Source organism: Streptomyces sp. NPDC017202 (assembly GCF_044331705.1).
Classification (GTDB): Bacteria; Actinomycetota; Actinomycetes; order Streptomycetales; family Streptomycetaceae; genus Streptomyces.
In genome coordinates, this window is sequence record NZ_JBIRNP010000008.1 from 1 (window position 1) to 57223 (window position 57223).

At 73.0% G+C, this 57223-nt stretch carries 46 protein-coding genes and 4 pseudogenes (1 of these 50 cut by a window edge); 28 read left to right on the forward strand and 22 right to left on the reverse strand.

The genetic code is table 11. The features are described from left to right. The first annotated feature begins 627 nt into the window (after nucleotides 1–627). Entirely contained in the window at nucleotides 628–2127 is a 1500-nt protein-coding gene (locus ACH4N1_RS17285) for a hypothetical protein (protein WP_398097942.1), read from the forward strand. Nucleotides 2128–2131: 4 nt separating this feature from the next. On the opposite strand, the gene ACH4N1_RS17290 is transcribed toward ACH4N1_RS17285, so the two are convergent. From ACH4N1_RS17290 to ACH4N1_RS17310, 5 genes are all read right to left on the reverse strand, one after another. Then, entirely contained in the window at nucleotides 2132–3586 is a 1455-nt protein-coding gene (locus ACH4N1_RS17290; protein WP_398097943.1) for a Yip1 family protein, read from the reverse strand. Nucleotides 3587–4085: 499 nt separating this feature from the next. After that, nucleotides 4086–4811, reverse strand: coding sequence for an adenosylcobinamide amidohydrolase (locus ACH4N1_RS17295; RefSeq protein WP_398097945.1), 726 nt, complete (start codon nucleotides 4809–4811; stop codon nucleotides 4086–4088). 93 nt (nucleotides 4812–4904) lie between these two features. Further along, nucleotides 4905–5522, reverse strand: a complete 618-nt coding sequence (locus ACH4N1_RS17300) for a HEAT repeat domain-containing protein (protein WP_398097946.1) — start codon at nucleotides 5520–5522, stop codon at nucleotides 4905–4907. A 347-nt stretch (nucleotides 5523–5869) separates the two neighbouring features. Continuing rightward, the gene (locus ACH4N1_RS17305; RefSeq protein WP_398097947.1) at nucleotides 5870–6454 is read right to left on the reverse strand and encodes a rhodanese-like domain-containing protein; all 585 of its coding nucleotides are present in this window, start codon (nucleotides 6452–6454) and stop codon (nucleotides 5870–5872) included. Between the two features lie 105 nt (nucleotides 6455–6559). Continuing rightward, complete coding sequence (locus tag ACH4N1_RS17310; RefSeq protein ID WP_398097949.1) at nucleotides 6560–7966, reverse strand: rhodanese-like domain-containing protein; 1407 nt, start codon at nucleotides 7964–7966, stop codon at nucleotides 6560–6562. 335 nt (nucleotides 7967–8301) lie between these two features. Between ACH4N1_RS17310 and ACH4N1_RS17315 the strand changes: the two genes are divergently transcribed. The 6 genes from ACH4N1_RS17315 (at nucleotide 8302) to ACH4N1_RS17340 (ending at nucleotide 17284) form a co-directional block, all read left to right on the forward strand. Continuing rightward, nucleotides 8302–9795, forward strand: a complete 1494-nt coding sequence (locus ACH4N1_RS17315; RefSeq protein WP_398097950.1) for an MFS transporter — start codon at nucleotides 8302–8304, stop codon at nucleotides 9793–9795. Then, complete coding sequence (locus ACH4N1_RS17320) at nucleotides 9792–10337, forward strand: DUF2231 domain-containing protein (RefSeq protein WP_398097952.1); 546 nt, start codon at nucleotides 9792–9794, stop codon at nucleotides 10335–10337. The genes ACH4N1_RS17315 and ACH4N1_RS17320 overlap by 4 nt, the downstream gene beginning before the upstream one ends. A 237-nt stretch (nucleotides 10338–10574) precedes the next feature. Continuing rightward, nucleotides 10575–13214: a class III lanthionine synthetase LanKC gene (lanKC, locus tag ACH4N1_RS17325; RefSeq protein WP_398097954.1), complete on the forward strand. Its 2640-nt coding sequence runs from the start codon at nucleotides 10575–10577 to the stop codon at nucleotides 13212–13214. 40 nt (nucleotides 13215–13254) lie between these two features. Further along, a complete protein-coding gene (locus tag ACH4N1_RS17330; protein ID WP_006130296.1) occupies nucleotides 13255–13383 on the forward strand; it encodes a SapB/AmfS family lanthipeptide in 129 nt (42 codons plus the stop codon). Nucleotides 13384–13559: 176 nt separating this feature from the next. Continuing rightward, nucleotides 13560–15422 carry an ABC transporter ATP-binding protein gene (locus ACH4N1_RS17335; RefSeq protein ID WP_398097956.1) on the forward strand — a complete coding sequence of 621 codons (1863 nt, stop codon included), beginning with the start codon at nucleotides 13560–13562 and terminating at the stop codon, nucleotides 15420–15422. After that, nucleotides 15419–17284: an ATP-binding cassette domain-containing protein gene (locus ACH4N1_RS17340; protein WP_398097957.1), complete on the forward strand. Its 1866-nt coding sequence runs from the start codon at nucleotides 15419–15421 to the stop codon at nucleotides 17282–17284. Before ACH4N1_RS17335 ends, ACH4N1_RS17340 begins: the two co-directional genes overlap by 4 nt. 42 nt (nucleotides 17285–17326) lie before the next feature. Here ACH4N1_RS17340 and ACH4N1_RS17345 read toward each other — a convergent pair whose 3' ends face one another. Then, nucleotides 17327–17923: a LuxR C-terminal-related transcriptional regulator gene (locus ACH4N1_RS17345; protein WP_398097958.1), complete on the reverse strand. Its 597-nt coding sequence runs from the start codon at nucleotides 17921–17923 to the stop codon at nucleotides 17327–17329. Nucleotides 17924–18683: 760 nt separating this feature from the next. On the opposite strand from ACH4N1_RS17345, the gene ACH4N1_RS17350 reads away from it, so the two are divergent. Continuing rightward, nucleotides 18684–19796, forward strand: coding sequence for an ABC transporter substrate-binding protein (locus tag ACH4N1_RS17350; protein WP_398097960.1), 1113 nt, complete (start codon nucleotides 18684–18686; stop codon nucleotides 19794–19796). Nucleotides 19797–19843: 47 nt separating this feature from the next. On the opposite strand, the gene ACH4N1_RS17355 is transcribed toward ACH4N1_RS17350, so the two are convergent. Next, nucleotides 19844–20686 carry an endonuclease/exonuclease/phosphatase family protein gene (locus tag ACH4N1_RS17355; protein ID WP_398097962.1) on the reverse strand — a complete coding sequence of 281 codons (843 nt, stop codon included), beginning with the start codon at nucleotides 20684–20686 and terminating at the stop codon, nucleotides 19844–19846. Nucleotides 20687–20947: 261 nt separating this feature from the next. Further along, a complete protein-coding gene (locus ACH4N1_RS17360) occupies nucleotides 20948–21856 on the reverse strand; it encodes a helix-turn-helix transcriptional regulator (RefSeq protein WP_398097963.1) in 909 nt (302 codons plus the stop codon). 261 nt (nucleotides 21857–22117) lie between these two features. On the opposite strand from ACH4N1_RS17360, the gene ACH4N1_RS17365 reads away from it, so the two are divergent. From ACH4N1_RS17365 to ACH4N1_RS17390, 6 genes are all read left to right on the forward strand, one after another. Further along, complete coding sequence (locus ACH4N1_RS17365) at nucleotides 22118–23134, forward strand: zinc-dependent alcohol dehydrogenase family protein (protein ID WP_398097965.1); 1017 nt, start codon at nucleotides 22118–22120, stop codon at nucleotides 23132–23134. 267 nt (nucleotides 23135–23401) lie between these two features. Continuing rightward, a complete protein-coding gene (locus tag ACH4N1_RS17370; RefSeq protein WP_398097966.1) occupies nucleotides 23402–23815 on the forward strand; it encodes a cupin domain-containing protein in 414 nt (137 codons plus the stop codon). 570 nt (nucleotides 23816–24385) lie between these two features. After that, nucleotides 24386–27121 carry a cation-translocating P-type ATPase gene (locus ACH4N1_RS17375; protein ID WP_398097967.1) on the forward strand — a complete coding sequence of 912 codons (2736 nt, stop codon included), beginning with the start codon at nucleotides 24386–24388 and terminating at the stop codon, nucleotides 27119–27121. Beyond that, on the forward strand, nucleotides 27118–27777 hold the full coding sequence (locus tag ACH4N1_RS17380; protein ID WP_398097968.1) for a potassium channel family protein: 660 nt from the start codon (nucleotides 27118–27120) through the stop codon (nucleotides 27775–27777). The genes ACH4N1_RS17375 and ACH4N1_RS17380 overlap by 4 nt, the downstream gene beginning before the upstream one ends. Beyond that, entirely contained in the window at nucleotides 27774–28430 is a 657-nt protein-coding gene (locus tag ACH4N1_RS17385; protein WP_398097969.1) for a potassium channel family protein, read from the forward strand. Before ACH4N1_RS17380 ends, ACH4N1_RS17385 begins: the two co-directional genes overlap by 4 nt. 212 nt (nucleotides 28431–28642) lie before the next feature. After that, entirely contained in the window at nucleotides 28643–29308 is a 666-nt protein-coding gene (locus ACH4N1_RS17390; protein ID WP_398097971.1) for a DUF4389 domain-containing protein, read from the forward strand. A gap of 51 nt (nucleotides 29309–29359) precedes the next feature. Here the strand turns inward: ACH4N1_RS17390 and ACH4N1_RS17395 are convergent, their stop codons facing one another. Then, a complete protein-coding gene (locus ACH4N1_RS17395) occupies nucleotides 29360–30091 on the reverse strand; it encodes a hypothetical protein (RefSeq protein ID WP_398097972.1) in 732 nt (243 codons plus the stop codon). 73 nt (nucleotides 30092–30164) lie between these two features. Beyond that, the gene (locus ACH4N1_RS17400; RefSeq protein ID WP_398097973.1) at nucleotides 30165–30722 is read right to left on the reverse strand and encodes a CGNR zinc finger domain-containing protein; all 558 of its coding nucleotides are present in this window, start codon (nucleotides 30720–30722) and stop codon (nucleotides 30165–30167) included. 242 nt (nucleotides 30723–30964) lie between these two features. Here ACH4N1_RS17400 and ACH4N1_RS17405 point away from each other — a divergent pair, with 242 nt between their 5' ends. The 6 genes and pseudogenes from ACH4N1_RS17405 to ACH4N1_RS17430 form a co-directional block, all read left to right on the forward strand. Continuing rightward, nucleotides 30965–33304 (forward strand): heavy metal translocating P-type ATPase, encoded by a 2340-nt coding sequence (locus ACH4N1_RS17405; RefSeq protein WP_398097975.1) that lies wholly within the window; start codon nucleotides 30965–30967, stop codon nucleotides 33302–33304. Nucleotides 33305–33421: 117 nt separating this feature from the next. After that, nucleotides 33422–33670: pseudogene (locus ACH4N1_RS17410) on the forward strand (GNAT family N-acetyltransferase); the annotation flags it as partial. 38 nt (nucleotides 33671–33708) lie between these two features. Next, nucleotides 33709–34302 carry a helix-turn-helix domain-containing protein gene (locus ACH4N1_RS17415; protein WP_398097976.1) on the forward strand — a complete coding sequence of 198 codons (594 nt, stop codon included), beginning with the start codon at nucleotides 33709–33711 and terminating at the stop codon, nucleotides 34300–34302. Nucleotides 34303–34410: 108 nt separating this feature from the next. After that, nucleotides 34411–35280 (forward strand): class I SAM-dependent methyltransferase, encoded by an 870-nt coding sequence (locus ACH4N1_RS17420; RefSeq protein ID WP_398097978.1) that lies wholly within the window; start codon nucleotides 34411–34413, stop codon nucleotides 35278–35280. A 342-nt stretch (nucleotides 35281–35622) separates the two neighbouring features. Continuing rightward, the gene (locus ACH4N1_RS17425) at nucleotides 35623–36384 is read left to right on the forward strand and encodes an isocitrate lyase/phosphoenolpyruvate mutase family protein (protein WP_398097980.1); all 762 of its coding nucleotides are present in this window, start codon (nucleotides 35623–35625) and stop codon (nucleotides 36382–36384) included. A gap of 859 nt (nucleotides 36385–37243) precedes the next feature. Continuing rightward, nucleotides 37244–37642 (forward strand): annotated as a pseudogene (locus ACH4N1_RS17430) (zinc-binding dehydrogenase); the annotation flags it as partial. Nucleotides 37643–38292: 650 nt separating this feature from the next. On the opposite strand, the gene ACH4N1_RS17435 reads toward ACH4N1_RS17430, so the two are convergent. The 4 genes from ACH4N1_RS17435 to ACH4N1_RS17450 all read right to left on the reverse strand — a co-directional run bounded on the left by ACH4N1_RS17435 (nucleotide 38293) and on the right by ACH4N1_RS17450 (nucleotide 41816). After that, nucleotides 38293–38826, reverse strand: coding sequence for a GNAT family N-acetyltransferase (locus tag ACH4N1_RS17435; RefSeq protein ID WP_398097981.1), 534 nt, complete (start codon nucleotides 38824–38826; stop codon nucleotides 38293–38295). A 143-nt stretch (nucleotides 38827–38969) separates the two neighbouring features. Next, entirely contained in the window at nucleotides 38970–40055 is a 1086-nt protein-coding gene (locus tag ACH4N1_RS17440; RefSeq protein WP_398097983.1) for an alkene reductase, read from the reverse strand. Between the two features lie 332 nt (nucleotides 40056–40387). Further along, nucleotides 40388–40867 (reverse strand): MarR family winged helix-turn-helix transcriptional regulator, encoded by a 480-nt coding sequence (locus ACH4N1_RS17445; protein ID WP_398097985.1) that lies wholly within the window; start codon nucleotides 40865–40867, stop codon nucleotides 40388–40390. 34 nt (nucleotides 40868–40901) lie between these two features. Continuing rightward, nucleotides 40902–41816, reverse strand: coding sequence for an NADP-dependent oxidoreductase (locus ACH4N1_RS17450; RefSeq protein ID WP_398097987.1), 915 nt, complete (start codon nucleotides 41814–41816; stop codon nucleotides 40902–40904). Between the two features lie 160 nt (nucleotides 41817–41976). On the opposite strand from ACH4N1_RS17450, the pseudogene ACH4N1_RS17455 reads away from it, so the two are divergent. Continuing rightward, nucleotides 41977–42108, forward strand: a pseudogene (locus ACH4N1_RS17455) (TetR/AcrR family transcriptional regulator); the annotation flags it as partial. A gap of 308 nt (nucleotides 42109–42416) precedes the next feature. On the opposite strand, the gene ACH4N1_RS17460 reads toward ACH4N1_RS17455, so the two are convergent. The 4 genes from ACH4N1_RS17460 to ACH4N1_RS17475 all read right to left on the reverse strand — a co-directional run bounded on the left by ACH4N1_RS17460 (nucleotide 42417) and on the right by ACH4N1_RS17475 (nucleotide 44776). Continuing rightward, complete coding sequence (locus ACH4N1_RS17460) at nucleotides 42417–42902, reverse strand: VOC family protein (RefSeq protein ID WP_398097988.1); 486 nt, start codon at nucleotides 42900–42902, stop codon at nucleotides 42417–42419. Between the two features lie 447 nt (nucleotides 42903–43349). Further along, complete coding sequence (locus ACH4N1_RS17465; RefSeq protein ID WP_398097990.1) at nucleotides 43350–43841, reverse strand: hemerythrin domain-containing protein; 492 nt, start codon at nucleotides 43839–43841, stop codon at nucleotides 43350–43352. Between the two features lie 243 nt (nucleotides 43842–44084). Further along, entirely contained in the window at nucleotides 44085–44477 is a 393-nt protein-coding gene (locus tag ACH4N1_RS17470) for a VOC family protein (protein ID WP_398097991.1), read from the reverse strand. After that, a complete protein-coding gene (locus tag ACH4N1_RS17475; protein ID WP_398097993.1) occupies nucleotides 44474–44776 on the reverse strand; it encodes an ArsR/SmtB family transcription factor in 303 nt (100 codons plus the stop codon). The genes ACH4N1_RS17470 and ACH4N1_RS17475 overlap by 4 nt, the downstream gene beginning before the upstream one ends. A 414-nt stretch (nucleotides 44777–45190) precedes the next feature. Between ACH4N1_RS17475 and ACH4N1_RS17480 the strand changes: the two genes are divergently transcribed. After that, nucleotides 45191–46537 (forward strand): cellulase family glycosylhydrolase, encoded by a 1347-nt coding sequence (locus ACH4N1_RS17480; protein WP_398097995.1) that lies wholly within the window; start codon nucleotides 45191–45193, stop codon nucleotides 46535–46537. 66 nt (nucleotides 46538–46603) lie between these two features. Here ACH4N1_RS17480 and ACH4N1_RS17485 read toward each other — a convergent pair whose 3' ends face one another. Both ACH4N1_RS17485 and ACH4N1_RS17490 read right to left on the reverse strand, forming a co-directional pair. Next, a complete protein-coding gene (locus tag ACH4N1_RS17485; RefSeq protein WP_398097996.1) occupies nucleotides 46604–47641 on the reverse strand; it encodes a LacI family DNA-binding transcriptional regulator in 1038 nt (345 codons plus the stop codon). Then, on the reverse strand, nucleotides 47638–50094 hold the full coding sequence (locus ACH4N1_RS17490) for a glycoside hydrolase family 2 protein (RefSeq protein ID WP_398097998.1): 2457 nt from the start codon (nucleotides 50092–50094) through the stop codon (nucleotides 47638–47640). Before ACH4N1_RS17490 ends, ACH4N1_RS17485 begins: the two co-directional genes overlap by 4 nt. Nucleotides 50095–50364: 270 nt before the next feature. On the opposite strand from ACH4N1_RS17490, the gene ACH4N1_RS17495 reads away from it, so the two are divergent. The 6 genes and pseudogenes from ACH4N1_RS17495 to ACH4N1_RS17520 form a co-directional block, all read left to right on the forward strand. Then, complete coding sequence (locus ACH4N1_RS17495) at nucleotides 50365–51684, forward strand: ABC transporter substrate-binding protein (protein WP_398097999.1); 1320 nt, start codon at nucleotides 50365–50367, stop codon at nucleotides 51682–51684. Nucleotides 51685–51782: 98 nt separating this feature from the next. Next, on the forward strand, nucleotides 51783–52742 hold the full coding sequence (locus tag ACH4N1_RS17500; protein ID WP_398098001.1) for a carbohydrate ABC transporter permease: 960 nt from the start codon (nucleotides 51783–51785) through the stop codon (nucleotides 52740–52742). Further along, a complete protein-coding gene (locus ACH4N1_RS17505) occupies nucleotides 52739–53587 on the forward strand; it encodes a carbohydrate ABC transporter permease (RefSeq protein ID WP_398098003.1) in 849 nt (282 codons plus the stop codon). The genes ACH4N1_RS17500 and ACH4N1_RS17505 overlap by 4 nt, the downstream gene beginning before the upstream one ends. Nucleotides 53588–54182: 595 nt before the next feature. Further along, on the forward strand, nucleotides 54183–54392 hold the full coding sequence (locus ACH4N1_RS17510) for a hypothetical protein (RefSeq protein WP_398098005.1): 210 nt from the start codon (nucleotides 54183–54185) through the stop codon (nucleotides 54390–54392). After that, the gene (locus ACH4N1_RS17515; protein WP_398098007.1) at nucleotides 54389–55666 is read left to right on the forward strand and encodes a class I SAM-dependent methyltransferase; all 1278 of its coding nucleotides are present in this window, start codon (nucleotides 54389–54391) and stop codon (nucleotides 55664–55666) included. Before ACH4N1_RS17510 ends, ACH4N1_RS17515 begins: the two co-directional genes overlap by 4 nt. After that, nucleotides 55663–55866: pseudogene (locus ACH4N1_RS17520) on the forward strand (SAM-dependent methyltransferase); the annotation flags it as partial. The gene ACH4N1_RS17515 and the pseudogene ACH4N1_RS17520, both read left to right, overlap by 4 nt. Nucleotides 55867–55933: 67 nt before the next feature. On the opposite strand, the gene ACH4N1_RS17525 reads toward ACH4N1_RS17520, so the two are convergent. After that, complete coding sequence (locus tag ACH4N1_RS17525; RefSeq protein ID WP_398098008.1) at nucleotides 55934–56686, reverse strand: anti-sigma factor domain-containing protein; 753 nt, start codon at nucleotides 56684–56686, stop codon at nucleotides 55934–55936. Next, a protein-coding gene (locus tag ACH4N1_RS17530; RefSeq protein ID WP_398098009.1) for a sigma-70 family RNA polymerase sigma factor crosses the window boundary here: on the reverse strand, nucleotides 56683–57223 show its 3' portion. The gene runs 44 nt beyond the window's last position; 541 of the gene's 585 nt are visible here — the last part of the coding sequence; the start codon falls outside the window, past its right edge — the gene reads right to left on this strand; its stop codon occupies nucleotides 56683–56685. Before ACH4N1_RS17530 ends, ACH4N1_RS17525 begins: the two co-directional genes overlap by 4 nt.

The window sequence follows — 57223 nt, forward strand, 5'->3', positions numbered from 1 at the left end:
ACGAGGATCAGGGCCCGGCACGCCGAGAGCACGCACCTGACGCCGCAGAGCCCGCCCTCCAGGCGGACGGCAGGAATTTGACGACAGGACCTAGCCGCATGAGCAGTTGAGCTTCGCACCGTCCGGCTGGACCGGACCTGTCGCGTTCACGTCGGTGTGGTTCACCGCGTTCGGGTTGTGGGACGGCTCCCGGAGGACGAGGGTCAGCAGGGTCGCCCTGCTTCCACCGTGCGCCCGATGCACGTCGTGTGCAATTCCGGAAACGTACCGGCACACAGGCTTTTTGACGATCGCTCCGCCGAATCCGCAGAGTGCCGGGCCGCGGGCGCCGCTTGCCGGCATCGCCCCGGTGGGCGAGGGCAGGCGGTCCTCCCCGAGCAGGGCGGGGAGGAGGAGGTGCTTGTCGGCCGTCGCACCCGGCTCCCCCTGCCCGTCTGGCCGGCTGAGCGCCCCGGAGCCGACGGCACCGCGGCCCCGTGCTCCCGTTGCGGGATGCACCGGGCGGGTGAAGAGTGGACGTGTATCGGCTTTGCGTTCTTCGGGCTCCACGTCTCCTGGAGCCTCCCGTCAGCAGGAAGAATCCGCGACGGACGGAACAGCACCGCGCCAAGCGTATCTGGAACCATCATGGCCAGAATTTCTCGGCGACACGTCTTTCACGCGGCCAACGCATCCGTTCTGGCCGCGGCGCTCGCGCTGCCGGTAGGTCTCACGACAGCCGCGGGAAACACCCAGGGCGCGAACGGGGGCCGTACCGGTGTACGGGCTCAGAGCACGGCTCCGCCACCGTCTTCCCCGTCATCTCCACCGCCGTCTCCGCCGTCCACACCGAGTGGTCCGACAGGACCCGCGACGCCCCCTTCCTCACCACCGGATTCCGCACCGCCGTCCGAACCGGCGACGCCCTCCGCCACGCCGAGCGGGACTCCCGACACCTCGAAGCCGTCGGATCCCGGCGGCACGGACGGCGGCACAGGCGGCCAGACGCCTGAACCGCCGCCGGAGCAGCAGGCGCAAGGCGAGGAAGCGACGACGACGCTGGAGGAGGAGAAGGGAAAACTTCCCGAAAGCCTCGCCCCGACGGTGGAAACGCTCATCGCCGTCGTCGACTCGGTCGAGGATCCGGAGACGTCGCCGCAGGACAGGCAGGGAGTCATCGAGAGCGCGGAGAACCTGTCCACGGCGCTGGCGGCCATCAGTGACCGCGGAACACCCCCCGAACTGCGGAAGGAGTTGACCGCGATCGTGGCGCAGGTGACGTCGACACTCGACGCGGTCAGCGGTCCGCGGGTGCCGGCCGAACAGCGGTCCATGCTCATCCTGGTGGTCAAACGGACCACCACCCTCCTGGACGTGATCTGTGATCCCCGAACACCACAGGTCCTGAGGGAACAGATGATCATGATCGTGGAAGACACGACGTACGTCGTGGCGAGGAGCCAGGACGGGCCGCAGTCCGGCTCGGCGAACGCAAGCCAGGACTCACCCGGGAAACTCGGCCCGAAGCAGACGACCGGGAGCACTCTGGTGCTGGTGAGTTCCTCTTCGGACATCATGCACGACCAGAGGACTCCACCGAAGGAAAGGGAACAGCTCGCGAAGATCACACAGCAGGTCAGCGCGCTGCTCAGGAAAATCAGTGACCCCCGGACATCGCAGAAGGACCGGTCCCGGGCCACGAAAGAACTGGGTCAGAAAACGTCTCGCATGAAGGACCAGCAGGAGCAGTCCGCCGCCGCCCAGGAGCGCCCGAAGGAAGCACTCGGAAAGGCGGCAGCGTTCTGCACCAGCGCCATATTCGAGACCACCCCGGAGTCCACCCTCATGCGAGGGCTGAAGAAGCTGGTTCCTCCTCAGTGGGAGACCGAAGGGGTCAAGGACTTCTGGAAGGCGCAGGAGGAGAACGACGACACGCTGGACGTCCTCGCCCAGTTGCGGAACGACGAGCGCACGCACGGCCCGTTCGAAGTCGCACCGCTCATCACCGCACTCGCCGAGCTGGTACCGCACGACAAGCTGTTCGGGAGCCTGGGAGGGTCTGCCGCGTATTGCGAGCAAACTGCCGCGTACCTCGAAAAGGAGTCCGGCGTCACCGTGGGCACCTGGCTGGGGAGGACCGGAGACTGACCGGTCAGACCCCGGCGGACCTCAGCAGTTCGGCCGCGGGGATCTCCGAGTCCGCCCGGGCTGTCGCAGCTCCGTATCTCTCCAGCTCCCTCCTCTGCTCCCCGTAGTCGCTCACTCCGTAATAGTTGAAGGGGAAGGAGGAGATCGAGGAGACGAACCGCCCTGCCGGCGACCAGACGGCGGTCACATAACGGGGCTTGCGCGTCACGTTGATGAGATTGTTGTTGTGCCGCACCCTTCCACGGTAGACGAGCTGTGCACCGCATGCGGCAGGTTCGCAGTAGTAGGGCCCCTCGGTTTCTTTCCACGACCTGTGGGGAGACCTGAACTCCTCCACATCGACCCTCCCTCGGTCCCTCCTCATGTACGAAATCTTCAATTCAACACTAACGGTGTCGTACCTGAAGACCCTGGGAATTTGGAAAACGCGCTTCATGGTGTATTCCTGCCCGACATCGAGCGAATTTCCGGAGTCGTAGAACCTTCCGGCGCTGATGGTGGTGTATTCGAGTCGGTCGACGTAGAGCTCGGCCTCTCCGTCACTCGTCCCCGGCCTCCCGAAGCTCTTCTCCCATTCCGCCACCATGTCCTCCTCCACCTTGGAGTACAGGGCAATCCTTCCGCGGACCGTGTAGACGTCGTTGATGATGTACACCGGAATCCCTCCGGTGTTCTTCATGTAGAGCGTCAGCGGGACGTGGACGAAATCAACGTTGTCGTCTTTCCAGGCCTTCCCGAATTCCGCCTTCAGGGTGAAGTGCATGGGGGCGGCCGCGGGCTGGTACATGGTGGAGTAGGCGAGGCTGACAGCCGTCAGCAGTACCGTGGCCACCACCCCGGCCGCGAATTTCTTCGGCTGCGGCAGTCCTTTCCATGATTTTTGGCGCACAAGAAGGCACAGTGCCCACAGGGACCAGCAGAAGGCGGGCACGTAGACCAGCATGGAGCGCGTGTACTCCCGCTCCTCGAACCAGAGGAGGAGCAGGAGACCGTCGGTGGCCAGCACGATGATCGCCCCCAGCAGGACAATCGCTCCGGAGGCCTTGAACTGCCGGCGCCCCCAGTAGTCGAATGCCGCGATCGCCGCGATTCCCAGCACCACGCCCGAGAGGACGAACAGGAGTCCGGTGATGCGTTGCGCGAAAGTCAGGGCCCCCGAGGCGTCCGGCCATCCGATGACCGCGTTGAAGACCATGGAAACGAGCGGTCCGGCGACCATGAGGGACAGGGTGAGACGCCTTTTCCAGGCCCGGTCGGGCCAGGTCCCGCTGTCGCCGCCGCGCCAGCACACGGATGCCGGATCATCCAGATCCATGTCCTCGGGGTAGCCGCGACGGCCCAGTATTCTGCGCAGTTCGGCCGGTGACCAGGCGCTGCCGGCCGTCTCGCCGCCGATGGTGACGCGGCGGAGGCCTCGGCTGTCCGGCGGCTCGACGATGACCCATGGACGGATGCTCATGCCCTCAGACTCGAACCTGCGTCGGCGTCGTGCACGCGGAGCTACCCCGTTTGCCCGTGAGCGCGTCGCCGCGGCGAGTTCATGACGTCGGGCGACCGGCCGGCCCCTCCGCCCCGGCCTCGCGCAGTCGCCTGGTGCGTGGTGCGTGGTGCGTGAAAGGCCGCGGCCGTCTCGTCGTCGACTCCGGCTTCGCGCGCCTCCCGTCTCACGTCTGCCGTCCCCCGGTGGGGCCGGCCGCGATCCGTGAGCACGGCTGCGGCAGTTCGCTCCTGTCCGAGCTCAATACGGCTCCGTGCGGACCCGGTTGTGCCCCGGGGGGGGACGGCCCCGGGGGACGGCGGGCCCGTCCGACGGTGGTGCCGGGCTCGCGCTCGCCGCCTCACGGACGAGGACCTCCGCGGACCCGTCCGCCGGTGCGGGACGGTAGCCGGTGCGGGACGGTAGCCGGTGCGGGCCGCCGTGCGCGTCTGCTTCGGCCGCGGCACGTGCGGCGCCGCCGTCACGGCTCGCCGGCTCCGGCAGGCGGGGCGGCGGGCCCGGGCAGTGCCGCGAGGACGGCGCGGTGCACGGCCCGTGCGAGGCGTGCGCCCCACAGCGACCGCGGTCCCGCGAAGGCGTGCACGTCCTCGCCGGGCCGGGGCACGCGGGCGGCGACGCAGACGGCGTCGGTCGGCGTGCCGGAGCAGTCGAGACCGGCCTCGACCAGGGCCTGCACCTTGGCCTCGGTCGCGGTGGCGACGGCGTTGACCAGCGCGGCGTCGCTGAGGGCCGCCGGAATCGTCGCGAGGACGTTGATCGTGCCGGGCGCGAAGGAGCCGTTCGTGCCTGGCGGGTCGGCGGGCGCGGCGGGCGCGGCGGCCCACCCGCGCACCTCGATGCCGGCGGTGACGACGGCATCGACGCCGCCGTCACCGGCGTGGGCGTGGTCGGCGACGTCGGCCGCCGTCATCAGGCCCACGCCCGCACCGGTCAGACCGGCCGCGGCGGCGACCTCCCCCAGGTGCTCGGCCGGGTCGAGGCGCCGGTAGCCGTGGCAGACCTGGGCGTTGAGGACCCAGAGCCGCTCCCCCACTCCCCCGCCGAGGACGGCGCTGCTGACCATCCGCCACCCCGGGCCCGCCCGCCACACCAGCGCCGACAGTTCCTCACCGTCCTCGAAGCGGCTCAGCCGCTCCACGGTCAGCCGCCGCGCGGTCGGGATCGGCGGCAGGACGGCGCGCTGCACGGGGGCTCCTCACAGGGACGGATACGACCTGCACATGGTACGAACCGGCCCCGTCGCGGCGACGGCCGGTGCGACGCTCCGCGACGGCGCCTTCTACGCCGGGGAGCAGGTCCGCCGCTCGCCCCGCAGGGATGCGGCCGCCGCCTCGGCCACGTCGGCCCGGGGTCCGGCCGCGCAGGCGCGGAGGAATTCCGCGACCCGGGGTCCGGGCCATTCCACCGCGGCGGCCGCGGCCCAGAACCGGAGTCCGTCGTGGGGGTCCAGGGGGCCGAGGAGGTCGAGGACGTGGTCGACCGTGGCCGGGTCCAGGGAGAGGTGCTGCGCGGCGACGGCGCGCAGGGCGCCGTCGGCGAGCATCGGGGTGCCGCTGTCCAGGCACCACCGCAGGGCGTCGGCGGTGTCCTCGGGAGTGCTCAGCCGGACGACGGCGTCGCCGAGGGCGATGTACACCGTGGTGGCCTCGTAAGGGCGCCGGGCGAGTTCGCGCAGTGGGCCGAGTGCGGGTCGGTGGCCGCACATGCCGAGGGCCATGACCATCTCGTACTGCGTCTCCCAGGTGCGGGGGTCGTGGATCTCCCGCCGGAGGGCCTCCAGCAGCGACGGCCCTGCGGCGGGATCGGCGAGCCGGCGCAGGCGTCGGGCAGCGGAGCGCCGCTCGGGCGAGAGCCTGTGGCCCAGCTGCGCCACGGCTTCGTCCGGCGTCAGCGGCATGTCGGCCCCCTCTGATTCGTTCCGGCTCGGCAGCAACGTAGCTCCTCGCACCGACAGAGGGCCTGTGCCGGGCGACGGGAAGGAGCCCTTCCGGCGCCCGCTCCGACGCCGTGCGACCCGTTTCCGGGGCCGGGCCCGCGCACGCCGCGCGGGGCACGGCGGTGGAGGGGCGCACGGTCACAGCGGCGAATTCTCCCCGAGCCGCGGGAGTGCCGGCCGTTCACGCCCCGCCGCGGACGGCGGCTGCGGCGGCGGAGCGGGACAGGGCGGGGCGGGGTCGCCTCACCCGCCGCCACCGAGCACGCCGGAGCTGACGCCGACGAGCACGGAGGCGGCGACCAGGATGCTCACGGAGTGCTCCGCAGCTCCGCGATCACCGCGCGGATGTCGGGGCGCGGCCCACGGTTGTACGGCAGCTTGGACAGCAGGACGCCCATGGCGCAGGAGTTGCTGAGGGCCGCGTAGGTCAGGCCGGCGCCGACCGCGGTGCCGATCAGGTGGGCGCCGGGCACGAAGACCCCGACGAGGCCGGTGGTCAGGACGATCGAGCCGGCGACGAGCCGGACCTGGCGCTCCATGTCCCACCGTTCGGGGCCACGGTTGACGGGCGCGCCGGCCGTCTCCCAGGCGACGATGCCGCCCTCCAGGACGCGGAGGTTGGGCAGGCCGGCGTCGGCCAGGGCCTTCTCCGCCTCGGCGGCGCGGGCCCCGGAGCGGCAGACGAGCACGACGTCCTCGTCGAGGTGGGCCAGGAGTTCGGCCCGGTGCTCCCGCAGGGTGCCCAGGGGCACGTTGTACGAGCCGGGGATGTGGGCGGTACGGAACTCGCCGGGGGTGCGTACGTCGAGCAGGCGCGGCGCCCGCCCTTCCTGGACGAGCCGGTGCAGCACGGCGGGGGTGAGGGTGGCGGCGGGTGCGGGGGTGGTGCTCATGGGTTTCCGTTCCGGTCGGACCCGTACACCGAGGAGGGTGTGCGGGCGAGCGTGAGGGGCCTTGCCGGCGGTGCGGACCCCGGGGGCGTGGGTGGGCTGTGGCGGTCAGGCGTCGGCGAGTGCGGGGGCTCCGGCCGGCTCCGCCGACAGGGCCCAGGCGGCGTATCCGCCGAGGATGTCGGAGACGTCCTGGAAACCGCGGTGGCGCAGCAGACTCGCCGCGATCGAGGAGCGGTGGCCGCCCGCGCAGTGCAGGACCACGGGGCGGTCGGCGGGCAGCTCGTCGGCCCGGCGGGGCAGTTCGCTGAGCGGGATGTGCAGGGCGGACTCGATGAAGCCGTTCGCCTCGCGTTCGCCGCAGGTGCGGAGGTCCACCACGAGGGGAGGGGTGTCGCCGGCGAGGGCCGTGCGCAGGTGCGCGGCGGTCACGCGGCTGGCGGGAGCGACCTCGTCGGCCAGCGCCTCCAACCCGTCCTCGGGGTTGCGCAGGTAGCCCACGGCACGGTCGAAGCCGATCCGGGCGAGGCGTGTGACGATCTCCTCCTCGCGGTTCTGCGGCGCCATGACGACGAGTTCGTCGGCCGGGTCGAGCACGGTGCCCGCCTGTTCGGCGAATCGCCCGTCCGCGGGCACGTTCACCGCGCCGCGCAGGTGTCCGGCGGCGAACTCCTGCGGGTCGCGGGCGTCCACCACGACCGCGCCGGCGGCCCGCAGCCCGGTGAACTCGGCGAGGGACAAGGGTCGCGGGGCCGCCGAGGCGTCGTAGCGGACGCGGTCCTTGCGGTTGAGTTCGGCGTCGTAGGCGAAGTAGCCGGGTGCCGCGGACTGCCCGGCGGTGACGAGCGCGACGAACTCCTCGCGGCCCATCGGCGCGCACGCGTAGTTGGTGGCGCGCTGTTCCCCGATGGTCGACTGCTTCTCCGTCGAGAGGTTCTTGCCGCAGGCGGAGCCGGCACCGTGCGCGGGGAAGACCCGCACCTCGTCGGCGAGGCCCATGAGCTTGTTCTGGACGCTGTCGTGGAGCATCGCGCCGAGCTCCTCGGCGGTGACGCCGACCGAGGCGAGGAGGTCGGGGCGTCCGACGTCGCCGATGAACAGGGCGTCGCCGGTGAGGACGCCGTACGGGACGCTGTCGTCGGCGTGTTCGTACACCACGACGCTGATGGACTCGGGGGTGTGCCCGGGCGTCTCCATGATCTCCAGGGCGACGTCGCCGAGAAGGACGCGCTCGCCCTCGGCCAGCTTGCGGATCGGGTACTCGGTCTCGGCCCGCCGGCCGTAGCCGATCCAGGCGCCGGTCTCGTCCGCCATCTCCAGGTGACCGGCGACGAAGTCGGCGTGGAAGTGCGTGTTGATCACGCCGACCACCGTGAAGCCGTGCGCGGCGGCGTCGGCCAGGTACTCGGAGACGTCCCTGCGCGGGTCGACGACCACCGCTCGGCCCGTGCGCTCGTCGGCGATCATGTACGACGCCTGGGAGAGGCAGTCGAGGTAGTACTGGGCGAAGAACACGGCGATCCCTTCCTGAGGAACGCGCACCGGAGGGGTGCGCGGGTGGGGCGGCGCGGGCTGTCGCACGCCCGGCGTGACGGGTACGGGTTCCTGTGGGGCCATCCGACCCGGCCGTATACCCCCTGGGGTATTTACACACTCGACGGTAGGTCGACACCCGCGCCGGTGTCAAATACCCCCAGGGGTATCCCGCGTCACAGGCGAGACGCGCCCTTCGGTACGCGATCCAGATACCCGCGGGGGTATCTTGAAGTGCGGATACAACCCGCCCCCCTGCTCGGCGGCCACGTCCCCGCCCCCACCTCGCCACGGCACGGCACGGAGGATCCCCGTACGTGAAAGCCACGCCCACAGCCGCCGCGCTGACAGCCGCCGCACCGACCGGCACCGCGCCGACCGACGCCTCCGGGCGCCCGGTCCGCCTCGGGCTGCGGGAGAACTGGCCTCAGTTCTCGCTGCTCGTCGTCGTCAACATCGCCGTGGGCGGTCTCGTGGGCCTGGAACGCACCACGGGGCCGCTCATCGGCACCGACACCTTCGGCCTCACCAGTGACCTGGCCGTCTTCTCCTTCATCGTCGCCTTCGGCCTCGCCAAGGCGCTGACCAACCTGGCCGCCGGAGCCCTGACCGCCAGGTTCCGCCGCAGGCAGCTCCTCGTCGCCGGCTGGCTGATCGGCGTGCCCGTGCCCTTCGCCCTGGCCTGGGCGCCGTCCTGGGGCTGGATCGTCGCCGCGAACGTGCTGCTCGGACTCAACCAGGGCCTCACCTGGTCGATGACGGTCAACATGAAGATCGACCTCGTCGGCCCCGCCCGCCGCGGCCTCGCCACCGGCCTGAACGAGGCCGCGGGCTACACCGCCGTCGGTGTCACCGCGCTGGCCACCGGCTACCTCGCGAGCAGCTACGGGCTGCGCCCCGTCCCGGAGCTCATCGGCGTCGTCTTCGTCGCCGTCGGTCTGGCCCTGGCCCTCGTGGTGCGGGACACGGCCGCGCATGTCGCCCTCGAACTCGCCCAGCACACCGAGCCGCTGCCCACGGGCGAGGGGACGGGCCTGCGCGCCACGTTCGCCCGCACCTCCTGGCGCAACCGCTCCCTGCGCGGCGCCAGCCAGGCCGGACTGGTCAACAACCTCAACGACGGACTGGCCTGGGGCGTCTTCCCCCTGCTGTTCACCGACCACGGTCTCGGGCTCGCCGGCGTCGGCCTCGTCAAGGGCCTCTACCCCGTCCTCTGGGGCATCGGGCAGATCCCCACCGGCCACCTCGCCGACCGCGTCGGCCGCACACCGCTCGTGGTCACCGGCATGCTCGTCCAGGCCGTCGGCTTCGTCCTCGCCCTCGCCCTGCTGGACGACCCGCTCCTCGCGGGGATCCTCTCCGCCGTCGCCCTCGGAGTCGGCACCGCCATGGTCTACCCCGCCCTCATCTCCGCCGTCTCCGACCACGCCCACCCCGCGTGGCGGGCCAACGCCCTCGGCACCTACCGCTTCTGGCGCGACATCGGTTACGCCGTCGGAGCCCTCCTCGCCGGTGTCCTCGCCGACACGCTCGGCCTCGGCACCACCGTCATCGCCGCAGCCGTCCTGACCGCCGCCTCCGGGCTGCTCGCCGCCCGCTGGATGACCGAGCACCGTCCCGGCCCCGCTGACCGTGCCTGCCCTCCGCCGCGCGTCCGGCCGCTGCCGGCGGATTCGCCGCTTCCGGAAGGGCGTGATCCTCAGAGGAAGTTGAGAGATTCCTGTGCGAGGCTGACGCGCCCCCTCGGCCGGTACGCGCAGACGCGCCCGCGCCGACTCCTCGTCGCCGTCTTCTGGAGGAACACCCGATGAGCCTGAGCCTCTCCCTCGTCAACGGCCTGCCGGTACACGTCCTGATCGTGCACTTCGTCATCGTGCTGGTCCCCCTGAGCGCGCTGGCCGTCGTGGTAGGCGCGACATGGCCGGGTGCCGCGCGGCGCATGGGGATCGTGCTGCCGGCGCTGGCCCTGGTGACGCTGGCGAGCGTGCCCGTGGCCGCGGAGGCCGGCGAGTGGCTGGAGGAGCACGTCGACAGCAACCCCCTGGTACGCAGGCACGCCGAACTCGGTGACGGGCTGCTTCCCTGGGCCGCGGGCCTGTTCCTGCTGGCGACGGCGGTCTGGTGGACGAACCGCAGGTCGGCCGCCGCCCAGGCCGCTCCCGCCGAGGGCCGGGCCCGCTCCGCCTCGCCCCGGTCCGCGCTGGTCGTCCGTGTGGTGGCGGCGGTGCTGTCCGTCGGGGTGGCCGCGGGCGCCGTGGTGGACGTGTACCGGATCGGCGACTCAGGAGCGAAGGCCGCCTGGCAGGACGGCTTCTCCCGGACCGCCACGGGCGACCGGGGCGACAACGACTGACACCACCGGCTCCCGGCCCGGAGCGCTCCGCCGGCGATCCGGGTCACGGCGCGCGGCGACCGCTCCGGCCGACGGACCGGGCGCCCGCTCCTCCCCTTCCGTTCCCTCCTCCGTTCTCTCCCCCGCCGAAGTTACCCGTGCGTTCCGCACGTCGGATCGATGACAGCGGCAACTGTGCGGACCCCCACGCCACATGACAGCGTCTTGCCCGTCAGCGATCCGTGGGAGGGAGAAGGCGTGAACAAGGGCTACGCCGTGTACTGCGACGCGGACCCGTGCTTCTACGACGCTCCGTACCGCACGGTTCCCCGCACCGGCTCCGGGCGTTCCCGGTACGCCGCGGCCTCGTCGCCCGTCCCGGAGGGATGGCGGCGCAACGAGAGCGGGGACTGGCTCGCCCTGCGCCCGGTGGACGCGGACCTGCCCGACCAGGGCTGGAAGATCCACGTGTCCGCCTGCCTCGACAACGCCGAGTCCGTGCTGGAGCGCGTGTGGCGGCACTGCGTCGCCGGCGGCACGGCCTTCAAGTTCGTCCCCAGCCGCTACCTGCTGCACCAGCGCAACGCCAAGTACGCCGACCGGGCCGGCAGCGGCAAGTTCATCACCGTGTACCCGGCGGACGAGGCACGGTTCGAACAGCTCGCGGGCGAGCTGTCGGCCCTGCTGGCCGGCGAGGCAGGGCCGCACATCCTGAGTGACCTGCGGCTCGGCGACGGCCCCGTGCACGTCCGCTACGGCGGCTTCACCCGCCGCAACTGCTACGACGCGAACGGCGAGTTGCGGCCCGCCGTGACCGGTCCCGACGGAGAGCTGGTGCCCGACCTGCGCGGCCCCGTCTTCCGGGTGCCGGACTGGGTGAGCCCGCCCGCCTTCCTGCGCCCGCACCTGGACGCCCGTTCCGCGGTGACCGTCGCCGACCTCCCCTACACCATCGAGTCGGCGCTGCACTTCTCCAACGGCGGCGGTGTCTACCTCGCCCGTGACACCCGCACCGGTGAGCGGGTCGTCCTCAAGGAGGCCCGCCCGCACGCCGGGCTGGCGGCCGACGGCGCCGACGCCGTGACCCGGCTGCACCGCGAACGCCGGGCGCTGGAGAGTCTGTCGGGTCTGGACTGCACCCCCGAGGTGCTCGATCACCTCACCGTCGGGGACCACCACTTCCTCGTGCTGGAGTACATCGACGGCAAGCCGCTGAACACGTTCTTCGCCCGCCGCCATCCGCTCATCGAGGCCGACCCGGGCGCGGAGCGGCTGGCCGAGTACACCGCCTGGGCGCTCGACGTCCACGCCCGGGTGGAACGGGCCGTCGAGGACGTCCACGCGCGGGGCGTGGTCTTCAACGATCTGCACCTGTTCAACATCATGCTCCGGGAGGACGGCAGCGTCGCCCTGCTGGACTTCGAGGCGGCGCACCAGGTGGGCGAGGCCGGTCGGCAGACCGTGGCGAACCCGGCGTTCGTGGCGCCTTCCGACCGGCGGGGCGTGGCCGTGGACCGGTACGCGCTGGCCTGTCTGCGGCTGGCGCTGTTCCTGCCGCTCACCAGTCTGCTCGCACTGGACCGGCGCAAGGCGGCGCATCTCGCCGACGTGGTGGCGGACCAGTTCCCGGTGGACCGGGCCTTCCTGGACGCGGCGGTCGAGGAGATCACGGCCGACGCCGTCGGCGCGCCCGCGGTGCGGCCCGCGGCCGGGCCGTTCGTACCGGTGCGGCCGGGCGACTGGCCGCGCAGCCGGGAGTCCATGGCCGCGGCGATCCACGCGTCCGCGACGCCGTCCCGCACGGACCGCCTCTTCCCCGGCGACATCGCGCAGTTCGCCACGGCGGGCGGCGGGCTGGCGTTCGGCCACGGCGCGGCGGGGGTGCTGTACGCCCTCGCCGAGAGCGGCGCGCGGCGCAGTGAGGACGGCGAACAGTGGCTGCTGGAGCGGACCAAGCAGCCGCCGTCCGGCATGCCGCTCGGTTTCCACGACGGGCTCGCCGGGATCGCCTGGACGCTGGAGTACCTCGGCCATCGCGACCGCGCCCTCGACCTCACCGAACTGCTCCTCGACCAGTCCTTCGACCATCTGGCCCCGGACCTGCACAGCGGCACCGCCGGACTGGGCCTCGCCCTGGACTCCCTGGCCGCCGCCACCGGCGAGGCCGCGCTGCACGCGGCGGCCCTGCGCTGCGCCGACCTGACCGCCCGCGGCACACCGGCCGGGAGCGGGGGCTCCGCCCGGCCGCGCGCGGGCCTGCTGCACGGCGCGGCGGGCAGCGCGCTGCTCTTCCTGCGGCTCCACGAACGCACCGGGGACCGCGCGCTGCTCGACCTCGCGCGTGACGCGCTGCGCCGGGACCTGGCGCGTTGCGTCCGGGGCGCGGGCGGCGCGCTGCAGGTCGACGAGGGGTGGCGCACCATGCCGTACCTGGGCGCGGGCAGTGTGGGCATCGGCATGGTGCTCGACGACTACCTGGCGCACCAGGACGACGACGACTTCGCGCGGGCGAGGAACGAGATCGTGGCCGCCGCACAGGCCATGTTCTACGCCCAGCCGGGCCTGTACCGGGGCGTGTCCGGGATGGTGCTGTACCTCGGCCGCACCGCCGCCGCGACCGCCGGCACCACGACCGCCGGCCCGACCCCCGGCACCGGGCCCGAGGCCCTGCGGCGCCAGCTCGACGCGCTGGCCTGGCACGCCATGTCCTACCGCGGCCACCTCGCCTTCCCCGGCGAGCAGATGATGCGCCTGTCGATGGACCTCTCCACCGGAACGGCCGGATGCCTGCTGGCCGTCGCCTCCGTCCACGGCGACCGGCCCGCCGCCCTGCCGTTCCTCCCACCGCTGCCGCCCACCGGCCGGCGGCCCCTGACTCGGCCCCACCCGGGGTCGTGATGAAAGAGCAGCACCCGTTGCCGTACGAAGGGAAGATGTCATGAACCTGTTCGACCTGCAGTCGATGGAGACCCCCAAGGAAGAGGCCATGGGGGACGTCGAGACCGGCAGCCGCGCGAGCCTGCTGCTCTGCGGCGACAGCAGCCTCAGCGTCACGACCTGTAACTGACGCCCGGGCCGACCGCCGCGGCGACGCGGTGAGCGACGCCGCTCGGCACCGGTGCCCCGGGTTTTCACCCGGGGCACCGGTGCCCGCGCGCACGGACACCTCCGCCACGCGCCCCGCCGCGTGCGCGACCGGTGTCCCGGCAGGGGGACGGAGCGGAAGGGGTGCGTGGGGTGGTGGTGACGACCGGGCCAGGGGCACGGCAGGCGCCGACGGCGGACGACGGGGCCGACGGCGGCGGGCCGGGCCGTGTGCCCGAACTGCTGGTACTGCTCTCCTCGGCCGGGGCGGCGGTGGCGGCGGTGGCCCAGCCCTTCGTACTCGGCCGCACCCTCGATCTCCTGCTGCGCGACGGTGACGCGGGACGGTGGACGGCACTCAGCGCCGCACTGCTCGTCGGCGAGGTGCTGCTGGACAGCCTCACCTCGCTGTTCACCGTCCGCTGCAACGCCGGCTGGACGGCCGCCATCCGTTCACGCGCCTTCGCCGGGCTGCTGGGCGCCGTACCGGACCGCGCGCGAAGCCACACCCCGGGGGACGTCGGCACCCGCCTGACCCTCAACGCCACCGACGCGGGCGGCGCCCCGGCGGCCCGCGCGGCACTGGCGGCCTCGCTGGTCACACCGGTGGGCGCGCTCGCCGCGCTGGCCGTCGTCGACGTATGGGTGGCGGCGTGCGTGCTGGCCGGGCTGCCCGCCCTGGCGCTGGTACTGCGGGCGTTCGCCCGCGACACCGGTGCGTCGGTGGCCGCCTACCAGCGCGCCCAGTCACAGATCGCGTCCCGGCTGCTGGAGGCTCTGGAGGGCACGGCGACGATCGCCGCCGCGGGGACCGGCGCCCGGGAACGCGAGCGGGTGCTCGCGCCGTTGGGGGAACTCGCGGCCCTGGGCCGGCGCATGTGGGCACTGCACGGACGGGCGCTGGGCAGGAGCGGCGTCCTGGTGCCGCTGCTGGTCCTGGCCGCCACGGCCGTCGGGGGCCTGCGCCTCGCGTCGGGCGCCCTGAGCGTGGGCGGCCTGCTCGCCGCCTGCCGGTACGCACAGCTGACGGCCGGCGTCGGCGGTGCCGCGTCCCTGCTGGGCGCGGTCGTACGGGGCCGCCGGGCGCGGGACCGGACCCTGGAACTGGAACGGCTGCCCGCGCTGGCCCACGGGACGTGCGCCCTGCCGCCGGAGGGCCGGGGCGCTCTCGAACTGCGCGGGGTGCGCGTGGTGCGCGACGGCAGACAGGTGCTGCGCGCCGACGACGTGCGGATACCGGGCGGCACCACCGCCGCGGTGGTCGGCCGCGGCGGAGCGGGGAAGTCCGTGCTGGCGGCCGTGGCGGGGCGGCTGATCGACCCCGACGAGGGACAGGTGCTGCTGGACGGCGTCCGCCTCGACCGGCTGAGCCGCGAGGCGCTGCGCACCGAGGTCTCCTACGCCTTCGAACGTCCGGTGCTGGGAGAGGGGACGGTCGCCGAAGCGGTCGCCGCCGGGCCACGCACCGTCTCCCCCGAGCAGGTACGGCAGGCCGCCCGGGCCGCCGGCGCCGACGGCTTCGTACGCCGGCTGCCGCACGGTTACGACACCCCGCTGCCCGCTGCGCCGCTGTCGGGCGGCGAGCACCAACGCCTCGGGCTGGCACGGGCGTTCGCGCACGCCGGGCGGCTCCTGATCATGGACGACGCGACGTCCAGCCTGGACACCGCCACGGAGCACGAGGTGGACCGTGCGCTGCGCCGGTCGCCGCGGCCCGGGACCCGGCTGGTCGTCGCGCACCGCCCGTCGGTCGCCGGCCGGGCGGACCTGGTGATCTGGCTGGAGGACGGGAGGGTGCGGGCGGTCGCGTCGCACCGCGACCTGTGGCACGAGGCCGACTACCGGGCGGTCTTCGGCCTCGGCGGCACCGGCCGCGTCGACGGCACCGGCGGCACCGAGGGAAACAGCGGCAGCTCCGCTGGTTCCGGCGGCAACGGCGGCAGCGACGTCACCGGCGGCGAGGCCCCCGCGCCCGCCGCGGGGTCCGCGCGACTGCCCGACCCCGAAGAGGCGCGGCCGTGAGCCGCTCCGGCGACGGCCTCGCCCACCGCGCGGGAGGCGGGTCCGGCGCCCTGCGCCGGATCGCGCCGCCGGCCCGTCGTTTCCTCGCCCGCCGCCGAGGGGTCCTCGTGCGGCTCGCGCTCTGGTCACTGGCGGAGGCGGGGCAGGCCTTCCTGGTGGGCTACGGCGTCGCCCACTCCGTCGACCAGGGGTTCCTCGCCGGTGACACCCGCAAGGGGCTGCTGTGGCTCGCGGTCGCCCTGGTCGCGGTGCTGTGCGGCGCCCCGGTGATCCGAGGTGTCTTCGCCGAGTTGGCCGGACTCACGGAGCCGCTGCGCGACGGTCTGGTCAGGCGTGCCGTCGACCGGGCCATGGACCGGTCCCCGGACGCGCCCGGCGGGGCCGACCGGGCGGCCGTCTCCCGGCTGACGAACCAGGTCGAGATCGCCCGGGACAGCTTCGCCGGCCTGGTCCTGACCCTGCGTTCGTTCCTCTTCACCGCCGCCGGAGCGCTCCTCGGGCTGCTGGCCCTGCACCCGGCCCTGGTCGTGGTGGTCCTGCCGCCGCTGATCTGCGGCCTGGCCCTGTTCCTGGCCACGCTGCGGCCCATGGCGGCGGCTCAACGGCGTGCCCTGGCGGCCGACGAGGCGCTGGGCGACCACGCGGCCCGCGCCCGGGCGGCGCTGCGCGATCTGACGGCCTGCGGGACCGGACCCGGGACGGCGCGGCGCGCCGCGGACCTGGTCGCCGATGCCGCCGCCGCGTCCCGTGTCCTGGCCGGCTGGACGGCGGTGCGCACGGCGGCGCTCGGCACCGCGGGTCATCTGCCCGTCCTGGCGCTGCTGGTGGCGGTGCCGTGGCTGCGCGGCCGCGGGGTGACGGCGGGCGCGCTGCTGGGCGCGTTCACCTATCTCGTCCAGTCGCTGCTGCCCGCCCTGCACACCCTGATGACCGCGCTCGGCGCGGCGGGTTCCCGGCTGCTGGTCGTCCTGGACCGGATCGCCGGTCCCGCGCCGTCGGCGGCGGCCGCGGACCGCACGCGACCGAGACCGGCACACCCGGCGGTGCCGCCCGCGGCCGCCGCCGGTGCCGCCCCGGCCCCCAGCGGCCACGGCCGTCGGGCGCGCTCACGGCCCCCCGCGGGCGGCGGGCCGGCCGCGGCGGTGGAACTGCGGTCCGTGACCCTGTCCTACGGCGTCCGCGCCGAGCCGGTCCTCGACTCGCTGGACCTGCGCGTCGCGCAAGGTGAGCACCTCGCCGTCGTCGGACCGAGCGGCATCGGCAAGTCGACGCTCACCCGCCTGGTCGCGGGGACGCTCGCGCCCAGCGGCGGTGAGGTGCGGGTGGCCGGACACCGGGTGACCGGGCGTGCCGCGCCCGAACTCGCCGCACTGCGCACGCTGGTGCCCCAGGAGGCGTACGTCTTCTCCGGCACCGTGGGCGACAACCTCGCGTATCTGCGTCCGGACGCGGACCGGACGGATCTCGACGCGGCCGTCCGGGCCCTCGGCCTGCGGTCGCTGGTCGATCGTCTGGGCGGGCTCGACGGCGCCGTGCGGCCCGGCGAACTCTCCCCGGGCGAACGGCAGTCGGTCGCGCTGGCGCGCGCGTACCTGTCGCCCGCGCCCCTGTTGCTGCTCGACGAGGCCACCTGCCATCTGGACCCCGCGTCCGAGGCCCGGGCGGAGGAGGCCCTCGCGCGGCGGCCGGGGACGCTGCTGGTGGTGGCGCACCGGCTGTCGTCGGCCGTCCGCGCCGATCGGGTGCTGGTGCTGGACGGCGTGGCGGCGGTGTGCGGCAGGCACGAGGAGGTGCTGGCTCGTTCGGCGCTCTACCGCGACCTGACGGGCCACTGGAACGGCGGCGCCGACCGGGAGGCCTGACCGCGGGACGCCGGGGGCGCGGGGAGGGCACCACGTGGCCCCTCAGGTCCAGCCGGCGTCCTGGACTATGCGGATCGCGTCGACCCGGTTGCGGGCACCGACCTTGCGTATCGCCGTCGCCATGTAGTTGCGGACGGTCCCCCTGGACAGGTGCAGACGGGCCGCTATGTCGGCCATCGGCGTCCCCTCGGCCGCCAGGGACAGCACGCTCAGCTCACGGGCGGTCAGGGGCATGACCGCGCCTTCGAGCAGGGCCACGGTGAGGGCCGCGTCGAGGAAGCGCTCCCCCTTGGCGACCGTGTGCACCGCCGTGATCAACCGCTGGGCCGGGGCGTTCTTGTCGACCAGACCGAGCGCGCCGGCGTCGAACGCCCTGCGCAGGACGCCCGGACGCCGGGGTGTCGTCAGGACGACCAGCAGGTCCCCCTGCCGCACCCGGAACGGCGCGTCGTGCGACTCCCCCGGCCCCTGGAGGCACTCGCCGTCCACGACGCACACGTCCGTCGGCAGCATCTCGTCGTCCCTGACGTCGGCGTGGGGGGACATGGCCGAGACCTCCAACGTGTCGTCGGATCTCAGCAGTTCCACCAACGCCGAGCGCAGTAATTCCTCGTCGTGCACCACGCGGATACGGACCATCTCCCCCACCCTCTGTCAGCGGCTCTTTCGCAGAACGGCCGGCCGCGCCGCTCACGCACCAGGGCCATGTGCCCTGATCCGTCGCGGGGGAACACCGCACAAAAGCCGAGTGGGGGCGCACAGGATGCAATCCGCCGCTTCCGGCGCACGGAAGGGAGCGCGAAGCCGCTGCGCGCGCGGGCGAAAACGGCGCAGACACGCTCCGGCCGCCGACGGGGACCGGCGCCCGGAGGTCCGGGCGCCGGGCCGTCGCGCCCCGTCGCCGTCCCCCCCGCTCCCTGGCCACGGCGGCGGACCGCACCGCGGACCGGCCGTGCCCCGCCGGACGAGAGGCAAGGGACAGCGGTGCGCCACCGCCCGGAGCCCGGCCGGAAACAGTCCTCTTCCAATCTGACGCGAAACCCTCGGCGCCACCGGACGGGCTCCCCCGCCGGACGGTTCCCCGCCGGACGCTGCCGCGCGGGGTGAGTCCTCGAAGAGGCGCGTCGCGGGCCGGCGGCTCGCATGACGGATGCCACCCGGCGCGGGACGACGGGTGGATCGCGGCGTCCGGCGCCGGCCGGGCAGGGTAAGGCAGGGCAGGGCAAGGCAAGGCAGGGCCGTTAACCGGTTGCCTGTGGGCGACGGTGGCGGATGCAATGTCCGGCATGGTCACCCAGGGGCGCCCGTCGCGGCGCGATGAGACGAACGCGTACCGCCGGGCTCTGCCACTCGGCGGCCCAGGCCCGCGACCGGACCGTCACCCGGGAGACGCCGCCGCATGAACACGCTGCCCTCGTCACCGGGAGCGGAGCGGACCGGCGGACCCGCCGTCCGGATCGGCGCTCTCGTTCCGCTGACCCGGCCCGGCTGGGTGGAGGCGGGCCACCACCTGCTCGCCGGAGTCGAGTTGGCCGTTCGCGACGTCAATGAGGCCGGCGGAATCACCGGACGCCCACTCGAGCTGGTCGTCCGGGACACCGCGGCCGATCCGCGCAGGGCCGCGGCGGCCGTGGACGAGCTGGCCCGCCTCGGTGCGGCCGCCGTGGCGGGGGAATACCACAGCGTCGCCGCTCGTGCCGCCGCCGCCCGGGCCGACGCTCTCGGCCTGCCGTTCCTCTGCTCGTCGGCGGTTCTCGACGCGCTCACCGAACAGCCGACGGAGTGGGTCGCGCGCCTCGCCCCCGCCCAGTCCCACGGCTGGCGGGTCTACGCGGACTTCCTCCTCGGCGCCGGCCACCGTCGCATCGCCGTGGCGACACAGCCGAGCGTCTACTGGACCTCCGGAACCCGCATCCTGCGGGACCGCCTCGCGCCGCGCGGCGGCACCGTCGTCGAACTCGACGTGAGCGCGCTCGACCCCGCGGCCCTGTGCGACGAGGTCGCCGGCCGTCGCGCGACCGCCCTGCTCCTCCTGACCGGCCACCCGGAGCCGGCGGTGTCGATCGTCCGGTCCGTCCGCCGCGACCCGCGCCTCGCCGCGATCATGATCGGTGCTCCGGCCGGACAACCGGAGTTCGCCGGATGGGCGGCGTCGCTGGGCGTCGACGGCGCCGCCGTCCCCTTCCTGCGCTATCTGCCCGAGCGCCTCACCCCGCTCGGGACGCGAGTGGGGACGCTCCTGCGCGAGCGGCTGGCCGAGGCGCCCTCCTTCGTCGCCTTCGAGGGCTACGACACGGTCGTCGTCCTCGCCGATGTGCTGCGTTCCCACGGCGTGGACCGGGCGCGCACGGCCGGATCCTGGCCGCGCGTGGCGGTCGAGGGCACCCGCGGCCGGATCCGCTTCTCCCGCGCACCGGGCATCGGCGTCTGGCAGTGGACCTGGCCGCCGCTCCAGGTCGTCGACCGGGATCCCGCGGCACCCGACCGCTTCCGGATCCTCCACAGCGGCTGAGGGAGCACGGGGGTCCCCCGGACGGGCCCTCGGCCCGTCCGGAGGGCTCAGACCGGGCCCAGGTCGGCCTGGAACAGGTGGTGGTCCGAGTACGGGGTGGGTCGCACGCGGTGCGCGAGCGGGGCGATGCCGCGCAGGAAGACGTAGTCGAACTTGCTGTGCCAGTCGGTGGTCGGCTCGCAGGTGCCGGCGGCCGAGGGACGGCACCGGGGGTCCGCGTCCGCGGCCAGTGCCCACATCCGGCCGAGTTCGGGAGCGTCCGGCACCGCGTTGAAGTCGCCGAGGACGATCGCCCGGTCGTGACGGGCGACCTCCGCGGCGAGCACCGCGGCCTGCTCCGCCCGGACCGCTTCCTGGCGTCGTTCGGCGAGGTGGGTGTTGAAGACGCGGACGGACCGGCCGCCGACCGTGGTGGTGACCGCCATGTACCCGCGGTCCTCGGATCCGCCGTCGGGGTACTCCACGTCGACGCGGTCGGTCATCGGGGCAGCCGAGAGCACTGCCTGACCGTAGGCTCCGGGGCTCCAGGGCATTCCGCCGCAGCGGCCCCAGTTCCGCAGGACCGTCCCGTACGCGACGTGGTAGACCAGCCCGTAGAGGTTCTCCAGGTGGTCCCGGATCTTCTCGACGTCACGCACACACGCTTCCTGCAGCCCGATGACCTGGGGCGCGTACGTGGCGATCTGCGCCGCCCGGTCGGCGTCGCCCGTGTCGCAGGGGTTGCAGAGGTTCCACGTCATGACACGGTTCGGCACGACGCCCCTGACGGTGTCGGCGGGCAGTGATCTGGCGGAGAGGTCGTCGCCCGGCGCACCGCGGCCGACGAGCGCCACGCAGACCAGCGCCAGGATCGCGGCACCCGCGAGCAACGGCTTGCGGCTTCCGGACACCCTCGCCTCCTCGGTGTGGGGCACGCGCGGCAACAGACGGCCCCGGCAACGAGGTTACGGGACGGGGAACGGTGCCATCGGAGCGGGCCTTCCCCCGATCTCGGCGGGGAAAGGCCCGAGCGTGCACCGGCCGTCGTGCTCCGTGCCCGGTGCGGGCGGCCGTCAGGCCCCAGGCATGGTGCAGGCGGCACGCATGGTGCGGGCGGCACGCATGGTGCGGGCGGCCGTCAGACCCGCTCCTGGCCGGGCGCCGGACGCGGTTCACTCGCCGTCCGGTGACGTCGTGCGGACCGTCCGCCGGGTGATCGCCCGCGCCTCCTGCGTGGCGGCCCAGGAGGCGAGCAGGCGCAGGCCCTCGTCGGAGGGGGAGCCGGGCTCGGCGGTGTAGATGGTGAGGGTGAGGCCGGGTTCGGCGGCCATTTCCAGGCCCTCGTAGGCGAGGATGAGCTCACCGACGGCCGTGTGGTGGAAGCGTTTGGTGCCGGTGCCGTGGTGGCGGACGTTGTGGGCGCCCCAGCGGGTGCGGAACTCGTCGCTGCGGGTGGACAGTTCACCGACCAGGTCGTGCAGGTCCCTGTCGTGGGGATTGCGGCCGGCCTCCGTGCGCAGGATGGCGACGGCGATGTCGGCGGCCTGGTCCCACTCGGGGTAGAAGCGGCGGGAGGCGGGGTCGAGGAAGTTGAACCGGGCGAGGTTCGCCTGGTTGCCGGCCGTGGCGTGGACATCGCTGTAGAGGGCGCGGGCGAGCGGGTTGGCGGCGAGCAGGTCCATGCGGCCGTTGCGGACGAAGGCGGGACCGGTGGTGACGGCGTCCAGGGTCCACTGCAGGCTGCGGTGCGGGGTCCACTGCCGGGCGCTCCGGCGCCGGGGCCGGGCCAGCGCGTCGGAACCGTCGGCGGCCTGCGCCAGACGGAGGAGGTGGGCGCGTTCGGCGTCGTCGAGCATGAGGGCGCGGGCGACGGCTTCGAGGACCGCCGGGGAGGCTCCGGCGAGGTTGCCGCGTTCGAGCTTGGCGTAGTACTCCACGCTCAGGTCGGCGAGCGCGGCGACCTCGCTCCTGCGCAGGCCGGGGACGCGCCGGCGGCTGCCGGAGGGCAGGCCCGCCCGCTCGGGGGTGATCTTGGCTCGCCGCGAGGTGAGGAACTCGCGGACCTCTGCTCGGTTGTCCACGACATCGACGGTACGTCCCGCGCCCGGGCGGAGGGAGGTACTGCCGGTACACCCCTCGACGGTGACTGGCTGAGCGCACCGGGAGCGGGTTACCTGGATGACATGGTGCTTCCCGACCGGCCGTGAAGGCGGGCCGGCGGGCGGCCCGCACCCGGCCACGGGCGACGACGGTTCGCCGCCCGCGGCCGGTCCGTCCCCGTATGCGGCGACGGCCGGTGCACCCCCGTACCGCACGCCTCGGCACGCAAAGGAAACCCCCTCATGCACGGCGCAGTGATCCACGCCCCCCGTGACGTCCGCTTCGAGACCCTGGACGACCCGAAGATCCTCCACCCCACCGACGCGATCATCCGCACGGCCGTCACCTGTGTGTGCGGCTCCGACCTGTGGCCCTACCGGGGCGCCGAGCCGATCGGGGACCCCCACCCGATGGGGCACGAGTACGTCGGCTTCGTCGAGGAGGTCGGAGCCGACGTCACCTCCGTCCGGCCCGGCCAGTTCGTCGTCGGTTCGTTCGCCACGTCGGACAACACCTGCGCGAACTGCCGCAACGGCTTCCCGTCGAACTGCCTGCACCGCGAGTTCATGAGCACCTGCCAGGCCGACCACGTACGCATCCCCAACGCCCAGGGCACCCTGGTCGCCACCGACGAGGTGCCGGACGAGGAGTTCTGGCCCGGCCTGCTGGCCGTCTCCGACGTCATGGGCACCGGCTGGTGGGCCGCCGACGCCGCCGAGGTGAGGCCCGGCTCCACCGCCGTGGTGGTCGGCGACGGCGCGGTCGGCCTGTGCGCGGTGATCGCCGCCAAGGAGAGGGGCGCGGAGCGGATCATCGCGATGAGCCGCCACGAGTCCCGCCAGAAGCTCGCCCGGGAGTTCGGCGCCACCGACATCGTCACCGAGCGCGGCGACGAGGGCGTCGCCCGGATCAAGGAGATGACCGGCGGCATCGGCGCCGACTCGGTGCTGGAGTGCGTCGGCACCGCCGAGGCCATGCGGCAGGCCCTGCACTCCGCCCGGCCGGGCGGCAACGTCGGCTTCGTCGGCGTCCCGCACGAGGTCGCCGTCGACGGGCAGGAGCTGTTCTTCTCCCACGTCGGACTGCGCGGCGGACCCGCCCCCGTACGCCGCTACCTGCCCGACCTGATCGACCGCGTCCTGACCGGCCGTATCGATCCGGGCAAGGTCTTCGACCTCACCCTGCCCCTGGACCAGGTCGCCGAGGGCTACCGGGCGATGGACGAGCGCCGGGCCGTCAAGGTCCTCCTCAAGCCCTGATCCACGCCTCACGTCCTGCCGCCGGGGCGGGCCACCGGCCGGCCCCCGTTGAGCCACCCGTCCGCGACGCACCGGCCTCGTCCGGAGAGAGCGCCGCGAACCGCACCCACGAGTCACCCGGAAGGCCGCGACGGCGCCGACGAAGGCGCCCGGACCGTCCACCGGCCCCGCGGGCGCGGCGCCGGCTCCGCAGCCGGCATCACCTCGTCCGTCGAGGGCGGCCTCGTCGGCCGCCGACCACCCGCAAGCAGCACCGAGAGGCACCCCATGGAATTCGTCAAGCCCCCGTCCACCAGCAAGGCACCGGCCGACTGGTTCACCGGAGACGTGTGGTGGGACGTCATCGTCGCCGGCCAAGAACCGTCCCGGATGCGGGCGAACCTCGTCCGCTTCGCCCCCGGCGCCCGCACCCACTGGCACTCCCACGCCGTGGGCCAGACGCTCCACGTGGTCTCCGGCGTCGCGCTGATCGGTGTCCGCGACGGCACCGTCCTCGAGGCCCACCCCGGTGAGACCGTCGGCTGTCCGCCCGGCGAAGAGCACTGGCACGGCGCCGCCCCCGACCGTTTCATGGAACACCTCGCCCTGTGGGAAGGCACCGGCGACGACACCCCGGAGACCGTATGGGCCGAAGCCGTCGCCGACGAACAGTACGGCGGCACCCGCTTCCGCAGCCGGTAGCCGCCGACCGGCCGTCGACGCCCCTCCCCGCGAACGCGCCGACCGGCGGCGGGCGCCCTCCGCGCCGCGCCCTGTGCCCGCGCCGGCGAACCGCTCGCGCACCTGCCGGGAACCGGAGCCGGTGCCGTGGCGCCGGGCGCCGCCGGCCGTCAGGCTGGTGTCAGGGACGACCGTGGCGCGGGACCACCGGAAGTCGGCCGGGCCCGGCCCGGACGGCGGCGGGCGCTCGTAGGGGTGTCGGCGGTGTCACGACGACAGGCCCGCCTCCACGGCCCGGACGGCCCTGGCCGCCGCGGCGGGCGGGGCCGAGGACGGGGAGGTGGTCGTCGTCCCCGCGACGGGGCGAGCACCCGCCCGGCACGCTTCCGAGTGCCCAGGAGCCCAGGAGCCCACGATGGAGACATCCACCAGCACGTGCGCCACAGCCGGACGGTGTCCGCCGGACTGTTCCGCGGCCCCGCGGGTCCCGCTCCGCGGGCGGGGCTGATGAACGTCGGGGCGGACCTCACGGGGCCCGGCGCCGGGACCGATCCGTCAGCCGGTCCGGGCGGGGCGCCGACCGTTCAGGAGTTGCGTGCCGGGGACGTCTTCACCACGTTGGACACCTCGCCACGGGGGCTGTCGGCGGCCGAGGCACGCACCCGACTGGAGCGGTACGGCGCCAACGAGCTGCCCCGCTCGGGCCGCACCCGGGTGTGGCGGCAGCTGGCGGCACAGTTCACGGACCTGTTCGCGATCGTGCTGCTCGTCGCGTCCGGGATCACCTTCGTCGCGTACGGGCTGGAGCAGCCCCGTGACCTGGGCACCCTGCAGCTGGCCTTCGCCATCCTGGGCGTGGTGGTGCTCAACGCCGTCATCGGTTTCGCCCAGGAGTACTCGGCGGAACGTACGGCGGAGTCGCTGCAGGCGATGGTGCCGCACGCCTGCCGGGCGCTGCGCGACGGTGAGCGGCTGGAGCTGCCGGTGCGCGAGCTGGTGCCGGGGGACGTGGTGTGGGTGGAGGCCGGGGACGCGGTGTCGGCCGACTGCCGGATCGTCGAGGCGCACGAACTGTCCGTGAACAACGCCCCGCTGACCGGGGAGAGCAACGCGGTCGGCCGTACGGCCGAACCGGTGTCGGCCGGACCGCCGCTGGAGGCCCGCAACTGCCTGTTCATGGGGACGGAGGCGGTCGCCGGATCGGGCAGGGCCGTCGTCTTCGCCACCGGCACGGGAACGGAGTTCGGGAAGATCTACCGCCTGGCCGCGGCGGCACCGCGGCAGAAGACGCCGCTGCAGCGGCAGGTCGCCTTGATGGCCCGCCGGGTGGCGGGGGCCGCCCTGGCGATCGGCGCCCTGCTGTTCGCCGTCCGGCTGCCCACCGGCGAGTCCGTGGTGTCCTCGTTCGTCTTCGCGCTCGGTGTCATGGTCGCGCTGGTTCCCGAAGGGCTGCCCGCGACGCTCTCGGTGTCGCTGGCGATCGGCGTGCGGCGCATGGCGCGGCGGCACGCGCTGGTCAAGCGGCTGCTCGCGGTGGAGGCGCTCGGCTCGACGACCGTCATCTGCACCGACAAGACCGGCACGCTCACGCAGGCGGAGATGACCGTCGCGAAGGTGTGGGCCGACGGCTCGCTGCACTCGGTGTCGGGGGTGGGCTACGCGCCCGTCGGCGAGGTGGACGATCCGGCGCCCGTGCGGGAACTGCTGCGCGTGGCGGGGCTGTGCTGCAACGCCCGGCTGGTCCCGCCGGCGGATCTGCGGCACTGGAGGGTGCTCGGCGACACCACCGAGGGAGCGCTGCTGGTCGCGGCGGCCAAGGCCGGGGTCGACCTGGACGCGGCGGAGGCGGCCACGCCACGCGTGACGGAGTTCCCCTTCGACTCCGAGCGCAAGCTGATGACGACGGTGCACCGCAGCGGTGCGGGTCACCACGCGTACGTCAAGGGAGCTCCCGCGGAGCTGCTGGCCCGCTGCACCGCCGTCGAGTGGAAGGGCGAGCGCCGGCCGCTGAACGAGGAGACGCGCGCCGCCGTCGTCGCCGCGGGTGACGACCTCGCGTCCCAGGGACTGCGGGTGCTGGCGGCGGCACGGCGCGAGGTGGCCGGCCCCCGCCCCGCGCGGGAGGAGGCGGAGTCCGGGCTGACGCTGCTCGGTCTGGTCGGCATGCTGGACCCGCCGCGGCCCGAGGTCACGGACGCGGTCGGGGCCTGCCGCCGGGCCGGTATCCGCATCGTCATGGTCACCGGCGACCATCCGCTGACCGCCGAGGCGGTGGCCCGTCGGGTGGGCATCGTGCTCGGGCCGGATCCCGTGGTGGTGACCGGTGCCCGGCTCGACACCCTCGGCGAGGACGCGCTGGACGCGCTGCTGGCCGAGCCGTCGGAGCTGCTGCTGTGCCGGGTCAGCCCGGAGCACAAGATGCGGGTGGTCACCGCCTTCCAGCGGCGGGGTGAGGTGGTGGCGGTCACCGGGGACGGCGCGAACGACGCGCCGGCCCTGAAGCACGGCGACATCGGGGTGGCGATGGGCGCCTCGGGCACGGACGTGGCCCGGGAGGCGGCCTCGATGGTGCTGCTGGACGACTCGTTCGCCTCCATCGCCACGGCGGTGCGGCTGGGCAGGACGGTTTACCAGAACATCCGCAAGTTCTTCGTGTACCTCTTCAGCCACAACATCAGCGAGCTGGTCCCGATCCTGGCCGCGACGTTGGCCGGGTTCCCGCTGGTGCCCATCAGCGCGGTGCAGATCCTGGCGATCGACCTGGGTTCGGACGTGCTTCCGGCCCTCGCGCTGGGCGCGGAACCGCCGGAGCCGGACGTGATGGACCGCCCCCCGCGCTCCCGGCGCGAGCCGCTGTTCTCGGCGGCGGTGGTGGGACGGATCCTGTTCCTCGGCGGCATCCAGGCTCTCGGCGTGTGCGCCGTGTTCTTCTGGCACATCCACTCCGCGGGCATCCCGTTCGACGAGTTCACCAAGGACGATCCGGTCTACCGGGAGGCGATCACCATGGTCCAGGCCGGGATCGTGGTCGGCCAGTTCTTCAACGCGCAGGCGGTGCGCACCGACCGCGAGAGCGTCCTGAAGGCCGGACTGCTGTCGAACCCCGCGCTGCTGGGCGCCGGCGTCGTCGGCATCGCCTTCATGGCCGCGATCAGCTACGTCCCCCTGCTGCAGGCGGTCTTCAACACCGCGCCGCTGGCCGCCGGGGACTGGGCGGTCCTGGCCGGACTGGGAGTGCTGCCGCTGCTGGCGGACGAGGCCCGCAAGGGGTGGCTCCGCCACCACCGTGTCCCCCGGAAAGAAACCCGGAAAGAGGTGGACCGATGAGAGTGATCATCGTGGGCTGTGGACGAGTCGGTTCCACGCTGGCGGTCCAGCTCGCCGCCGAGGGGCACGACGTGCACGTCGTCGACCGGTGCCCCAAGGCGGCCCGGCGACTGCCCGACAGCTCCCGCATCCGCTTCCACGAAGGCAACGGCTACAGCCGGGCCGTGCTGGAGGCGGCCGGCGTCGAGCACGCCGACGCCTTCGTGGCCGTGACCCCCGGGGACAGCAGCAACATCGTCAGCGCGCGGACCGCGAAGGAGACGTACCGGGTGCCGAACGTCCTCGCCCGCGTCTACGACTCCCGCCGCGCGGACATCTACCGCGAGCTCGGCATCCCCACCATCGCCGACGTCCGCTGGACCGTGCACCGGATCCACCGGATGCTGCTGCACCGCCACCTCTCCCCCGACATCAGCTTCGGCAACGGCGAGACCGTGCTCCACCGCTCCGAACTGCCGGCCTATCTGACCGGACGGCGGCTGGCCGAGTTCGACGTCGACGGCGAGATCCGCGTCGTCGAGGTCACCCGTGGCGGTCACTCCCTGGTCCCCTCGCACAGCACCACCGCGCGCCCGGGTGATCTGGTCACCTTCGCCGTCGCCACCACCTCGCTGGGCAGGCTGCGCGGCTTCCTGGACAAGGAGCTGGGGACATGAACGTGATCATCGCCGGGGCCGGACGGCTCGGGACCCAGATCGCGCAGGTGCTCGCCGCCGCCCACAACGAGGTGACGCTGATCGACTCCGACGACGACCGCGTCGCCGAGCTGGAGGGCCGTCTCCCGCTCCGTCTGGTCGCCGGGGACGCCTGCGACCCCGCCCTCCTGGAACACGCGGGTGCCCTCACCGCCGACCTCGTCGTCGCCACCACCGGTGACGACGAGGACAACCTGGTCATCAGCCTGCTCGCCAAGCGCCGGTTCGCCGTGGACCGGGTCGCCGCGCGCGTCAACGACGCCGACAACACCTGGCTGTTCGACCGGCGCTGGGGGGTCGACGTCGTCATGCCCGCCGCGACCCCGCTGATCTCCCTGATCGAGGAGGCCACCGGCGCCACGGACACCGTGGCCCTCCTGCGGCTGAGCAAGGCGGGCGTCGACGTCATCGAGACCGCGATCACGCCGCGGTCCCGCACCGCGGGCCGCACCCTCGCCGAGGTGCCGCTGCCCGACGGCACGGTGATCGCCACCATCATCCGCGACGGCCGGCCCACCGTCCCCACCCCGGCCTTCACCCTCCGGGCCGGCGACGAACTCCTCCTGGTCTCCCACACCGCCACCGAGCAGGAGATCCACGCCGCGTTCCAGTGACGGCCGTGGGCCCTCGCGCGGAGCCGGCACCGGCGGGGCGGGGCGGGGCGGGACACGGCAGGCGCGGGGGTGTCGCGAGCGGCGGCCGCGCGGGCCGACAGACCCCGGGGCGGGGCCGGACTGCCCTCGCGGCGTCGCGCCGGAGCGGCCAGGCTTGTCATGAGCCCAATCCGGCGACTCATCGACACGCCGGAGCGAAGGAGCTGATCGCCATGACACAGCCGGCCGGATTCCCGGACCGCCCGGTCCGGGTGAACGCGCGTGTCGACGCGCCGCTGTCGCGATGGCTGTGGCTCGTGAAGTGGATCCTCGCCGTTCCGCACTACGTGGTGCTCTTCTTCCTCTGGATCGCCTTCTTCGTGGTGACGGTGATCGCGTTCTTCGCCATCCTGTTCACCGAGCGCTACCCCCGCGCCCTGTTCGACTTCAACCTGGGGGTGCTGCGCTGGAACTGGCGGGTGGCCTTCTACGCGTACGACGCGCTGGGCACCGACCGGTACCCGCCGTTCAGCCTGGGCGAGGAACCGGACTACCCGGCCCGGCTGGACATCGCCTACCCCGAGCGGCTGTCCCGCGGCCTGGTGCTGGTCAAGTGGTGGCTGCTCGCCGTCCCGCACTACCTGGTCATCGGATTCTTCGTCGGCGGCGCGCACCTCGGCTGGTGGTCGAGCGGGCTGATCGGCTTGCTGACGCTCGTCGCGGCCGTGATCCTGGCCTTCACCGAGAAGTATCCGAAGGACCTGTTCGACCTGATCATCGGCCTCAACCGGTGGGTGCTGCGCGTCTCCGCCTACGCCGCGCTGATGACGGACGCGTACCCGCCGTTCCGCCTGGACATGGGCGGCCCGGAAACGCCGGCCGCCGAAGAGCGGGCCTGACCGCCGCGCCGAGGGGTGCGTCCTTTCCCGCGGTGCCGCCCGCACGGCCGCTCATCCCTGCCCGGACCGCAGTTCGCGGACCCGGGCGCGGAACACGCGCCAGCGCCTCTCGTTGCCGTGCACGAGCATCGCCGACTCCGCCATCAGATCGGCCGCCCGGTCGAACAGTTCGGAGGCCGCGTACAGGTAGCGGGGGGCATCGCGTTCCCCCGCCAGGTCGGCCCTGAGCGCCGCCGGGGAGAAGTCGACCCGGGCCAGCAGGTCGAGGGCGCGGCGCAGCAGCCGCGCGACCAGGGTCTGCAGTCCCGCCGACTGCCAGTCGTCGGCGATGATCCGGTGCCGCTCCCCCAGCAGGTCGGCCAGCGCCGGGTAGGCGGCCAGGCTCCCCGCGATCTCCCAGGCCTGCTCCATCGCCCGGGCCGGCCAGGCACCGCCCTGCTCGGTGTCGTCGGCGATCGTGCCGACCTCCCTCTTCAGTCTCCGGAGTTCCGCGGGCTCGCCTTCCCCTTCCATGAAGAGGATCCCCGACTCCGCCACGAGCCCGGGGGCGTTCAGGTCCTCGGTGCCGGTGAATCCGATCGTCGACGTCCGCTCACCGGCCTCGGCCTCGCTCCACCGGTCGGCAAGTGACTTCAGCGCGCGAGAGCGCGCCTGGAGCTCCGCGGCCTGCCGCAGTGGCGCCTGTGAGTAGTACTCCTCGTGCTCCCGGTGGAAGCGCGCCAGGTTGTCGATCACGCGCAGCAGTGGGTCCGCAGGGGTACGCCGCGTCTCGTCCTCGGGCATACGGGCAGTCTGTGGCAGCCCTCGCGCACCGGCGCGGGGGCCGCGTCCGTCAGGGCGAGGGCGGCGAGGCCGTTCAGCCCGTCTTCTGCCCGCTCATCCGCTTGCGGGCGCGATAGGCCGCCGCCTTGATCTTGTTGCCGCACGGGTCCATGGCGCACCATTCCCGCCTCGCTCCCCGGGACCGGTCGACGTAGACCTGCGAGCACTCGGGATTGCCGCACTCCTTGAGCAGTGCGGCGTCCGGCCCGCCGAGCACCGCGACGGCGTCCCGGGCGACGGCGGCGAACGCCTGCTCGAGGGTGGCCTCGACATGCCGCCCGGTCGCGCCGAGCTGCGGGACGGGGGTGGGCTTGCGGGCGTACGCGTTCACGAGCGCCAGCGCGTCGCGGTCGTAGGCGGCACCGGCCATCCGCGCCAGGATCAGCCGGTGGACGGCCTCGCGGAGTGCCAGGGCCGCACGCAGATCGGTGGCCTCGCAGGGGATCTCGTGTTCCGCGATCCCGCTCTCGCGGAACCACACGCCGAGGCTTTCGGGCGAGGAGAGGTCCTCACGGGGCTCGGAACGGTGCCGGTAGCGCAGCGTTCCCGCGAAGTCGAGCGCGGGGGTACCTCCGGGGAAAGCGTGCATCATGTCACCATTTTGAACGGTGACGCATCGGGATGCAAGAACCCCCTCCTCCCGAGGCCCGATCAGGGCCGGCTCCTGGTGCGGGCGCGGTGGGAGAGGGCCGTGACCCGGCCGGCGCCCGCGCGGGCCGCCGTACGGCCCAGGCGGCAGGGCCGTACGTCCCCTGGAGGAACGCCGGTCGGCGCGGTGTGATGGAGGAGGACGGAACCGAAGGCGGCGGCCGCGACAGCCGGACGAGGTGTGCCATGGACGACTCCACCAGCCCCACCCCCACCGGGCGGCTGCGCCGCCTGACGGGCGCCGTCCGCCCTCCCCGCTGGGAGCCGGTGCTCCTGGCCGTCACGGCGGTGGCCCTGACGGCCGGTGGCGTCGCCCGGCTCGTCGGCGCCGGCGGTCTCGCGGACCTGTTCTGGGCCCTGGGCACGCTGTCCGCCGTCGTCCCCGCGGTGGGGTGGGTGGTGGCCGCGCTGCGGCACGGGCGTGCCGGCGTCGACCTGATCGCCGTACTCGCCCTGGGCGGCACCCTGGCCGTGGGCGAGTACCTGGCCGGGGCCCTGATCGCGCTGATGCTCGCGACCGGCCGCACCCTCGAAGCCGCCGCCCAGCGGCGCGCCTCCCACGACCTGCGCGCCCTGCTGGAACACGCGCCGCGATCGGCGCACCGGCGGACGGACGCCGGGGTGGACACGGTGCCGCTGGCCGAGGTCGGTGTCGGCGACCTGCTCGTCGTGGGTCCCGGCGAAGTGGTCCCCGTGGACGGCAGGGTGGAGAGCGCCGCCGCCGTCCTCGACGAATCGGTGCTCACCGGTGAGCCCCTCCAGGTCGAACGGCCGCGGGGCGAGACGGTCCGCAGCGGTGTGGTCAACGCGGGCGGTGCCTTCGAACTGCGGGCGACCGCGACCGAGCAGGACAGCACGTACGCGGGCATCGTGCGCCTGGCCCGGCAGGCGGGGGCGGAGTCCGCGCCCGTGGTGCGGCTCGCCGACCGCTACGCGGCCTGGTTCCTCCCCCTGTCCCTGGTGGTGGCGGGGCTCGCCTGGCTGATCAGCGGATCCGCCGTACGGGCGGTCGCGGTGCTGGTGGTCGCCACCCCGTGCCCGCTGCTGCTGGCCGCGCCGGTCGCGATCGTCTCCGGTCTCTCCCGCGCCTCCCGCCTCGGCGTGGTCGTCCGCGACGGCGGCGCCCTGGAGAACCTCGGCCGCGCCCGCACCCTGCTGCTGGACAAGACCGGCACCCTCACCGGCGGCCGCCCCCGGGTGCTGGACGTGACCGCCGCGCCCGGCCGCAAGCCCGCGGAGGTGCTCCGCCTGGCGGCGTCCCTGGACCAGTACTCGCCGCACGTCCTCGCCCACGCCATCGTGGACACGGCCCGGGAGCGCAAGCTGGAACTGTCGGTCCCGGCGGACGTCGACGAGGAACCCGGACGCGGCGCCTCGGGCACGGTGGACGGGCACCGGGTCTCCATCGGCCGTCTCGACGCCTCGGACCTGAAGCCCGCGTGGGCCCGCGCCGTCGACAACCGCGCCCTCCTCGACGGCGCGGCCGTCGCCTGGCTGACCGTCGACGGACAACCGGCCGGCGCCGTCCTGCTGCGCGACCCGGTCCGGCCCGACGCGCCCCGCACCCTGCGCCACCTGCGGGCGGCGGGCATCGAGCGGGTGCTGATGCTCACCGGCGACCGCGCCGAACCCGCCCAGGAGGTCGCCACCGTCCTCGGCCTCGACGACGTGCGCGCCGAGCTCAGCCCGGCCGGCAAGGTCGCCGTCGTGCGCGCCGAACGCGAACGCGCGGTCACCGTGATGGTCGGCGACGGCGTCAACGACGCACCCGCCCTCGCCGCCGCCGACATCGGTGTGGCCATGGGGGCGCGCGGCTCCACCGCCTCCTCCGAGGCGGCCGACATCGTCCTGACCTCCGACCGCGTCGACCGTCTGGCCGACGCCGTCTCCATCGCCGTACGAGCCCGGCGGATCGCCGTGCAGAGCGCGCTGGGCGGCATGCTGATGTCGCTCGCCGCCATGGCCGTGGCCGCGTTCGGCCTTCTCCCGCCCGCCGCCGGCGCGCTGCTCCAGGAGGGCATCGACGTGGCCGTCATCCTCAACGCCCTGCGTGCCCTGCGCGTCGACCGGTCCGCGCGACCGGCCCTGACGCCGACCGCCGAGGCACTCGTCCACCGCTTCGCCGCGGAGCACGACGACCTCCAGGACGTCCTCGAAGCCGTGCGCGACGCCGCCGACCAGCTCTCCGACGGCACCGGCCCCAAGGCGCTCGCGACCGTCGAGGAGACCCACCGGCTGCTCACCGAACGGCTGCTGCCCCACGAGTACGCCGAAGAACACCAGCTCTACCCCGCCCTGGCCCCCGCCCTCGGCGGCCCCGAGGCCACCGCCACCATGAGCCGCGCCCACGCCGAGATCGAACGCCTCTCCCGCCGCATCGCCACCCATCTGCGCCTGGCGCACGCCGACGGCGGCCTCACCCCCGGCCAGCTGGACGACCTGCGCTCCAGCCTGTACGGGCTGAACACCGTCCTGCGCCTGCACTTCACGCAGGAGGAGGAGAACTACTTCTCGCTGGCCCCGTGAGAGCGCGCCCCGGTCCGGGCGGGCGCGTCCGGCCGCCCGGCCCGGCCGGACACCCGCTCTGCGTTCGCGCGACGGCTGAAGGCCCCGACGGGCGTGCGGTCCCGTCCGTCGGGGCTCCGCACGGCGTTCATCGAGCTGTTCGCCTCGCCGGAGGTGGGGACCCACATCGGTGGCGCGCGACCGCGTGACGAGCTGGAGCGTACGGTGCCCGCGGTGCCCGGACGGCGTCCCGGCCCCTTCGTGATCGAACGCGGCGGAGCGACGATCGGCACCGTCGAGCTCAACCGGCGCGCCGCGGAGCGTCGGAGCCACGTCCGTCCGGATGCCGGGGAGGCGGAGTTCGGCTGCCTGCTCCTGCCGGTCGCGTGAGGCCGCTCTTGCCGAACAGGCATACCATGTTGCGTATGACGCAAGACAACGGTGAGCTGGACAGTCTCGTGCGCAGACGCATCCGTGCGCTGCGGCTGGCTCAGGGATGGTCCCTGGAGGACCTGGCCGGTCGCGCCGGACTCAGCCAGTCCACGCTGTCCCGCATCGAGAACGGCGGGCGCCGCCTCGCCCTGGACCAGCTCGTCACCCTCGCCCGCGCCCTGGACACCTCTCTCGACCAGCTCGTCGAGAACGCCGCCGACGACGTGGTCTCCCACCCGACGGTCGACGCGACGCGCGGCCAGATGCGGTGGCCCGTCAAGGCCGAGCCGGGCATGACCGTCGTACGCCGGCGGATGACCGACCCGCCGCCCGACAATCCGTCGCGGATGCGGGCCCACCCCGGCCGCGAATGGCTCGTCGTCCTGTCCGGCACCGCCGTCCTGCTCCTGGGCAACCGGCGCCTGCGTCTCGAGACCAACCAGGCGGCGGAGTTCCCCACGATGCTCCCGCACGCCATCGGCGCGGAGGGCGGACCGTGCGAGATCCTCGGCATCTTCGACCGCGACGCGCGCCGCGGCCACCAACGCGGCGGCGACGCCGACGGGAGGGACCGTCCGGCACCGTGACGGCCCGTCGGCACGACGGTTTGCGCGTTCCGGGCTCCAGCCGGCCATTTTCTTGCGCATTCCGGCACGGAGCGGGTCGCACGCCGATCGTCTGCCTAGCGTGGCCGCATGAATCACCCCACCCCTGACACAGCGCTCCACGGCGCCCACCACGCTCACGGGCACGACACGGGCGACCAGGCGGAGCTCCTCGATCTGGACGCCGAAGTGCTCGCCGAACACACCGCGTCCCTCATCGCCCGGCTCCCCGTCGGGTCCGCCCCTCGCCACATCGTGGACCTGGGCTGCGGCACCGGGGCGGGCACCCTCGCACTGCTGGAGCGCTTCCCGGAGGCCGAGGTGACGGCCGTCGACTCCTCCGCCGTGCACCTGCGCCGGCTGCGGGAGAAGGCGGCCGCCGCCGGAACGGCCGACCACGTCCACGTCGTTCACGCCGACCTCGACGCCGCGAGGTGGCCGGACCTCGGCACGCCGGACCTGGTGTGGGCATCGGCCTCCCTGCACCACATGGCCGACCCCGACCGCACGCTGCGCCAGGTCCACGACCTGCTGTCGCCGGACGGGCTGTTCGCCGTCGTCGAACTGGCCGGCTTCCCCCGGTTCCTGCCCGTGGACGTCCCGGAAGGCGCCCCCGGTCTCGAGGAACGCTGCCATGCCGCACTCGCCCGGCACCACGCGGAGCACGTCCCCCACCGCGGCGCCGACTGGACGGCCAGGCTGACGGGAGCCGGCTTCACCGTCGAGGGCGAACGCACCGTCACGGTCGCCCTCGGCCCGCCCCCGAGCGAGGCGACGGGCCGCTACGCCCGCAGCAGCCTGCGCCGCATGCGCGGCGGCGTCGCGTCCGCCCTGACGGCCGAGGATCTGGCCGTCCTCGACCAACTGCTCGACGACGACAGCCCCGACAGCATCCTGCGCCGCGACGACCTGACCGTGCGCACCGAACGCACGGTGTGGGCGGCACGCCGCACCCGGTGAATTGCCGGCGAAGCGGTGGGGCTGGGGGACCGGTTCCGTCGCCGCGACAGGACGCGCACCCCGCGGGGGCTGCAGGCGTAGGTGTCGGCCTTGTTGCCGTCCACGTCCGGTCGAGGCCCGCGTCCCCACCGGCGGTCGACGTGGCGAACAGGCCGAGGCGGGTCGCTCGGCTTCGCCGATCCGGAGCCGACGGCCTCGGCCCGAACACCCCGTGCGTCGAGCGTCCTCGCCATCTGTACCAGGGCGACCTGCGAGAACGGGAACCGGGAGTGCGTCTTCCCGTCACCGGGCGCCGTCCCGCCGGTACGTTGTCCGTGGCAATCCAGGTGTAGCGTCCTCGACATGGACTTTCGCACCACTGTTGAGCGCGCTCAACGCCTCAAGCAGTTGCACGCCGAGTACAAGCCGCTCGTGCTGCCGACCGTCTGGGACGCCTGGTCCGCGCGGACGGCAGCCGCCGCAGGGTTCCCCGCGTTGACGATCGGCAGTCATCCGCTGGCCGACTCCCGGGGAGCCGACGACCACGAGGGGCAGACCTTCGAGGAGGTGCTCACCGCCGTCAGGCCGATCATCGCGGCGGTCGACGTCCCCGTGTCCGTGGACCTGGAGGCCGGGTACGGACAGGAGCCCGCGGATCTCGTCGCCGGGCTCATCGAGGTCGGCGGCGTCGGTCTCAACGTCGAGGACACCGTCCACTCCGACGGCGGCCGCGTGCGCGGCACGCAGGAGCACGCGAGCTACGTCGCCGGCCTGCGCGCGGCGGCTGACGACGCGGGGGTCCCGGTCTGGGTGAACGGGCGCACCGACCTCTTCCTGCACGCGAAGGACGCTTCCGGCGTCCTCGACGAGGCGATCGAGCGACTGCGGGCCCTGGAGCAGGCCGGCGCCGACAGCGTCTACCCGGTGGGTATTCAGGACGACGACGACCTGCTCACGGCGGTGATCGGCGCCCTCTCCGTTCCCGTCAACTCCACGGCCCATCCCGTCAGGCACGATCGTGAGCGCTTCCGCCGCCTCGGCGTCGGCCGGATCACCTACGGCCCGCTGCTGCAGTTCGCGATGACGGATGCGATGAAGGACATGCTCGGGCCGTGGGCGCCCTGAGGAGCTGATCGAGCGACGGGGCCGGCCGTCGGTGTCCTTCACCTCACGGCGGAAGTGAGGCGTGCGCTTGTCGAACTCGGCTGTGCCGAACGGGGCTTCCCCGGTGCGGTCGTCGGCCTCGACGGACGACAGCGGCCGCCCCGCCTTCGGGGCGATGAGGCCGGTGTGCGCCCACGCACACCCCGCGCCGGGTACTTCCACGTGCCCGTCGCGGGGAGGACGCCCTCCGTCACGTACCGATCCCGTCGGGGCGCCGGCACAGGCAACGCGGCCGCGAAGGCTTCGGCCGGTTCACCGGCCATCACCAGGTGACGGCCGGCTTCGGGCGGGTCGTCGTGACGGCCGTCATCGCGGGCGAGGAACTCGAGCGGCCCGCGCTCCCGGGCAAGGCGCCCGTCTCCTCGGGCCCCGGTCCCACTCGGGTCTTTCGTTTGGATCAGGCCGGATCAGGGAGCGGGACCTGGTGCCGTTCATCGCAAGGCGAAGGAGGGCGCCATGGCGGAGCCCTGGCGACCGACGACAACGCGGCGAGGGACGGTGCCAGGCCCCGCGAGCCCGGCATGATCCAAACGAGAGGCCCTAGGCCCTGTCGTCAAATTCCCGCCTGCCCCGCGGCGCCATGCACGCACTCTCGCCGCACCGGGCCCTGACCCGAGTACGTCCAGTACGAGGATCAGGGCCCGGCACGCCGAGAGCACGCACCTGACGCCGCAGAGCCCGCCCTCCAGGCGGACGGCAGGAATTTGACGACAGGACCTAGGGTCCGGCGGCGGCCGGCCCGTCCTCGGTGAGCAAGCGCACCTCCCGCCCGTCGCGGATGCGGCCGCCGTCGACGGACAGGCCATGCCGTCGTGGATCGTCGGCGCTGACGGCGTGGCAGTTCCTGATCGAGGTCGGACACGATCATCCCTCGCCCTTCCAGGAGGCGAGGCATCGCCCGGTGCCGCGGGCGGCGTGGGGCACTTGGCTCTGCAGTCGGCGAATGGCTCTGCAGTCGGCGAAGTGGAAGGGCGCGCGTGTCGTCGCGGTGGCGTCCGGCGCGCACGAACCGTTCCTGCGCGGGCTCGACGCCGACCGGTTCATCGACCACACCACGAGCCGTCCCGAGGAACTCGTGCGCGACGTCGACCTCGTCGTCGACACCGTCGGCGGCCCCGGCAGCAAACGCCTCCTGCGCACACTCAAGGCCGGCGGCGCCCAATTCCCTGTCCTCCCCGGGGATTTCGGCAAGGAAGAGACCGCGAAGCCGGGCGTCACGGGGGCTGACGCGGGCCGACGGGCTGACGCGGGCCGGACGGGGCATCCGCAACTGCACCAGGAACAGCCCACCCACCGGGAGCCAGCCGTGACCCGACACCTCGCCCTCGCCCGCGCCTGCCGCATCCTCGCCCTCACCGAACTGGCCGCCGCGGCCTGGCTCCTCGTCCACCACGAGTGGCTGCTCGGCATCCTCGTCGCCTGGGCCGCGCCCAGCCTGCTCGCCGCCGACGCGGTATGCCGGTGCGCACACCACCGCGCGCGGGCCGAGGCACAGCGCGCGGCACGGCTGGCGGCCGGCGAGCAGGTCCGGCCGCTCACGCCGTGCTGCCCGTTCTGGAAACACTCCGACGGCCGGGTCCACGGACCGGGCTGCACCCGCCCGCCCCTGCCCCGCCGCGACACCTACCGCCTCGACGACGCCGGCCGCGCCGCGTTCGACGAGATCGTCCGCCACTACAACGACCGGAGCGCGGCCTGACCGGTCCGTCGTCCGCGCCGGGTCGAAGGGGTGGAGGCGGCCTGGTCGTCTCGGGACACGACGTCGGTGGCGCAGGTCGTGGAGGCCGCCGACGAGTGGAGGCCGCCGACGAGAGGAGGCCGCCGACGAGAGGCAGCCGGGCAAGACCATCGCGTGGTGCTGTCCGGACCTCACGGGTCCGTGGTGGAGGGTGCGGGCGGCGGCATCTCCTTCGGTGACAGCTCAGCGTGGATACCGACGGTGTCCTGGCTCGCGGTGAGCGTCGCCCCGTTGCGGCGCAAGGCGCCGAGTGCCGCCGTGTTGTGAGCTTCGGTGTCCGCGACCACGGCCCGTGCACCGGCTCTCGCGGCTTCGCCGAGGAGGACGCGGAGAGTGGCGGTGCCGATTCCGCGGCCGCGATGTGACCGACCGAGCCACATGCCGGTTTCGAGGACGTCGTGGCCGGCGCGGAGAGCCAGACGGGCCGACCCCACGATTCTCCCGTCGTGGGTGATCGCGAACGTGGACTCGCGCAGCGGGCCGGCAAGTCCGGGGCAGCGAGCCCGGTGCCAGGTGCGGAAGGCTTCCTGTCGTTCCGTCGTCCATCCCGGTGGACCGGCCACGGGAGGCATGACCTCTTCGGGCGCTGCGTCCTCGACGGCCACCGCGAGGAGTTCTTCGAGGTTTCCCTCGTCCACCTGCAGCACTTCCACCCGACCGGCCATGCCGCTTCCCCTTCCGCTGAGTGCTGGACACCGGTGGTCGATCCTCACGTGCTGTGCGGTGTCACGCCGGCGGTTTCCCACCGGACGCCTCTCCCGCGGCCGAGCCGGTCGGCAGCCGGCCGGCGCGAGAGCCCCTCCCGCGTTCAGGACGTGCCCTGCAAGGACGGGTAGTCGGTGTATCCGTGGTGGTCACCGCCGTAGAAGGTGGAGGGGTCGGGGGTGTTGTAGGGACCCTGGGCGGCCAGGCGGGCGGGCAGGTCGGGGTTGGCGAGGAACAGCGCGCCGAAGGCGATCAGGTCCGCGGTGCCGTCCTGGACGAGGGTGAGGGCGTCGGGGCCGGTGGGCTCGGGGTGGGTGAGCGGGTTGAGGACGAACATCGAGGGCCAGGTCTTGCGCAGGCGCGTGGTCAGTGCCCGGTCGGCTCCTTCGATCATGTGCAGATAGGCGAGGTTCAGATCGCCGAGCCGGCGGACCAGGGTGGTGTAGGTGTTCTCCACGTCCGCGGCGTCCGTCTCGGCGATGTCGTTGTAGGGGTTGCCGGGCGAGATGCGGAAGCCGGTGCGGTGGCCGCCGATCGCTCCCGCGACGGCGGCGGCCACTTCCAGGCCGAAGCGGACCCGGCCGGTGACGTCGCCGCCCCAGTCGTCGGTGCGCCGGTTGGTGTCGGGTGCGAGGAACTGGTGGATCAGGTAGCCGTTCGCGCCATGGACCTCCACCCCGTCGAAGCCGGCGGCGATCGCGTTGCGTGCCGCGTCGGCGAAGTCGGCGACGGTGCGGGCGATCGCATCGGCGTCCAGTTCGTGCGGGGCGACGAAGTCCATCGGGCCTTGGTGGGTGAACACCTGGCCCTTCGCCGCGACGGGCGAGGGGGCGACGGGGTGCAGACCGTCGGGAAGCAGGCTGGGATGGCCGATGCGGCCGGTGTGCATCAGCTGCGCGAAGATCACCCCGCCCTCGGCGTGGACGGCGTCGGTGACCTTGCGCCAGGCGGCCACCTGGTCCGCGGAGTGCAGGCCCGGCGTGTCGGGGTATCCCTGGCCGACCGGCGAGGGCTGTATGCCTTCGGTGACGATGAGGCCGGCGCTCGCTCGCTGACTGTAGTAGGTCGCCATCAGATCGGTCGCGGTGGCACCGTGCCCGTAGGCCCGGCTGCGGGTCATCGGCGCCATCACGATGCGGTTGGCCAGCGACCGGCCGCCCATCTCGATGGGGGCGAATGCGTTCGTCATGGAAATCTCCCAGCTGTCATGAATGGTGCTGTCATGAATGGTCGGAAAAGAAGAAGAGGCCGAACGCGGCGCGGCCGCACCACGGGCAGTTCTCGTACCGGGCCGAGTCGGCGAGGTCTGCGCCCGTGCGGGGCCGGCGGGCCTGCGGTGCGCCGACGCGCTTATCCGTGCGTTCCTCGACCGCCGCGGCGGTGCGCCACTCGTACGCGGCGTCGAGGCGTCCGCGGAGGGTTCTCGTCGCCCCGGGCGGCGAGGACCGCCCTCGGGGCGCCCTCGCCGTGCGCGGGGATGGAGCGGTGTGCCTGGCGAGCGGGCAGCTCGGCCGTGCCCGACTACTCGGCAGGTGCCTGCCGGCTGTGGTCCCTGACGGACTTCTCGATGGTGTGCGCGCACGTGGTGAACATCTCGACCTGTTCAGGGGTCAGATCGCGTACGGAGATCTGCTCCAGGGTGCGCCACATGTCGGCGATGGGTTCCTGCAGGGCGCGGCCGGCATCGGTGAGGTGGACCACCATGACCCGCCGGTCGTGGGGAGCGGGCTCCCGGGTGAGCAGTCCGGCCTCCTGCATGCGGCGCAGTGACTTGGAGACGGTGGAGTGGTCGAGGCCGACCCGCTCCAGCAGTTCCGTCTGTGTCTGGCCGTCGCGGTCGAAGAGCTGCATCAGCAGCAGTTCCTGTCCCGGGTGCAGGTTCAGGGCGCGCAGCATGGCGGCGGCGTGGCCGCGGTGGGCGCGGGCGAGCTGGAAGACGGCGTAGCTCAATCGACCGTCGCGCGCGGCGTCCGGTAGCTCCGACCGGGTGGTGTCGGACATTGCTGCTCCCTCATCACAAGAGTGGGGTGATCGGTCAGTCGACGGTGAGGACGATCTTGCCGCGGTTGTGGCCGCCGTCGCTCGCCTGCTGCGCCTTGGCGGCTTCCGCCAGCGGGTGGACGGCGCTGATCGTGGTCACCAGTGTGCCGTCGGCGGCCTGCCGGGCCAGTTCGGCCAGCCGCGCGGCGGAGCGGCGCTGCGGGCCCTCGGCGAAGACGACGCCGAGTTCACGGGCGCGGAAGTCGGCGGTGGTGACGATCCGGTCGGTGCCGCCGCGCAAGGTGATGGAGTCCTCCAGTGCGCCCTTGCCCGCGGCGTCGAAGACGGCGTCCACTCCGTCGGGGGCGAGCTCGCGGACGCGCTGGACCAGGTTGTCCCCGTAGACCAGCGCGGTCGCGCCGAGCGAGGTGACGTACTCCTGGTTGGCCGGTCCGGCGGTGCCGATGACGCGGGCGCCGCGGGCGACGGCGAGCTGGACGGCGATGGTGCCCAGCGCGCCGGACGCTCCGTGGATCAGCAGCGTCTCACCCGGGGCGACGCCGAGCAGGTCCAGCACGCGCTCGGCACCGTCGCTCGCCACGGGCAGGGCGGCGGCGTGTGTCCAGTCCAGGCCGGCCGGCTTGGGCGCGAGGACGGCCGCGGACGCCAGGGCGTACTGGGCGTAGGAGCCGGTGTCGGACCAGCCCAGAACCTCGTCCCCCACCTTCAGGTGGTGGACGTCCTCGCCGACGGCGTCGACCACACCGGCGATCTCCCCGCCGGGCACGGCGGGCAGCGTGGTGGGGAAGATGGCTTCCATGACGCCGGAGCGGATCTTGCCGTCCACCGGGTTGACGCCGACGGCCCGTACCCGCACCCGGACCTGGCCGGGGCCGGGCCGGGGAATGTCGATCTCCGCCTCGTGCAGGACCTCGGTACCGCCGAACGCGTCGAAAACAATGGCCTTCATGACGGGGGTCTCCTCAAGTGGGTTCGTCGCGCCGCCCACTTCCGTGGCCAGCCACATAAAAGTAACACCAATTGTGTGGCTAGCCAAGTAATTGCTCGGCGGTGGCCCTCGCGGGTGCCGTCGCTCGCGAGAGGTCGGGGTACCGGGCCGTGCGCGCGGCATGCCGGAACAGCCCCGGACCTCGCGAGGTGCCGCGACCTGCCGGCGCACCCTGGAGGCCGCCACCGAGGAGTGCGCCCGGCACGGCATCGCCGGGGCGCGCGTCGAACGCATCGCGACGGCAGCACGCACCGTCAGAGGCGACGCATCCCCCTCGTGACCGCCACCACCCCCCTGGTGAGACTCACACAATGCCGCCCGAGCTCCGGCCAGGACCGGAACCCAGGTCTCACGCCGGCACTTCGACCGCTCCCCCCTGCGGGGTGCGCGGGTCGGGTGCCCTCGCCCGGATGGGCAGGTCCAGGTCGAGGCGGCTGTTCCTGTCCGGACCTCGATCGGGTCTTCCGGCTCCCGGTCATGCCGCACCCGCGCTCCCTCGCCCCAGCCGGTCGGATCACCACGACGCGGCGAGGCGGAACCGGAGCGAAGAACCGCGCCTGGTCACCCGGCAGCAGCCAGGCGACGCCGAAGCTCCTCTTCCGAGACATCTTCCACGTGGGTCAGAAACACCCACATGTGGCCCGAAGGGTCCTTGAGGATGACGGTGCGGTCACCGTGGAACATGTTTTTCGGCGGCTGGAGGATCTCCGCGCCGGCAGCCTCCGCGCGCTCCGCCAGGCTGTCGACGTCCGGCACGAAAACGTGCAGCGTGACGGACGTGCCTCCGCCGAGTGAGGTCGGCGCGGCGAAGGAGCCGGCCTCGGCCTCGTCCACACTGGCGTCGCCCAGCATCAGCGCCGACCGTCCGATGGTGATCTCGGCGTGCAGAATCCCGCCGCCAGGAGCATCGATCCTGAAGCCCTCACGGGCGCCGAAAGCCCGCTGGTAGAAGTCGATCGCCGCGGCAGCGTCGTCCACCATGATGTGCGGAATCACGGCATAGCGGTAACGGTCGGGAATCTCGATGCGGGCTGTGCGCTCGGCCATGTCGAACCTCCTCGAAGGACACCGCGGTCGATTCCTGCGGCTCTGGAACGAACCTAGAAGCTCAAGTTTGGTTCAGGTCAAGCGGTGAGCTTCTTCGCCTTCGGCGTTCCTCGAGGTCTGTGGCCTTCGACGGCGAGGCGGTACCGGACCGGGGGCGCGGGGCCGGGATACCGGCGGCGGATCCAGACCGATCACCGAGGTGAGGGGCCCGGCCCGCCGTGAGGCGCCGCCGGGCCCTTCGTCCGTTCCGGGCGGCGTGGCCTTGCGCCTTGCCGTGGTGCCCGTCTCTCAACTGGTCGTCGGAGTATCGGCTTCGGCCTGCCGGGCGCGCCCCTGCGCGCGTCCGCCGGTGGAGTCCCGGTGGAGTCAACGCGTAGAGCCTCCACCGATCCCGGAGCGGTTCAGGTCCCCCTGTCCCGGCCCGAGGGCACCACGACGGGGGGACGCTCAGGAGCCGACGACGCCGCGGACGTTGTCCGGCGTGCCGCAGCCCGCCTTCAGTCGACGCTCACGCTCCGCCAGGAAGGCCTCCCCCAGCTCCTCCCGACGCTCCATGGCGACGTTCTCGCGTGCGCCGTTGAGGATCGTCCGCTCTTCCTCGTCGGCGTGGTGGGTGACCGCCTCCACCAGTGCTTCCAGCTTCTCGTCCCACTCCTCGGAGCCGACCTCCTCGACCTCCAGGAGTTCGAGGAGCGCCTTGTTGCCCTCCTCGTGCTCCTCCTCGCCGTGCTCGACCTCGTCGTCGTCGATCTTCTTGTAGCGCTTGAGGGCGGGATACACCTCCGTCTCCTCGGCCAGCGCGTGCGCGATCAGCAGATCGGCGAACTCGCGCAGGGCGGCGGCCCGGTCGGCTTCGACGCTGCGCATCAGGCGGAAGAGGTCCTCCATCCGGCGGTGGTCCCGGAGGATGAGTTCGACGACGTCTCGTGTCTCGGCCATGGAACAGGCTTCTCTTTCGTGCGAGGGAACCTTGCCGGAACCGACTACCCCCGCCCGACGACTTCAGTGTTCCCGGCACCGCGGCGGGGCGCGGGAACGGCGGACGGCCCCGCCCCGAGCCGGCAGGACCAGCCCGGCGGGCGTCGGCACTGTCGTGGTGCGGCAGCCGGATCGCCCGGACCGTCTCCCGGCCGAGCCGGGGACCAGCCGAGCCGGGAACCAGCCGGCCCGGGGACCGGCCGGCTACTGCGGCCTGGTCGCGATCTGGATCAGGTTCCCGCAGGTGTCGTCGAAGACGGCGGTGGTGACGGGGCCCATCTCCAGGGGCTCCTGGGTGAAGAGGACGCCGAGGTCGCGCAGGCGCTCGTACTCCGCCGTCACGTCGTCGACGGCGAACTGGGCGAGCGGGATGCCGTCACCGACGAGCGCGTCGCGGTAGGGCTTGACGGCCGGATGACCGGCGGGCTCCAGGAGCAGCTCGGTGCCGTCCTGCTCGTCGGGCGAGACGACGGTCAGCCACCGGGCGTTCCCGCCCAACGGGACGTCGTACTTCTTCACGAAGCCGAGGACCTCGGTGTAGAAGCGCTCGGCCTCGGCCTGGTCGTCGACGAAGACGCTGGTGAGATGGATCTTCATGGGGTGCTCTCCCGCGGTCCGGAGGGGTCGGGCACGAGCCAGCGCTCGGCGATCTGCCGCAGCGGCGTCGTGTTCAGGTCGTGGAACTTGTAGCGGCCCTCCCGCCTGGTCCCGACGAGCCCGGCGGCCTCCAGCACGGCGAGATGCTGGGACACGCCCTGGCGTGAGATGCCCAGTCGGTGCTTCATGGTCAGTCGCGAGCAGATCTCGAACAGGGTCTGCCCGGACTTCTCCGTGAGCTCGTCGAGGATGGCGCGCCGGGTGGGGTCGGCCAGAGCTTTGAAAACGTCGTCGGCCACGCCTCCAGCATAGGCAAGCAAATACTTGCCTATCAAGCCGCCACTCCGGCGTCGGCACCCCGGTCCGGTCGACGCCTCCCCACGGGTGCGGCGCGGACCGAGTTTCCGCACCCACTTGACCGCGACTAAACTTAACCGGTTTCGCTCGAATGGTTGTCGTGCGTCGAGTCTCCTTCTAGCCTCTCTCACGACCGCCGAACGAAAGAGTGCCCCTGCCGCCCTTTCCACCCCGACCACGGGAAACGGGCAGGGGTCCGCGGCGGTCGTCCGACGTCCCGCCGCCCGGTGCGAGCCGCACACCGGTTCCGGGCGGCGGGATTCCCGGCAGGCGCGCGGCACCCCTTTTCCGGACCGGAGCACACCCGGGCTCGGCGAGCACACGTGTCCGCGCCCGTGACGACTTTGGGAGCAGCAATGAGAAGAGGACTGGCCACCGCGGCGGGAGCGCTGCTGGCCGTCGCGGCCTCGCTACTGACCGCCCCGACCCCGGCACAGGCGGAGACGCGGGCGGCACCGGGGTTCCACGTCGGCGACGGCCGCCTGCTGGACGCGAACGGTGACGACTTCGTCCTGCGCGGCGTGAACCACGCGCACGCCTGGTACCCCACCCGGACGCCCCAGGCCCTGAAGGACATCAAGGCGCTGGGCGCCAACTCGGTGCGCGTGGTCCTCGCCACGGGGGACCGCTGGACCAGGACCACCGCCGCCGACGTCGCCGCGATCATCACCGAGTGCAAGCGGGACCGCCTGATCTGCGTCCTGGAGGCGCACGACACCACCGGCTACGGCGAGCAGGCCGGGGCGGCCTCCCTCGCCCGCGCCGTGGACTACTGGATCGGCATCCAGGACGTGCTGCGGGGGCAGGAGAAGTACGTCGTCCTGAACCTCGGGAACGAGCCGTACGGCAATTCCGGCTACGGGGCGTGGACCTCGGACACGCAGAACGCGATCACGCGCATGCGTGCCGCCGGCTTCGGCCACACCCTCATGGTCGACGCGCCCAACTGGGGCCAGGACTGGTCCTTCACCATGCGGGACAACGCCGGAAAGGTTTTCGCGGCCGACCCCGAACGCAACACCGTCTTCTCGATCCACATGTACGGCGTCTTCGACACCGCCGCCGAGGTGAACGACTACCTGAACCGGTTCACTTCACAGAAGCTGCCTGTCGTGGTGGGCGAATTCGGCAACGACCACTCGGACGGCAACCCGGACGAGGACGCCATCCTGGCCGCCGCCCAGCGACTCGGCGTCGGCTACCTGGGCTGGTCCTGGAGCGGCAACGGCGGCGGCGTCGAGTACCTCGACATGGCCACCGGCTTCGACGCCTCCCGGCTCACCGGCTGGGGCCGCCGCGTCTTCGACGGCACCGACGGCATCAGGCGGACCGCCCGCGAGGCCGGCGTCTTCGGCTCCGTCCCGGACGACGGTTCCACCGGGGGAAGCTGCGCGGTCGGCTACCGGCTCAGCGACTGGGGCAGCTCGTTCAACGCGGACGTGACCGTACGCAACACCGGCACCACGGCCGTCAAGGGCTGGCGGCTCGACTTCGCCTTCCCCGGCGAGCAGAGGATCGGCCACGCCTGGAACGCCCGGGCGACCCAGCAGGGGCGCCAGGTGCGGGCCACCCACGAGTCCTGGACGGAGACGATCCCGGCCGGCGGCACGGTGAGCTTCGGCTTCACCGGCTCCTCCACCGCGGGAACCAACGGCGTTCCCGCGTCGTTCGCCCTCAACGGCAGCACCTGCACCACGAGTTGACGGCCTCGGGCCGACAGGCGCAGGGTCGCGTCCCCCGGTGGAGCGGCCCTGCGCGCGTTCGCCGGACTACCCGCCCGCCCTGGGCGCCCGGGCGGTGGAGCCCCGTGGTGTCAGCGTGGGCGTCGGCGCCTGGTGCGGACCGGTCCGCGTCCCGTTGATCACGTCGAACAGGACCCGTGCCACCTCCGCTCCGAAATGGTGCACGTCGTGGCTCATCGCCGACAGCGTCGGGTGGGTGATGCGGCACAGCTGGGAGTCGTCCCAGGCGACCAGCGACAGCTCGTCGGGGACGGTGAAGCCCATCTCGGCGGCGACGCCCGCGCCCGCGACCGCCATGATGTCGTTGTCGTAGACGATGGCGGTGGGCCGGTCGGCGGCGAGCAGCAGCGAGCGGGTGGCGCGGGCGCCCTCCTTCTCCTCGAAGCCCGTGGCGATCTGCCGGGCCTCCTCCAGCCCGAGTTCGCGCATGGTGGCCGCGAACGCCCGCGTGCGGATGGCGCTGTGGCCGAGGTCGGCCGGGCCGCCGACGCGGGCGATCCGGCGGTGGCCGAGCGCCGCCAGGTAGCGGACGGCCTCGCCGACCGCGGAGGCGTCGTCGGTCCACACCGCCGGGAACGGACCGGTGAGGGAGGGGTGGCCGACGGCCACGGCCGGCAGCCCGATCCCCTTGAGGGCGGGCAGCCGGGGATCGTCCTCGCGGAGGTCCACCAGGATCGCCCCGGCGATCATCCGGCCGCCCCACCACGCCTTGTGGACGGCGACCTCCTCGTCGAGGTCGCGCACCAGCCGCAGCAGCAGCGAGCACGACCGCTCCGCCAGGACGCTCTCGATGCCGGAGATGAACTCCATGTAGAACGGTTCGAGGCCGAGCAGCCGGGCGGGCCGGCACAGCGCGAGCCCGACGACGTCCACCCGCTGGTTGGACAGGTTGCGCGCGGTGGCGCTGGGGGCCCAGCCCAGTTCCCGGGCCGCCTCGAAGATCCGCTCGCGGGTGGCCGCGGAGACTCCGGGTTTGTGGTTGAACGCCAGCGACACCGCGCCCTTGGACACCCCGGCCCGGGCGGCGACGTCCTTGATGGTGACGCGGTCCGTCGAGCTGTTCACGTCACGTCCACGCAGTGCAGGGCGGCCCGGACGTCCTGTACGTCGACGCGGCCGCAGCCGGTGACCCGGATCCGCACGTGTTCGCCGGGCAGCAGGGTCTCAAGGCCCCGGTCGCCGACGGCGGCCGGGCCGAGCCGGTCGGCCTGGAGCAGGAGGTCTCGGACGAGGGTACGGGCGCTCACCACGACGTCGACTCTATCCCGCTGTCCGGGAACGGGTTCCACGCCGACGTCGTAGACGGGCCGCGGGTAGGCGAAGTCCTTGTCGGCGACGGGGAAGTGCAGGGCGCGCAGTCCTCCCCCGCCCTCGGCCTCGCCCGGGCGGGGGGACGACCCCGCGTCGGCGACCAGGAACTCCTTCGCCGACCGCGCGTCCGGGACGAGGTCGCGGGGCACCGGGAGCCGGACGACCGAGCGGGGCCCGACGGTCACGTCGAGGACGTCCTCGTGGATCAGGGTTCCGTCCGCCCGCCACCGGCGCAGCGTCACCGCCGTCGGCCAGGGCTCGGCGGCCTGGTTGACCGCGGCGAGCACCGGGCCGTCGGTGCCGGGCTGCAGGGTCAGGAGCCGGTCGGCGTAGACCCGGCGCAGCTCGTGGTAGAGGGGCTTGGGGCGGCCGTCGCTGTCGACGGCGGCCCAGGAGGTGACGGGCCAGCAGTCGTTGAGCTGCCAGACGATCGTGCCCGCGCAGACGGGCCAGTGCGAGCGCCAGTACTCGATGCCGGCCGCGACCGCCCGGGCCTGCACGAGCTGGGTCAGGTAGTGCCAGCGGTCGAAGTCGCCCTCGGGCAGCGGGAAGTGGCGGGCGACGCCGCGGTCGAGCTTGCCGTTGCCGTCCTCGGCCTTCTGGTGGTGGAGCATGCCCGGCGAGTCGGGGGCGAGCCGCTCACCGGGCAGGGCACGCCGCAGGGTGGCCTGCGCGGGCGGCGCCTGCCAGCCGAACTCCGCCACGAACCGGGGGACGCTCGCCCGGTACTCGGCGTAGTCCTGACGGTTCCACACCTCCCAGGAGTGGTGGGTGCCGTGGGCGGGGTCGTTGGGGTGGTGGTCCCAGGAGCCGGACCAGGGGCTGCCGGCGGTGTAGGGGCGGGTCGGGTCGAGTTCGGCCACGACGCGGGGCAGCAGGCCGAGGTAGTAGCCCTCGCCCCAGGAGTCGCCGGCGAGCACGTCCTCCCAGCCCCAGTCGCGAAAGCCCCACAGGTTCTCGTTGTTGCCGTTCCACAGGACCAGGGAGGGGTGCGGCATGAGCCGGACAACGTTGTCGCGCGCCTCCGCCTCCACCTCGCCGCGCAGCGGCTGTTCCTCCGGGTAGGCGGAGCAGGCGAAGAGGAAGTCCTGCCAGACCATCAGTCCCAGCTCGTCGCAGGCGTCGTAGAAGGCGTCGTCCTCGTAGATGCCGCCGCCCCAGACCCGCACCAGGTCGACGTTGGCCTCGGCGGCCTGGGTGAGCCGGGTCCGGTAGCGCTCCGGGGTGATCCGGGAGGGGAAGGCGTCATCGGGGATCCAGTTGACGCCGCGGGCGAAGATCCGCACGCCGTTGACGACGAGGGTGAAGCCGGTGCCGTGCTCGTCGGCCGAGCGGTCGAGCGCGACCGTGCGGAAGCCGAGCCGGCGGTGCCAGGTGTCCAGCGGAGCGCCCTCGTCGTCGCTCAGGGCGAGGTGGAGGTCGTACAGGGGCTGTTCGCCGTATCCGCGGGGCCACCACAGGCGCGCATCGGGCACCTCCAGGTGCAGTACCGCCTCGTCGCCGGTCAGGACGGCCTCGGCGCGGGCGCCGGCCAGCCGGGCCTCGGCGCGCAGGGTGCGCCCCCGCCCCCGCGCGGTGCGCTCGACCTCCAGCCGCACCTCCACCCGGCCGGTGCCCTCGTCGACGGTGACGAGCGGGCGCACGCCGGCGATGCGGGCGGTGGACCAGTGCTCGAGTCGCACGGGCCGCCAGATGCCGGCGGTCACCAGGGTGGGTCCCCAGTCCCAGCCGAAGCTGCAGGCCATCTTGCGGATGTACTGCGACGGCTCCGGGTAGACGTTGGGCCGCTCCCCGGTGACGGCGCGGACGGCCGCGGCCTCGTCGTAGGCGGAGGCGAAACGGATCTCCAGTAGCCCGGTGCGGCCGGTGACGTCGAACCGGTGACGGCGGTGCATGTTGCGGGTCGTGCCGACCGGGCGGCCGCCGAGGGTGAGGTGTGCGGCCGTGTCGAGGCCGTCGAGGACCAGGTCGGTGCGCTCGTGCGCGCCGTCGTGGGTGGGATCCGCGAGATCCGCGAGATCACGGACGTAGGTCCAGGCACGACGGCCGACCCAGGCGACCTCCGTCTCGTTGAGTCCGGCGAACGGGTCGGGGATGACGCCGGCGGCCAGCAGGTCGGTGTGGACGCAGCCGGGCACCGTGGCCTCCAGCAGTTCCCGTCCGTGGCGCAGGCTCCAGCCTTCCGTGAGCTGGGTGACGTCCTTCATGGTGCGGCTCCAATCGCCTGACTCGGGCCCCGGTGGAGGGACAACGGCCGACAACCTAACCGGCTGATCAACGGCTGTCCATAAACCGGTCTAGTCTTCCCCGCGATCTCTGCCCGTAACGCATCGCACGTCAACATCGGCCGCACACCACCCACGGTAACGATTGCGTATCGTGCGGGAAATCCTAGCTTTACCGGTTAATCGGCGGCTGCCATAGTGCCCACATCCCACCCGCAGCGCTGAGCCGCAATCCTGAAGGAGCTGGGCACATTGGGGAAGAAGAAGTCGCTCACGGGAGCGTTTCTGGCCGCCACGGTCCTGACCGTCGCCGGCTGCAGTGGCCAGGGCACGGCCTCCGGTGAGGCGGCGGAGGCGCCCGCCGATCCCGCCGACGCCTCCGGCACCATCAAGGTCCTGACGCACCGCACCGACCTCGTCCAGAACGGGACGATGGACGAGTACGCCGCCGAGTTCAACAAGACCTACCCCAAGGTGAAGGTGAAGTTCGAGGCCCTCACCGACTACGAGGGCGAGGTCAAGATCCGGATGAACACCGAGGACTACGGTGACGTCCTGATGATCCCGGCCGCCATCGCCAAGAACGACTACCCGAAGTTCTTCGCCCCACTGGGCAGCAGCGCGGAGCTGGGCGCCAAGTACCGCTTCGGCGACCGGGCCGACGTCGGCGGCAAGACCTACGGCATCACCACCTTCGGCACCGCGAACGGGTTCCTCTACAACAAGGCCGTGTGGAAGAAGGCGGGCGTCACCGCCTGGCCCACCACACCGCGGGAGTTCGTCGACGCCCTGAAGGCGATCAGGTCGAGAACGGACGCGGTGCCGTACTACACGAACTTCAAGGACGGCTGGCCGCTGACCGCGTGGAGCAACGACATCGGCTCGGTCACCTGTGACGCCCGGGCCAACGACAAGCTGGCCGGCGCGGTGTCGCCCTGGAAGAAGGGCGGCGAGCTGCACACGATCGACTCGCTCCTCCACGACATCGTCGAGTCCGGTCTGTCGGAGAAGGACCCCAGCACCACCAACTGGGAGGCGTCCAAGGGCATGATCGCCAAGGGCGAGATCGCCACCATGCAGCTGGGCTCCTGGGCCATCACCCAGATGCGTGACGCCGCCCGGCAGGCCGGCACCGACCCGGACGACATCGGCTTCATGCCCTTCCCCGCGCAGAAGGACGGCACGTACTGCGCCGTGCTCGGCTCCGACTACCAGCAGGCGGTCAACGCCCACTCCGAGCACAAGGCCGCCGCACGGGCCTGGATCGACTGGTTCGCGGAGAAGTCCGGCTTCGCGGCGAAGGAGGGCGCCGTCTCCGCGCTGAAGTCCGCCGCGATGCCGAGCACGCTCCAGGACTTCGTTGACAACGATGTCACCTTCCTGGAGCGCTCCGAGGCGAAGACCGGCGAGGTGAACGCGATCGACAACGCGGCCGAGATCGGCCTCAACAAGCCGGACTACCGGCAGAAGCTGGTCGACATCGCCCGCGGCGCGCAGAAGGGCGACCTGGAGGACTTCTTCGCCGACCTCGACAAGCGGTGGAACGAGGCGGCCGGCACCGTCGGCTCCTGACCCCGGCCGGCCCCTCCCCCCACCGCAACCGGCCCCGCCCGGACCGACGGACGGGGCCGGCCGCCCGCCGCAGACCAGCGGACGACGAAAGGCCCGACATGCCCGAGACGACCGAGACGGCACCCGCGAAAGTGCCGCGCGCCGCCACCCCGCACCCCGGCAGGCCACGCCGCCCGTCGCCCCGCGGCGGCCCCCCGCTGCTGCGCCACCTCACCCCGTGGTTCTTCCTCGCCGCCCCGCTGGCCCTGCTGATCACGTTCACCTACGTGCCCGTGGGCAACATGATCTTCTACAGCTTCACCGACTGGGACGGCGTCAGCCCGGACCGCGACTTCACGGGCTTCGACAACTACCGTCAGATCTTCACCCGGCCCGAACTGTTCCGGGTGTTCTTCGTCAGCTTCTACTACCTCGCGGCCTCCGCCGTGCAGATCGTGATCGCCCTGTACTTCGCGACCGTCCTCAGCTTCGACCTGCGCCTGCGGAACCTCTTCAAGGGCATCCTGTTCTTCCCCTACCTGGTCAACGGCGTGGCCATCGGCTTCGTCTTCCTCTACTTCTTCCAGGACGGCGGCACGCTGGACTCGGTGCTGTCCTTCTTCGGCGCCGGCTCCGACCACGCGTGGCTCGGCGACCCCGCCTCGGCGAACACCTCGCTGGCCGGGGTGTCCGTCTGGCGCTTCACCGGGCTCAACTTCGTGCTGTTCCTGGGCGCGATCCAGTCGATCCCGGCCGAACTGTACGAGGCGGCCCAGCTGGACGGGGCCTCCCGGTGGCAGCAGTTCCGCCACATCATCGCCCCGGGCATCCGACCGGTCGTCAGCCTCAGCGTCATCCTGGCCGTCTCGGGGTCGCTGTCCGTCTTCGAGATCCCGTACATCATGACCGGCGGCGCGACCGGCACCTCGACCTTCGTCATCCAGACGGTCAAGCTCGCCTTCCAGTTCAACAAGACGGGCCTGGCGTCCGCCGCCGCCGTCGTCCTGCTCCTGATCATCCTGCTGGTCACCTGGATCCAGCGCCGCCTCGTGCCCGACGAGAAGGTGGACCTCGTATGACCGCTTCGCCGCCCGCCGCACGCCGTCGCCGGATCGCTCCGGCGCTGACCTACCTGTCGCTGGTCGTCGCCTCCCTGATCGTGCTGGTCCCGCTCGTCGTCGTCTTCCTGACCTCGCTGAAGACGTCGAAGGAGGTCGCCGACGGCGGTGCCCTGACGCTGCCGCGCGACTGGCTCAACTTCGGCAACTACGCCACGGCCTTCACCGACGGCCACATGCTGTCCGCCTTCGCGAACACCGCGTTCATCCTGCTCTTCTCGATCACCGGAACGGTCCTCATCGGATCGATGACGGCCTACGCCGTCGACCGCTTCGCCTTCCGCGCCAAGAAGCCGGTCATGGCCCTGTTCCTGATCGCGACCCTGGTGCCCGGGGTCACCACCCAGGTCGCCACCTTCCAGGTGGTCAACAGCTTCGGCCTGTTCAACAGCCTGTGGGCGCCGGTCCTGCTCTACATGGGGACGGACATCGTCTCGGTCTACGTCTTCCTGCAGTTCATCCGGGGCATCCCGGTCTCCCTCGACGAGGCCGCGCGCCTGGACGGGGCGAACTCCCTCACCATCTACTGGAAGATCATCCTGCCGCTGCTCAAACCGGCGATCGCCACGGTCGTGATCATCAAGGGGATCACCGTCTACAACGACTTCTACATCCCCTTCCTCTACATGCCGTCGGAGGACCTGGGCACCATCTCCACCGCGCTGTTCCGCTTCAAGGGCCCCTTCGGCGCGCACTGGGAGAACATCTCGGCCGGCACGATCCTGGTCATCGTCCCGACCCTGCTCGTGTTCCTCTTCCTCCAGCGCTACATCTACAACGGGTTCTCGCAGGGGGCGACCAAGTGACCCCCGGCTCCGCGGACGGCGGCCGCGGAGCCGGGGTACCGCTCCGCCCGCCGGGTCGCACGGGACGACGCCCCTCGGTCACCCGCTCAGGCGGACGGACCGGGGGGCCGGGGCCGTTCCGGACGGGCCGCGTGGCCCCGAGCGGGTGGGCTCGCCCGTACGCGTGCCGCGCGGGGACCGCGCCCGAGAGCCTCGGTGGTGACGCAGCCGCGCCTTCCCCTGACCCGGAGGAAGCGTCCTGGCATGCGACGTCACCCCTCCCGCCGGCTGTCACGGTCGACCTGCCCGCGCGGAAGGCCACGCTCGTCCTCCCGCTCCACACCGACAGCGCGTACGAGGGCCGGGAACCGTCCCCGCCGATCGCCCGGGCCGTCACCGGGATCGTCACTCCCGACGACGTCCACGACCGCCCCGTCCCGCCGCGCTGGGACGACGGTATGCACCGGATCGGCTGGGACGACGGTATGCACCGGATCGGCTGGGACGACGGTGTTCACCGGATCGTGGGAAGAACACCCCTCGGCCAATCCGCTCTCCGCCGGGCTCCGGATTACGCGCGTACGCGGCGTCCGTGACCGGCCGGGAGGGAGTGGCGATGGCAGGCGCACCACGGGGGAGGCGCGGCGGCAGGCGTCCGCGGCGGGAGCCGGCCGCGGGCACCGTGCCGCGGCCGGCACTGCGGCAGCCCCGGTCGACGCTCGCCGTGTCGGCCGCCGTCCGCCCGCACGGCATCCGCCCGCACCCGCGCGGGCTGCCCGTCCCGCCGCGCGCCGACCGCCACGAGACACCGGAGGACACGGCATGAGGACAACCGAGACCCGACCCGCCGCCTCGGCCCGGACCACCGCCGCGGCCGTCGACCCGGCCCGCTGGCCCGACGTGGCACGGCCACCGAAGGCCTCCGCCGGGCGGACCGCGATCACCGCGGCCGTCCTGCGCCGGTCCCTGGAACGAGTGCCGTTGCGGGTCAGGTTCGCCGACGGCAGTTGGGTCGGCAGGGGTGGACCGGTCCTGGAGGTCCACGACGCGCAGGCGTTCCACGGCCGGATCGGGAGCCGGGGGGCCGTCGGTTTCGGCGAGTCGTACATGGCGGGCGAGTGGGACGCCGCCGACCTGGTCGCCGTGCTCACCGTGCTCGCCGGCACCACGGACCGGCTGGTCCCGGCCCCGCTCCGGCCGCTGCGCGCGCTGTGGGCGCCGCGCCGGCCGGCCTCCGAGCGCAACACCCCCGACGGCGTCCGGAACACCACCGGCCGCCACCACGACCTGCCGAACGACCTGTTCGCGCTGTTCCTCGACGACACGCTCACCTGCTCGGCGGCGCTGTTCCGCGGCTTTCCCGCGACCTGGGACCTGCTGGCCGCCGCGCAGCACCGCAAGATCGACCGGCTCCTGGACCTGGCGGGGGTCGAGGAGGGCACCCGGGTGCTGGAGATCGGCACCGGCTGGGGCGAGCTGGCGATCCGCGCCGCGGCGCGCGGCGCGCGGGTCACCTCGATCACGCTCTCCGGCGAGCGGCGCGACCTCGCCCTGCGGCGGATCGCGGCGGCCGGCCTCGGCGACCGGGTCTCGGTCGAGCTGCGGGACCACCGCGAGGCGCGCGGCACGTACGACGCCGTGGTGAGCGTCGAGACGATCGAGGCCGTGGGCGCGGAGTTCCGGCCGCACTGCTTCCGCACGCTGGAGGCGCGGCTGGCGCCCGGCGGCCGGGCCGTCGTCCAGGCCGTCACCATGTCACACCGGCGAACGCCCGCCACCAGGGACGCCTTCGGCTGGATCCAGAACTACGTCCTTACCGGCGGGTTGCCACCCTCGGTGGAGGCGGTCGCCGCGACCGTCCGCGACCACACCCGGCTGCGCGTCGCCCGCCGCGACACCCTGGGAGCGCACTACGCCGAGACCCTGCGGCTGTGGCGCGGGCGCTTCGCCGACCGCGCGGACGAGGTCGAAGCCCTCGGCTTCGACGAGACGTTCCGCCGGATGTGGACCTTCTACCTGGCCTGCTGCGAGGTCGGCTTCCGCTCCGGCCGGCTGGACGTACAGCAGTACCTGTTCACCAAGGAGAACCACGCCCGATGACCACCACCTCCCGGTCCGGCGCCGCCGGGCGCATCGCCGACCTCGCCGAGACAATGACCGGCGGTCCTCTTCCGGTGCGGCTGCGCACCTGGGACGGCGCCGAGGCCGGCCCGCCCGGCGGACCCGTCGTCGTCGTACGGTCGCGGCGCGCCCTGCGCCGGCTGCTGTGGGAGCCCGGCGAACTGGGCCTGGCGCAGGCGCCGAAGTGACGTGCGAAGACGGACCGGGCCCGCCGGTGCCGGCGGGATCCGGTCCGTTCGGGTCCGGTCAGGCGGTGAACGCCATCACGGCGACCGGATCGGAGGTGGGCCGCGGCGAACCGCCCTCGGGTTCCACGGTGATGCCCATTCCGGACGCGCCGTCCAGGGCTCCGGCCATGACGACGGCCTGGTCGGTGCGATCGGGGTCCATCAGACCGGCGGACCGCATGGTGCCGTGGTCGTCGAACCAGAGCTGGTAGACCTTCCCGGAGGGCGGCCGGTCCATCCCGGAGGCGAGGAAGACGGCCTTGTCCCGGCTGCCGGAGACGACAACGGTGCCGGTGGCGCCGTCGGCCAGGCGCGCGGTGCTGCTCCTGGCGTCCGGGGCCGTCAGGACGGCGGCGATCTCGTCGACGCCGCGTTCGGCCCGGCGGGCCTCCTCCCGGGCGTCGTCGGCACGTTGGTGCTGCCACACGGTCGCGCCGCCCAGTCCGGCGGCGGCCGCGACGCAGACGGCCAGCGCCCACCGCGACATCGTCCGCATGCGGCGGGCGGCACCGACCGGGCGCACGGGCACGGGGCCGCCGGGGCTGTCCTGCCGGACGGTGGTGATGCGGCGCAGGACCTGCTCGCGCAGTGCCGGGCCGGGCGTGGCGGACGTCGCCAGTCCGAGGCGGGCGGCGGTGGCGGACAGCTCCGCGGTCTCCTCCACGCACAGCTCGCAGTCCTCGAGGTGCCGCTCGAAGTCCTCGCGTTCGTCCGGGGGAAGTGCGTGCAGGGCATAGGCACCTGTCATGCGGTGCAGATCGGCGGTCGTCACGCGCTCACCCCCAGGCAGTCGCGCATCCGGATGAGTCCGTCGCGCAGTCGGGTCTTGACCGTGCCGAGCGGAAGCGTGAGCGCCTCCGCCACCTCGCGGTACGTCAGGCCGCGGTAGTACGCGAGCGTGACGGCCTGCCGCTGGATGCCGGTCAGGGTGCGCAGACAGCGCCGCACCTGCTCCCGCTCCAGCCGTGCCTCGACCTGTTCGGTCACCTCGTCGTACTCGGGTGTCCGGTCCAGCAGCGCCGCCTTGTGATCGCGGACGGCCGCGGCCTCCACGGAGCGGACCCGGTCGACGGCCCGGCGGTGCGCCAGCGTCAGGATCCAGTTGATGGCGGTGCCGCGCTCGGCCCGGTAGCGCGGTGCCGTGCGCCACACCTCCACCAGGACCTCCTGGGCCACCTCCTCCGACTGGGCCTGGTCGCGCAGGACGGCACGGGCGACCCCGAGGACCGACCCCACCACGGCGTCGTAGACCATGGCGAACGCCTTCTCGTCGCCGAGAGCCACCTGGCCCAGCAGTTCCTGCAGGTCC

Bases quoted from the DNA above. Each gene is read 5' to 3' on its own strand.
- ACH4N1_RS17285 (WP_398097942.1), top strand. From the start codon at position 628: ATGGCCAGAATTTCTCGGCGACACGTCTTTCACGCGGCCAACGCATCC.
- ACH4N1_RS17290 (WP_398097943.1), bottom strand. From the start codon at position 3,586: ATGAGCATCCGTCCATGGGTCATCGTCGAGCCGCCGGACAGCCGAGGC.
- ACH4N1_RS17300 (WP_398097946.1), bottom strand. From the start codon at position 5,522: ATGCCGCTGACGCCGGACGAAGCCGTGGCGCAGCTGGGCCACAGGCTC.
- ACH4N1_RS17305 (WP_398097947.1), bottom strand. From the start codon at position 6,454: ATGAGCACCACCCCCGCACCCGCCGCCACCCTCACCCCCGCCGTGCTG.
- ACH4N1_RS17320 (WP_398097952.1), top strand. From the start codon at position 9,792: ATGAGCCTGAGCCTCTCCCTCGTCAACGGCCTGCCGGTACACGTCCTG.
- ACH4N1_RS17330 (WP_006130296.1), top strand. From the start codon at position 13,255: ATGAACCTGTTCGACCTGCAGTCGATGGAGACCCCCAAGGAAGAGGCC.
- ACH4N1_RS17345 (WP_398097958.1), bottom strand. From the start codon at position 17,923: ATGGTCCGTATCCGCGTGGTGCACGACGAGGAATTACTGCGCTCGGCG.
- ACH4N1_RS17350 (WP_398097960.1), top strand. From the start codon at position 18,684: ATGAACACGCTGCCCTCGTCACCGGGAGCGGAGCGGACCGGCGGACCC.
- ACH4N1_RS17365 (WP_398097965.1), top strand. From the start codon at position 22,118: ATGCACGGCGCAGTGATCCACGCCCCCCGTGACGTCCGCTTCGAGACC.
- ACH4N1_RS17370 (WP_398097966.1), top strand. From the start codon at position 23,402: ATGGAATTCGTCAAGCCCCCGTCCACCAGCAAGGCACCGGCCGACTGG.
- ACH4N1_RS17380 (WP_398097968.1), top strand. From the start codon at position 27,118: ATGAGAGTGATCATCGTGGGCTGTGGACGAGTCGGTTCCACGCTGGCG.
- ACH4N1_RS17385 (WP_398097969.1), top strand. From the start codon at position 27,774: ATGAACGTGATCATCGCCGGGGCCGGACGGCTCGGGACCCAGATCGCG.
- ACH4N1_RS17390 (WP_398097971.1), top strand. From the start codon at position 28,643: ATGACACAGCCGGCCGGATTCCCGGACCGCCCGGTCCGGGTGAACGCG.
- ACH4N1_RS17395 (WP_398097972.1), bottom strand. From the start codon at position 30,091: ATGCCCGAGGACGAGACGCGGCGTACCCCTGCGGACCCACTGCTGCGC.
- ACH4N1_RS17400 (WP_398097973.1), bottom strand. From the start codon at position 30,722: ATGATGCACGCTTTCCCCGGAGGTACCCCCGCGCTCGACTTCGCGGGA.
- ACH4N1_RS17405 (WP_398097975.1), top strand. From the start codon at position 30,965: ATGGACGACTCCACCAGCCCCACCCCCACCGGGCGGCTGCGCCGCCTG.
- ACH4N1_RS17415 (WP_398097976.1), top strand. From the start codon at position 33,709: ATGACGCAAGACAACGGTGAGCTGGACAGTCTCGTGCGCAGACGCATC.
- ACH4N1_RS17420 (WP_398097978.1), top strand. From the start codon at position 34,411: ATGAATCACCCCACCCCTGACACAGCGCTCCACGGCGCCCACCACGCT.
- ACH4N1_RS17425 (WP_398097980.1), top strand. From the start codon at position 35,623: ATGGACTTTCGCACCACTGTTGAGCGCGCTCAACGCCTCAAGCAGTTG.
- ACH4N1_RS17435 (WP_398097981.1), bottom strand. From the start codon at position 38,826: ATGGCCGGTCGGGTGGAAGTGCTGCAGGTGGACGAGGGAAACCTCGAA.
- ACH4N1_RS17440 (WP_398097983.1), bottom strand. From the start codon at position 40,055: ATGACGAACGCATTCGCCCCCATCGAGATGGGCGGCCGGTCGCTGGCC.
- ACH4N1_RS17445 (WP_398097985.1), bottom strand. From the start codon at position 40,867: ATGTCCGACACCACCCGGTCGGAGCTACCGGACGCCGCGCGCGACGGT.
- ACH4N1_RS17450 (WP_398097987.1), bottom strand. From the start codon at position 41,816: ATGAAGGCCATTGTTTTCGACGCGTTCGGCGGTACCGAGGTCCTGCAC.
- ACH4N1_RS17460 (WP_398097988.1), bottom strand. From the start codon at position 42,902: ATGGCCGAGCGCACAGCCCGCATCGAGATTCCCGACCGTTACCGCTAT.
- ACH4N1_RS17465 (WP_398097990.1), bottom strand. From the start codon at position 43,841: ATGGCCGAGACACGAGACGTCGTCGAACTCATCCTCCGGGACCACCGC.
- ACH4N1_RS17470 (WP_398097991.1), bottom strand. From the start codon at position 44,477: ATGAAGATCCATCTCACCAGCGTCTTCGTCGACGACCAGGCCGAGGCC.
- ACH4N1_RS17480 (WP_398097995.1), top strand. From the start codon at position 45,191: ATGAGAAGAGGACTGGCCACCGCGGCGGGAGCGCTGCTGGCCGTCGCG.
- ACH4N1_RS17490 (WP_398097998.1), bottom strand. From the start codon at position 50,094: ATGAAGGACGTCACCCAGCTCACGGAAGGCTGGAGCCTGCGCCACGGA.
- ACH4N1_RS17500 (WP_398098001.1), top strand. From the start codon at position 51,783: ATGCCCGAGACGACCGAGACGGCACCCGCGAAAGTGCCGCGCGCCGCC.
- ACH4N1_RS17505 (WP_398098003.1), top strand. From the start codon at position 52,739: ATGACCGCTTCGCCGCCCGCCGCACGCCGTCGCCGGATCGCTCCGGCG.
- ACH4N1_RS17510 (WP_398098005.1), top strand. From the start codon at position 54,183: ATGGCAGGCGCACCACGGGGGAGGCGCGGCGGCAGGCGTCCGCGGCGG.
- ACH4N1_RS17515 (WP_398098007.1), top strand. From the start codon at position 54,389: ATGAGGACAACCGAGACCCGACCCGCCGCCTCGGCCCGGACCACCGCC.